The sequence below is a fragment of the Microbulbifer maximicatervae (SeqCode) genome (assembly GCF_052467225.1).
Window position 1 is genome coordinate 308,358 of the sequence record NZ_CP174303.1, and the last position, 57,671, is coordinate 366,028.

General features: G+C 52.0%; 49 protein-coding genes (2 of these 49 cut by a window edge). 16 read left to right on the forward strand and 33 right to left on the reverse strand.

The genetic code is table 11. From position 1 onward, the window contains the following. From gltB to ACJJIZ_RS01290, 8 genes are all read right to left on the reverse strand, one after another. On the reverse strand, nucleotides 1-3,636 hold the 5' portion of the coding sequence (gene gltB / locus ACJJIZ_RS01255) for a glutamate synthase large subunit (RefSeq protein ID WP_444914970.1). Its footprint begins 813 nt before the window's first position; only the first 3,636 of its 4,449 coding nucleotides appear in the window; it begins with the start codon at nucleotides 3,634-3,636; its stop codon lies off the left edge, out of view. Nucleotides 3,637-3,979: 343 nt separating this feature from the next. Beyond that, nucleotides 3,980-5,065 carry a 3-dehydroquinate synthase gene (aroB, locus tag ACJJIZ_RS01260; protein WP_444914971.1) on the reverse strand — a complete coding sequence of 362 codons (1,086 nt, stop codon included), beginning with the start codon at nucleotides 5,063-5,065 and terminating at the stop codon, nucleotides 3,980-3,982. Nucleotides 5,066-5,132: 67 nt separating this feature from the next. Next, nucleotides 5,133-5,654 carry a shikimate kinase AroK gene (aroK, locus tag ACJJIZ_RS01265; RefSeq protein ID WP_444916175.1) on the reverse strand — a complete coding sequence of 174 codons (522 nt, stop codon included), beginning with the start codon at nucleotides 5,652-5,654 and terminating at the stop codon, nucleotides 5,133-5,135. Continuing rightward, on the reverse strand, nucleotides 5,654-7,819 hold the full coding sequence (locus ACJJIZ_RS01270) for a type IV pilus secretin PilQ (protein ID WP_444914972.1): 2,166 nt from the start codon (nucleotides 7,817-7,819) through the stop codon (nucleotides 5,654-5,656). The genes aroK and ACJJIZ_RS01270 overlap by 1 nt, the downstream gene beginning before the upstream one ends. Next, on the reverse strand, nucleotides 7,819-8,349 hold the full coding sequence (locus tag ACJJIZ_RS01275) for a pilus assembly protein PilP (protein WP_444914973.1): 531 nt from the start codon (nucleotides 8,347-8,349) through the stop codon (nucleotides 7,819-7,821). Before ACJJIZ_RS01275 ends, ACJJIZ_RS01270 begins: the two co-directional genes overlap by 1 nt. Then, nucleotides 8,346-8,966 carry a type IV pilus inner membrane component PilO gene (locus ACJJIZ_RS01280; protein WP_444914974.1) on the reverse strand — a complete coding sequence of 207 codons (621 nt, stop codon included), beginning with the start codon at nucleotides 8,964-8,966 and terminating at the stop codon, nucleotides 8,346-8,348. Before ACJJIZ_RS01280 ends, ACJJIZ_RS01275 begins: the two co-directional genes overlap by 4 nt. A 15-nt stretch (nucleotides 8,967-8,981) precedes the next feature. Further along, nucleotides 8,982-9,554, reverse strand: coding sequence for a PilN domain-containing protein (locus tag ACJJIZ_RS01285; protein ID WP_444914975.1), 573 nt, complete (start codon nucleotides 9,552-9,554; stop codon nucleotides 8,982-8,984). Between the two features lies 1 nt (nucleotide 9,555). Continuing rightward, entirely contained in the window at nucleotides 9,556-10,632 is a 1,077-nt protein-coding gene (locus ACJJIZ_RS01290; RefSeq protein ID WP_444914976.1) for a pilus assembly protein PilM, read from the reverse strand. 148 nt (nucleotides 10,633-10,780) lie between these two features. Between ACJJIZ_RS01290 and ACJJIZ_RS01295 the strand changes: the two genes are divergently transcribed. Continuing rightward, on the forward strand, nucleotides 10,781-13,441 hold the full coding sequence (locus ACJJIZ_RS01295) for a penicillin-binding protein 1A (protein WP_444914977.1): 2,661 nt from the start codon (nucleotides 10,781-10,783) through the stop codon (nucleotides 13,439-13,441). A gap of 63 nt (nucleotides 13,442-13,504) precedes the next feature. On the opposite strand, the gene ACJJIZ_RS01300 is transcribed toward ACJJIZ_RS01295, so the two are convergent. The 6 genes from ACJJIZ_RS01300 to pilG form a co-directional block, all read right to left on the reverse strand. After that, entirely contained in the window at nucleotides 13,505-13,984 is a 480-nt protein-coding gene (locus ACJJIZ_RS01300; protein WP_413664076.1) for a chemotaxis protein CheW, read from the reverse strand. Nucleotides 13,985-14,019: 35 nt separating this feature from the next. Then, nucleotides 14,020-20,262, reverse strand: coding sequence for a hybrid sensor histidine kinase/response regulator (locus ACJJIZ_RS01305; RefSeq protein WP_444916176.1), 6,243 nt, complete (start codon nucleotides 20,260-20,262; stop codon nucleotides 14,020-14,022). 163 nt (nucleotides 20,263-20,425) lie between these two features. After that, on the reverse strand, nucleotides 20,426-22,567 hold the full coding sequence (locus ACJJIZ_RS01310; protein ID WP_444914978.1) for a methyl-accepting chemotaxis protein: 2,142 nt from the start codon (nucleotides 22,565-22,567) through the stop codon (nucleotides 20,426-20,428). A gap of 160 nt (nucleotides 22,568-22,727) precedes the next feature. Continuing rightward, complete coding sequence (locus ACJJIZ_RS01315) at nucleotides 22,728-23,267, reverse strand: chemotaxis protein CheW (protein WP_413664074.1); 540 nt, start codon at nucleotides 23,265-23,267, stop codon at nucleotides 22,728-22,730. 16 nt (nucleotides 23,268-23,283) lie between these two features. Then, nucleotides 23,284-23,646 (reverse strand): twitching motility response regulator PilH, encoded by a 363-nt coding sequence (gene pilH / locus ACJJIZ_RS01320; protein WP_108731421.1) that lies wholly within the window; start codon nucleotides 23,644-23,646, stop codon nucleotides 23,284-23,286. 235 nt (nucleotides 23,647-23,881) lie between these two features. Continuing rightward, entirely contained in the window at nucleotides 23,882-24,277 is a 396-nt protein-coding gene (gene pilG / locus ACJJIZ_RS01325) for a twitching motility response regulator PilG (protein ID WP_020413651.1), read from the reverse strand. A gap of 350 nt (nucleotides 24,278-24,627) precedes the next feature. On the opposite strand from pilG, the gene gshB reads away from it, so the two are divergent. From gshB to ACJJIZ_RS01370, 9 genes are all read left to right on the forward strand, one after another. Continuing rightward, the gene (gene gshB / locus ACJJIZ_RS01330) at nucleotides 24,628-25,584 is read left to right on the forward strand and encodes a glutathione synthase (RefSeq protein ID WP_444916177.1); all 957 of its coding nucleotides are present in this window, start codon (nucleotides 24,628-24,630) and stop codon (nucleotides 25,582-25,584) included. Between the two features lie 92 nt (nucleotides 25,585-25,676). Continuing rightward, nucleotides 25,677-26,588, forward strand: a complete 912-nt coding sequence (locus tag ACJJIZ_RS01335) for an energy transducer TonB (protein WP_444914979.1) — start codon at nucleotides 25,677-25,679, stop codon at nucleotides 26,586-26,588. Between the two features lie 34 nt (nucleotides 26,589-26,622). Beyond that, complete coding sequence (locus ACJJIZ_RS01340) at nucleotides 26,623-27,207, forward strand: YqgE/AlgH family protein (RefSeq protein ID WP_282930307.1); 585 nt, start codon at nucleotides 26,623-26,625, stop codon at nucleotides 27,205-27,207. Between the two features lie 20 nt (nucleotides 27,208-27,227). Continuing rightward, entirely contained in the window at nucleotides 27,228-27,650 is a 423-nt protein-coding gene (gene ruvX / locus ACJJIZ_RS01345) for a Holliday junction resolvase RuvX (protein WP_413664071.1), read from the forward strand. Nucleotides 27,651-27,723: 73 nt separating this feature from the next. After that, nucleotides 27,724-28,641 carry a hydroxymethylbilane synthase gene (gene hemC, locus ACJJIZ_RS01350; protein WP_444914980.1) on the forward strand — a complete coding sequence of 306 codons (918 nt, stop codon included), beginning with the start codon at nucleotides 27,724-27,726 and terminating at the stop codon, nucleotides 28,639-28,641. A 1-nt stretch (nucleotide 28,642) separates the two neighbouring features. Further along, a complete protein-coding gene (locus ACJJIZ_RS01355; RefSeq protein ID WP_444914981.1) occupies nucleotides 28,643-29,425 on the forward strand; it encodes a uroporphyrinogen-III synthase in 783 nt (260 codons plus the stop codon). A 120-nt stretch (nucleotides 29,426-29,545) separates the two neighbouring features. Continuing rightward, nucleotides 29,546-30,874, forward strand: a complete 1,329-nt coding sequence (locus ACJJIZ_RS01360; protein WP_444914982.1) for a uroporphyrinogen-III C-methyltransferase — start codon at nucleotides 29,546-29,548, stop codon at nucleotides 30,872-30,874. Beyond that, a complete protein-coding gene (locus ACJJIZ_RS01365) occupies nucleotides 30,871-32,121 on the forward strand; it encodes a heme biosynthesis HemY N-terminal domain-containing protein (RefSeq protein WP_444914983.1) in 1,251 nt (416 codons plus the stop codon). Before ACJJIZ_RS01360 ends, ACJJIZ_RS01365 begins: the two co-directional genes overlap by 4 nt. Before the next feature lie 88 nt (nucleotides 32,122-32,209). Continuing rightward, on the forward strand, nucleotides 32,210-33,238 hold the full coding sequence (locus tag ACJJIZ_RS01370) for an alpha/beta fold hydrolase (protein WP_444914984.1): 1,029 nt from the start codon (nucleotides 32,210-32,212) through the stop codon (nucleotides 33,236-33,238). 197 nt (nucleotides 33,239-33,435) lie between these two features. On the opposite strand, the gene ACJJIZ_RS01375 is transcribed toward ACJJIZ_RS01370, so the two are convergent. The 15 genes from ACJJIZ_RS01375 to proC all read right to left on the reverse strand — a co-directional run bounded on the left by ACJJIZ_RS01375 (nucleotide 33,436) and on the right by proC (nucleotide 48,464). Further along, entirely contained in the window at nucleotides 33,436-33,765 is a 330-nt protein-coding gene (locus ACJJIZ_RS01375) for a hypothetical protein (protein WP_444914985.1), read from the reverse strand. Nucleotides 33,766-34,071: 306 nt separating this feature from the next. After that, nucleotides 34,072-34,575: a hypothetical protein gene (locus ACJJIZ_RS01380; RefSeq protein WP_444914986.1), complete on the reverse strand. Its 504-nt coding sequence runs from the start codon at nucleotides 34,573-34,575 to the stop codon at nucleotides 34,072-34,074. A gap of 86 nt (nucleotides 34,576-34,661) precedes the next feature. Then, nucleotides 34,662-35,882, reverse strand: a complete 1,221-nt coding sequence (locus tag ACJJIZ_RS01385; protein WP_444914987.1) for a serine hydrolase domain-containing protein — start codon at nucleotides 35,880-35,882, stop codon at nucleotides 34,662-34,664. A 183-nt stretch (nucleotides 35,883-36,065) separates the two neighbouring features. After that, the gene (gene ubiD, locus ACJJIZ_RS01390) at nucleotides 36,066-37,532 is read right to left on the reverse strand and encodes a 4-hydroxy-3-polyprenylbenzoate decarboxylase (RefSeq protein ID WP_444914988.1); all 1,467 of its coding nucleotides are present in this window, start codon (nucleotides 37,530-37,532) and stop codon (nucleotides 36,066-36,068) included. 156 nt (nucleotides 37,533-37,688) lie between these two features. Next, nucleotides 37,689-37,958, reverse strand: a complete 270-nt coding sequence (gene rbp / locus ACJJIZ_RS01395; protein ID WP_020413665.1) for an RNA-binding regulator — start codon at nucleotides 37,956-37,958, stop codon at nucleotides 37,689-37,691. A gap of 275 nt (nucleotides 37,959-38,233) precedes the next feature. Next, entirely contained in the window at nucleotides 38,234-39,493 is a 1,260-nt protein-coding gene (gene rho, locus ACJJIZ_RS01400) for a transcription termination factor Rho (RefSeq protein WP_108731406.1), read from the reverse strand. Between the two features lie 365 nt (nucleotides 39,494-39,858). Further along, nucleotides 39,859-40,188, reverse strand: a complete 330-nt coding sequence (trxA, locus tag ACJJIZ_RS01405) for a thioredoxin TrxA (protein ID WP_444895465.1) — start codon at nucleotides 40,186-40,188, stop codon at nucleotides 39,859-39,861. Nucleotides 40,189-40,335: 147 nt separating this feature from the next. Next, on the reverse strand, nucleotides 40,336-41,550 hold the full coding sequence (gene hemW, locus ACJJIZ_RS01410) for a radical SAM family heme chaperone HemW (protein WP_444914989.1): 1,215 nt from the start codon (nucleotides 41,548-41,550) through the stop codon (nucleotides 40,336-40,338). Continuing rightward, entirely contained in the window at nucleotides 41,543-42,160 is a 618-nt protein-coding gene (gene rdgB, locus ACJJIZ_RS01415) for an RdgB/HAM1 family non-canonical purine NTP pyrophosphatase (RefSeq protein WP_444914990.1), read from the reverse strand. The genes hemW and rdgB overlap by 8 nt, the downstream gene beginning before the upstream one ends. A gap of 92 nt (nucleotides 42,161-42,252) precedes the next feature. After that, complete coding sequence (locus tag ACJJIZ_RS01420) at nucleotides 42,253-42,702, reverse strand: DUF4426 domain-containing protein (protein ID WP_413664060.1); 450 nt, start codon at nucleotides 42,700-42,702, stop codon at nucleotides 42,253-42,255. 140 nt (nucleotides 42,703-42,842) lie between these two features. Continuing rightward, nucleotides 42,843-43,433 (reverse strand): methionine biosynthesis protein MetW, encoded by a 591-nt coding sequence (gene metW / locus ACJJIZ_RS01425; RefSeq protein ID WP_282930320.1) that lies wholly within the window; start codon nucleotides 43,431-43,433, stop codon nucleotides 42,843-42,845. After that, nucleotides 43,433-44,617 (reverse strand): homoserine O-succinyltransferase MetX, encoded by a 1,185-nt coding sequence (gene metX, locus ACJJIZ_RS01430; protein ID WP_444916178.1) that lies wholly within the window; start codon nucleotides 44,615-44,617, stop codon nucleotides 43,433-43,435. Before metX ends, metW begins: the two co-directional genes overlap by 1 nt. A gap of 137 nt (nucleotides 44,618-44,754) precedes the next feature. Then, nucleotides 44,755-46,722, reverse strand: coding sequence for a dynamin family protein (locus tag ACJJIZ_RS01435; protein WP_413664058.1), 1,968 nt, complete (start codon nucleotides 46,720-46,722; stop codon nucleotides 44,755-44,757). A 232-nt stretch (nucleotides 46,723-46,954) separates the two neighbouring features. Further along, nucleotides 46,955-47,563 (reverse strand): YggT family protein, encoded by a 609-nt coding sequence (locus tag ACJJIZ_RS01440; protein WP_413664057.1) that lies wholly within the window; start codon nucleotides 47,561-47,563, stop codon nucleotides 46,955-46,957. Between the two features lie 67 nt (nucleotides 47,564-47,630). Next, nucleotides 47,631-48,464, reverse strand: coding sequence for a pyrroline-5-carboxylate reductase (gene proC / locus ACJJIZ_RS01445; RefSeq protein ID WP_444914991.1), 834 nt, complete (start codon nucleotides 48,462-48,464; stop codon nucleotides 47,631-47,633). Between the two features lie 126 nt (nucleotides 48,465-48,590). On the opposite strand from proC, the gene ACJJIZ_RS01450 reads away from it, so the two are divergent. Further along, a complete protein-coding gene (locus ACJJIZ_RS01450) occupies nucleotides 48,591-50,606 on the forward strand; it encodes an alpha/beta hydrolase family protein (protein WP_444914992.1) in 2,016 nt (671 codons plus the stop codon). Nucleotides 50,607-50,683: 77 nt separating this feature from the next. Here ACJJIZ_RS01450 and ACJJIZ_RS01455 read toward each other — a convergent pair whose 3' ends face one another. Both ACJJIZ_RS01455 and ACJJIZ_RS01460 read right to left on the reverse strand, forming a co-directional pair. Continuing rightward, nucleotides 50,684-50,971 (reverse strand): hypothetical protein, encoded by a 288-nt coding sequence (locus ACJJIZ_RS01455; protein ID WP_444911926.1) that lies wholly within the window; start codon nucleotides 50,969-50,971, stop codon nucleotides 50,684-50,686. A gap of 38 nt (nucleotides 50,972-51,009) precedes the next feature. Next, on the reverse strand, nucleotides 51,010-51,714 hold the full coding sequence (locus ACJJIZ_RS01460; protein ID WP_444914993.1) for a YggS family pyridoxal phosphate-dependent enzyme: 705 nt from the start codon (nucleotides 51,712-51,714) through the stop codon (nucleotides 51,010-51,012). A gap of 69 nt (nucleotides 51,715-51,783) precedes the next feature. Between ACJJIZ_RS01460 and ACJJIZ_RS01465 the strand changes: the two genes are divergently transcribed. The 4 genes from ACJJIZ_RS01465 (at nucleotide 51,784) to ACJJIZ_RS01480 (ending at nucleotide 55,636) form a co-directional block, all read left to right on the forward strand. Further along, complete coding sequence (locus tag ACJJIZ_RS01465) at nucleotides 51,784-52,818, forward strand: type IV pilus twitching motility protein PilT (RefSeq protein ID WP_108731395.1); 1,035 nt, start codon at nucleotides 51,784-51,786, stop codon at nucleotides 52,816-52,818. 60 nt (nucleotides 52,819-52,878) lie between these two features. Then, on the forward strand, nucleotides 52,879-54,030 hold the full coding sequence (locus tag ACJJIZ_RS01470; RefSeq protein ID WP_108731394.1) for a PilT/PilU family type 4a pilus ATPase: 1,152 nt from the start codon (nucleotides 52,879-52,881) through the stop codon (nucleotides 54,028-54,030). 236 nt (nucleotides 54,031-54,266) lie between these two features. Then, entirely contained in the window at nucleotides 54,267-55,016 is a 750-nt protein-coding gene (locus ACJJIZ_RS01475; RefSeq protein WP_444914994.1) for an SDR family oxidoreductase, read from the forward strand. Between the two features lie 11 nt (nucleotides 55,017-55,027). Continuing rightward, entirely contained in the window at nucleotides 55,028-55,636 is a 609-nt protein-coding gene (locus tag ACJJIZ_RS01480) for a LysE family translocator (RefSeq protein ID WP_413664051.1), read from the forward strand. Between the two features lie 3 nt (nucleotides 55,637-55,639). Here ACJJIZ_RS01480 and ACJJIZ_RS01485 read toward each other — a convergent pair whose 3' ends face one another. Both ACJJIZ_RS01485 and ACJJIZ_RS01490 read right to left on the reverse strand, forming a co-directional pair. After that, a complete protein-coding gene (locus ACJJIZ_RS01485; protein ID WP_413664050.1) occupies nucleotides 55,640-56,386 on the reverse strand; it encodes a LytR/AlgR family response regulator transcription factor in 747 nt (248 codons plus the stop codon). Further along, on the reverse strand, nucleotides 56,383-57,540 hold the full coding sequence (locus ACJJIZ_RS01490) for a sensor histidine kinase (protein ID WP_444914995.1): 1,158 nt from the start codon (nucleotides 57,538-57,540) through the stop codon (nucleotides 56,383-56,385). Before ACJJIZ_RS01490 ends, ACJJIZ_RS01485 begins: the two co-directional genes overlap by 4 nt. An 89-nt stretch (nucleotides 57,541-57,629) precedes the next feature. Between ACJJIZ_RS01490 and argH the strand changes: the two genes are divergently transcribed. After that, on the forward strand, nucleotides 57,630-57,671 hold the start of the coding sequence (argH, locus tag ACJJIZ_RS01495) for an argininosuccinate lyase (protein ID WP_444914996.1). The gene runs 1,383 nt beyond the window's last position; 42 of the gene's 1,425 nt are visible here — the first part of the coding sequence; the start codon lies at nucleotides 57,630-57,632; its stop codon lies off the right edge, out of view.

Here is a 57,671-nt window from a genome sequence, read left to right on the forward strand (position 1 = left end):
ACCCTTATCCCAGGGATCATTCGTCGCGGACTGACAGGTTTGCGGCTTGCTGTCCAACAGCTCATCCGTATGTAATAGAGGCGCGAGATCCAGCTTTTTCTGCTTGTCAGTTTCGCCATCCAGTACGCGCAGCAAGTCCACACGCCCCACCAACTCTTCCAGGCTGCGCACCCCGAGCTTGGCCATCCACTCGCGGGTCTCCTCGGCGACAAAACGGAAGAAGTTCATCGCCATTTCTGCGGTGCCGATATAGTGCTCGTCACGCAGGTCCTTCTTCTGGGTGGCGATACCGGTGGCACAGTTATTCAGATGACAGATGCGCAGATACTTACAGCCGATCGCCACCATGGGTGCCGTTCCAAAGCCGAAGCTCTCTGCACCGAGAATTGCCGCCTTAATCACATCGAGGCCGGTTTTCAGCCCCCCATCGGTTTGTACCCGAACCTTGCCGCGCAGATCATTGGCACGCAAGGTCTGGTGGGTTTCCGCCAATCCCAGCTCCCAGGGCGACCCGGCATAGCGAATCGAGGTAATTGGGCTGGCTGCTGTGCCGCCGTCGTAGCCGGAGATGGTGATCAAATCCGCATAGGCTTTGGCAACACCCGCAGCAATGGTGCCAACCCCAGGCCGCGATACCAGTTTTACCGAGACCAAGGCATCGGGATTGACCTGTTTTAGGTCGTAGATCAACTGCGCCAAATCCTCGATGGAATAGATATCGTGATGCGGCGGCGGGGAAATCAGGGTCACGCCGGGCACCGAATAACGCAGCCGCGCGATTAATTCGTTGACCTTGCCGCCGGGCAGCTGGCCGCCTTCACCGGGCTTGGCGCCCTGGGCTACCTTAATTTGCAATACCTCGGCATTTACCAGGTAGTGCGGTGTTACGCCAAAACGACCGGAGGCAATTTGCTTAATCTTGGAGACTTTATCAGTGCCAAAACGGGCAGGATCTTCACCGCCCTCGCCACTGTTTGAACGCCCACCCAGGCGATTCATCGCTTGGGCCAGGGATTCATGGGCCTCGGGGGACAGGGCCCCCAGGGACATGGCCGCCGTATCAAAGCGACGCAAAATCTGCTCTGCCGGCTCCACATCTTCCAGAGCTACCGGTTCGATGTTCTCCTTGAAGTCCAGCATATCCCGCAATGTCGCCACCGGGCGCTGGTTAACCAGCTCCGCGTAGTCCCGCCACGCGGCATAGTCACCGGTGCTGGCAGCGCGCCGCAGGGTAGTCACCACATCCGGGTTAAATGCGTGATACTCCTGGCCGTAGACAAACTTGTGCAGGCCGCCGGGGGAAACAGGTTTGCGGGCTTTCCAGGCAATTTCAGAGCGGGCCGCCATATCGGCTTGCAGCTCGGGGAAGCCGGCACCTTCTATGCGAGTGGGCGCTCCGGGGAAACACAGGTCCACCACATCCTTGGAAATACCCACCAGCTCGAACAGCAGTGCGCCGCGATAAGAGGCAACGGTGGAAATGCCCATCTTGGACAGGATCTTTAACAGGCCCTTGATAATGCCGTTGCGGTAATTTTTCTGCGCCTCAGCGGCATCCAGCAGCAATTCACCGGTATCGATCAGGTGATTGATAATGCTGTAGGAGAAATACGGGTGTACTGCGGTGGCACCGACACCAACCAAACAGGCCAACTGATGTGCATCGCGGGCGCTGGCGGTATCCACCACAACATTGGAGTCACAGCGCAAGCCCGCATGTACCAGGTGGTGGTGCACCGCGCCCGTCGCCAGCAGTGCATCGATTGGCAAGTGCCCCTCGCGAATATCGCGATCGGACAGCACTACAATCACAGCCCCCGCCCTCACCGAGGCCTCAACTTTGGCGCAGAGCTGTTCAATCGCCGACTTGAGATCCTGTTCAGCGGGGTCGTAGTTCAGGTCGAAGATCTCCGCTTCGAAGCCCGGGCGATCAAGTGATAAGAGTGCCGTGTACTTCATATGGGAAAGTACTGGCGAAGACAGGATTACCCGGTCCGCGTGCTCTGGAGTTTCCTCAAATACGGATTTCTCTCGACCCAGGCAGGTTTCCAGGGACATCACCACAGTTTCCCGCAGGGGGTCAATTGGCGGGTTGGTTACCTGGGCAAACTGCTGCCGGAAGTAGTCATAGAGCGAGCGGTTGTAACGGGACAAAACCGCCATCGGCGTATCATCGCCCATTGAACCGACTGCTTCCTGGCCCGCCTCAGCCATGGGCCGGACGACTTTGTCGCGCTCTTCCAGGGAGGAACTGAACAGCTTTTGGTAGACCTTGAATTGCTGGTGGGAGAAGTTGTTGTCCACCGGCGCAGTAACCAAAGTAGAGCGGATACGGCGTGCCTTATCCTTGAGCCAACGCTTATAGGGCTGTGCCCGCTTGAGCATATTATCGATGTCAGCGGTGTGGTAGAGCTTGCCCTCTTGGGTGTCCACCGACAGTATCTGCCCCGGTCCAAGGCGGCCCTTAGCCACAACATCTTCAGGGGCATAGTCGTACACGCCCACCTCGGAAGCCACAGTGATCAGGTCATCCTTGGTAATCACCCAGCGTGAGGGGCGCAAGCCGTTGCGGTCCAGGGTACACACGGCATAGCGGCCATCCGTCATCACCAATCCAGCCGGCCCATCCCAGGGCTCCATATGCATGGAGATATATTCGTAAAAAGCGCGGAGGTCCGCATCCATTCCTTCAACATTTTGCCAGGCCGGCGGCACTAGCATGCGCACGGCCCGGTGCAGCTCCATGCCGCCCGCCAACAGCATCTCCAGCATGTTGTCCAGGCTGGAGGAATCGGAACCCTCACGGTTAACCAGGGGCACCAGCTCATTCAGCTCTGGAATCAGGTCAGTGGCAAATTTACTGGTGCGGGCAACAGACCAGTTGCGATTGCCGGTAATAGTGTTGATCTCGCCATTGTGTGCCAGCAAGCGGAATGGCTGAGCCAGGGGCCAGCGGGGCATGGTATTGGTAGAAAAGCGCTGGTGGAAAACACAGATCGCGGTTTCCAGGCGCGGGTCGGCCAGTTCTGGGAAAAACTTAGGCAGATCAGCCGGAATCATCAGGCCTTTGTAGGAGAGGACACTGGTTGAAAGGCTGGCGATATAGACTTCGCTACTTAAGCGCAACTCGGCTTTGCGACGGGCCACATACAGACGGGCATTGAATTTCGCCTCGCCGAGGGGCTCGTCCGCATCGTTGATCAGCAGTTGCTCAAAATGCGGAAGGCAATCCCGGGCAATGGGGCCCAGGCATTCCGGGTTGGTCGGTACGGTGCGCCAGCCGACAGTCTTTAAGCCCTGAGCTTCCAGCTCAGCTTCGAGAATTTGTCGGGCTTTATCGGCCTCGGCGTGATCCAGTGGGAGCATGATCGATCCCACTGCGTAGGTTGCTGTCAGCTCAGCACCAAACAGGGTCTTGGCTTCTGCGCGGAGGAAAGCATCCGGCTTTTGTAGCAAAAGACCGCAACCATCACCGGTTTTACCATCGGCGGCAATACCACCCCGGTGGGTCATGCAAGTGAGGGATTCAATGGCCGTCTGCACTAACTTGTGACTTGCCACACCGTGCAAATGAGCGATCAGACCAAAACCGCAGTTGTCCTTAAACTCATCCAACTGATACAGACTGCTACCCATAGAATTCCTCGTCGCTATCGATTGGGGGACCACTGGCGCTTAAAAAAAAGAAGTGCCTGTTATGGGCGAATGTCACTTTAAGCTTCGCGCTACGCTCTCCTGCGGTCCCTTGGAAAAAGATCCCGAGATAAAAAAAGCCCTCTGCTGGGGCTTTTTTTGTTGTTATTGGCGGTTTTTTGCCCCGCCTTTCCTTTCGGGGGGGCGCAATATTACTTGTCCAACACTACATTTTCAACTTTTAGCAGTGTATTAGTCTGTCAAATCAAACAAAACCAAACTTATCTTCTAGCAGCTAACCTTTCTGGTACTCAGTCCTATTATTTAGACAATAAGAGCAGGGTTATCACTCGGCACCACAGTTTTTCAGTGCATTTATAATCATTTTTCTGGGGGTATCATCGATAATAATTGCTTCTCCCAGTGCCTTTAGCAGCACCAAACGCAATTTTCCGTCCAGCACCTTCTTATCCACCTGCATTACTTGGAGGAATTCATCGGTTGTCATGCCCTGCGGTGCCTGCTGCGGCAAATCAGCCGCCTCTAGCATCGCTCGCAACCGTTCCACCAGCTCTGCATCGATATCTCCGCGCAACCTGGATAACTCCAGCGCCATAACCATTCCGGCGGCAACGGCCTCACCATGTAACCAACTGCCATACCCCTGCACTGCCTCAATAGCATGGCCGAAGGTATGGCCAAGATTCAGTATCGCCCTACGACCACTCTCGCGTTCATCACTGGCAACAACATTCGCCTTGTCAGCACAGCAGCGTTCAATGGCGTAAGCCATTGCATCGGGCTCCCGCGCCAATAACTTTTGTAAATTCTCCTCGATCCATTCGAAGAATGGGCTGTCACAGATCAATCCGTATTTAATGACCTCGGCGAGGCCTGCGGAAAATTCACGTGCGGGCAATGTGGCAAGGGTATCGGTATCCGCAAGGACAAGGCGGGGCTGGTGGAAGGCGCCAATCATATTTTTACCAAGGGGATGGTTAACGCCGGTCTTTCCCCCAACAGAGGAGTCAACCAAAGACAGCAGGGTAGTCGGTACCTGGATAAAGTTAACCCCGCGCTGATAACAGGCTGCAGCAAAACCGCACATATCTCCAACGACACCACCGCCCAACGCGATTAGTGTCGTAGTGCGGTTGTGACGCTTTTCCAGCAGCACATCAAAAATTCGATTCACTGTGTCGAGTGATTTAAAAGCTTCACCATCGGGAAGCTTGACAACATCCACTTTATCGAGCCCTTTTAGCCCTTCCAATAATGTCGCCAAATAAAGAGGAGCAATAGTTTCATTGGTAACAATGCAAACTTGCCGGCCTTTAATGTAAGGGAGGATATATTGCGGGTCACCGAGCAAACCTGAACCAATAATTATCGGATAACTACGCTCGCCGAGTTCTACGTTAAGGCTTTGCATACTGCTCTCAATCCCCTAGTGCTTATCTCAACAGAAGTGAGACGCACTTTAGCACAGACGCTTGGGACTAATCGGACAGCAGGCTGCCTAAGTGTTCTGCGACCAGAAGGGATGCTTGTTTGGGGGAGAGGTCATTAGTGTCGCAAATAATATCTGCAACCTCACGATACAGAGGCTCGCGTTCCTGTAAAATTTCCGCAATACGCTGACGGGGGTTGGGTACACGAAGCAATGGGCGATTGGTATTCTTAGAAGTGCGCTCCAAGAGCTGATCGATATTGGCCTGCAAATAAACTACATGGCCATATTTTTGTAGCTGCCGCCGATTCTCCTCGAGCAAAACTATTCCGCCACCGGTACCGATAACCTGGCACTCACCCTGGCAGAGCTCTTCCAATATTTCACTCTCACGACGGCGAAATCCCGCTTCGCCTTCCACATCAAAAATCCAGGGAATATCCGCACCAGTGCGCTCTTCCAGCACTTTGTCGGTATCGGCAAAAGGCAGCTGCAATTGAGCTGCCAACAACTTGCCGATAGTAGACTTGCCGGCCCCCATGGGGCCGACCAGGAAAATAGAGCGGGTGATCACTTAGAGTAAAAAGCCTCATCTTCAAGAATACGCGGTGTGATAAACATCAGGATCTCACGTTTATCGTCCGTGCGTATAGTCTTTTTGAACAAGTTGCCTAGATAGGGGATATCGCCCAACAACGGAACTTTAGATACTCCCTCAACAACATTACTTTCAAATACCCCCCCCAGGACGATCGTCTCACCGTTTTGAACCAACACCTTGGTTGCCAGAGTATTTACATTGATTGAAGGTACTAGCCCACCGCCTACAGTGACATACTCACCCACACTATTTTGTTCAAGGTTTAGGTTCATAATAATATTGTTATCTGGAGTAATCTGCGGAGTCACATTGAGTTCCAGTACAGCTTCGCGGAACGTAATAGAAGCAGCGCCAGAAGAGGTCGCCTCCAAATAAGGGATCTCAATACCCGATTGAATAACGGCTTCCTGTTTATCGCCCGTAACAACTTTTGGTTGTGAAACAACTTCTGCTACACCGATATCTTCAAGCGCAGACAGTTCCAGGCTCAAATAAAAATCATTTTTTAGAATGGCGTAAGCAATACTCCCCGCTGGGTTACTTACTCCAAGATCCACCAAGAGTGGGTCAAACTCACCGGTTAAACTACCAAGCGCAGTGCCATCATCCAAAGCTAGGCTACCAGAGCCAACGCCCGTGGCATCATCAGAAAGCTCAGAGCTACCTACATAATCCCACTGAACGCCTAATTCTTTTTGAAAGTCGCTGTTGGCGGTAACAATTCGAGCCTCGATCATCACCTGGCGAATAGGAATATCGATAACCTCTATTAGCTCTCGAAATTGGGCAATCTTGTCCTCTGTATCAGTTAGGATAATTGTATTGGTTCGCTCATCAACAATGGCACTACCACGAGGGGAAAGGATACTTATCTGCTGATTGGTGCTACCTCCACTACCTCCAGCAACACCTTCCGCTCCAGCCTGTCCCGAGAATAGATTAAAGATTTCACCAGCATCAGCGTAACGCACGCTAATAAACTCTGTAAGTAAGGGGGCTAGCTCCTGCAACTGTTTACGCGTCTCAAGTTCCTGGCGCTCCCGCTCAGCTATTTCTGCCGCCGGTGCCACCATGATAACGCTGCCTTCCTGACGTTTATCTAGCCCCTTCGCTTTAAGGATTAGAGCCAACGCCTGATCCCATGGTACACCGTCAAGGCGCAGAGTTATTCTGCCCTGCACTGTATCACTAGCAACCAAATTAAGATCGGTAAAATCGGCGATAACCTGCAGGACGGAACGGACCTCAATATCTTGGAAGTTGAGGGACAACTTCTTCCCATTGAACTGAAATTCCTTCTCCTTCTCACGAATCTCTTGTGCAGATAAAGGCTTAATACTCAATACATACTCTGTATCAGCTTGATAGGCCAAGTAATCATATTCAGTATCATTGGGATCAACTGCAACTACCGTGTTGCGCCCATCATAGTCCACAGTAATATTATTTACTGGGGTGGCGAAATCAGTAACATCTAGTCGCTGACGCAATGACTCAGGTAAGTCCGCGCCTAAAAATGTTAGATAAATTTTACCGTTAGTCCGTTCAACATCGATATTAACTGCAGGATCATTAAGGCTAACAATAACCTTGCCTTCTCCTTCCTCCCCTCGACGAAAATCCACATTATTTACTGCAATGCTTTCCGACCGCTGAAACTGCTTTTCACCGCCGAGGTTCAAGCCACTATCGTGTTCAACTATATTCTGAACTGGACGATCACGCTCAGAAGACTCTGCACCAATTACTACAACCAACTGGTTACCTTGTCGCTCACTCGAATAAGCGGGAAGCTGATCAAGGTTTACTATGAGACGAGTGCGATCTTCACCGGAAACAATAACCGCACTTCTAGCGGTGCCGATACCTAGAGAATACTTCTTCTGCGGTAGAGCGCTCTCTACACCGGCAAAGTCTAAAACAATTCGAGCTGGTTGCTCTATCGTGTAACCGGTAGGTTCTGGAGGTACATCATTAAAAGTTAAGCGCAGTTGAACTCGGCTACCTGGCAATTCTGCAAACTGTATGTCATTAAGCTTGTTTACCTGGGCATTAGAAGCTATTGGAAACAGCAATAAACCAAGTAGCAGTAACTGAACCCGAGCCATTAAATGGGCAAACCGTTTTCCGTTCATTATCCGTTGTCCCTCTCTTCCAACGCCAGAGCCCGCGGCCGCTCAATCCAGCCTCCGGTACCATCAGGTATAATCTCAAGAATATCTAACTGGGTGCTTGTTGCATTCACAACGCGACCATGATTCTTACCAAGGTAATTGCCCACAGTAATCCGGTGAATCCCACCAGCACCATCGTTAATCAGTGCCCAGATTTGACCTTCACGAGCTAAACTGCCAACCATCGATAAGAGGTCAATGTTAATTCCCTCCAATAGTTCACGCTGCCGAGTCAGGTCTGGAGCAATATCTAATTTTCGCCCTACTATTCGCTGCTCAGACTCCAATACCGGACGGGTAAAAGGGCTACGCCTTGCAGCAGCGGTATAAACATAAGGGCTGTAAGGTGTAAAAGTGGGGATTGGTTCTATCTGTCCTTTAGGCTTGCGCTCAATGGCAGCCATCCTCTCGCGCAACTCACTTTGATCGGTATTTAGGCTACAACCAGAAACCAGCGATAGGGCAATCAGTATAGGTAGGTATTTTATCATCCCTCTTCACCCTGATCCTTGTACCGGTAGGTTTTTGCATTAATGATCATATTGAGAAGCCCTCCATCACCACGTTCAGTGGAGATTTCAAAGTCATGAAGGGTAACGATTCTGGGCATTCCAGCTATACCACTAATGAAAGCTCCAAACTCGTGATAACTTCCTTGAACTTCTATCCTAATAGGTAACTCTACGTAAAATTCACCTACCCTCTCTTGCTCTAACTCAACTTTGCTAATTGTAAGGCCACTACCACTACCATACTCGTCAATATCCTCGAGCAAGCCTGGAACCTCTGTATCTTTCGGCAGTTGTTTTAGTAAAGCGCCGAAGGTTTCTTCCATCTCAAACAGTTGGGCCCTATAAGCCTCAAGATTTGCAGCCTCAAATTGCTTTTTCTCAAACTGACTAAAGAGATCTGACTCTTTATTTACGGAGAATTCAAGCTTGCTATAAATATCTTTAATCAGAAAATAATAACCAGCACCGATTACCAGTGCCGCACTAAGTACCAAAACAGCAATTCGCCCAGATAGAGGCCAAACACCTATCCGAGTAAGATCAATATCATTGAAGTCAATTTCATTAAGCTGTCTTACAGTATCTGCCAGTGCCATTACTGAAGTCCTTTACTATTTTGCGCTATCTTGTTCATCTTCTTTCTTGCGCCCACTGACCTTCACCGTTAGCTGGAACTCACTCGCCTGATCGCCGTATTGCGGGGTTGCGGTTACACCTGTTAATTGAGGAGCCTCATACCAATCTGACTGGTCTAAATTTCGCATAAAAGAAGAAACGCGATTATTGGATTCAGCCACACCAAGTAAGTCCAATCGATCACCTTCTCTCTTTAGCTCACTAAGCCATAGCCCCTCGGGGGTTGCCCGCACTATCTCATCAAAATAACGCACTGCGAGAGGTCGATTACCTTGCAACTCCTGAATTACCCGCATTCGATCAATCAGTTCCTGGCGGCGCTTCTTCAAGTCTTTTATTTCTCTTACCTGAATATTAAGAGCATTAATACGAGTTTGTAGGATCTGATTCCTTTCGTTTTGTCGAACAACCTGTTGATCAACCGCTTTCATCCACAGAAATACCGCCATTGCAGCCGCGATAAAAACCACCAATGCCAATTGCTGGAATTCTTTTTGCTTTTGAGCACGGTACTCCTGACGCCAGGGAAGAAGGTTAATTTTTGCCATGTCAGTAGTCCTTCTCCCTCATAGCCAAACCTGTGGCAATCATCAGGGATGGAGCTTCACTTGCCAAAGCTTGCTGGTTGACTCTTGACGAAACACTCATCCGCAAAAATGGATTAGCAATTAAAGTGGGCCTGCCCAACTTTTCGCTAATCAAATCACCAACTCCCTCCATGGCGGCAACACCACCACCGAGCAGGATAAAATCTACATCGCTATAGGATGTGGAAGAGTAAAAGAATTGCAGTGAGCGGGTTACCTGTTGCACGACTGCATCTCGGAAGGGCTCCAACACTTCAGCAAAATAATCGTCCGGCAGACCACTCCCACCCTGACGCTTCGCTAAAGTAGCCTCCTCCGCCGAGAGACCGTAGCGACGCTGGATCTCATCGGTGAGCTGCCGTCCACCAAAAAGCTGCTCTCGGGTATACACGGTCTTACCATCCACAAGGACAGATAAAGCACTCATTGTCGCCCCAATATCAATAACGGCTACAACTAGTTGCTCCTGTGGGGGAAGCTGGTCCTCCAATAGAGAGTAAGTTCTCTCTATTGCGTACGCTTCTACATCAACAACACCAGGCTCAAGGTCCGCCTCTCCCAAGGCGGAGATTCGCTGTTCAATGTTCTCTGTACGACAGGCTGCAAGTAGGACCTCCACTTGCCCCTCGCCCTTCTCAGAAGGCCCCTGTACTTCAAAATCCAGGCTAACTTCCTCTAGCGGATACGGAATATACTGGCCAGCCTCAAATGCTATTTGAGCCTCAAGAGCTTCATCATTGAGATCTGCCGGCATTTCAAGGGTCTTGGTGATCACCGCTGATCCAGACACGGCAACGGCAGCTTCCCGCAGACGGGTTTTGGAGCGTCGTACAACTTTGCGGATAGCCTCAGCCGTCGCCCCCACATCGTTGATATTCTTATCAACTACGGCATTGGGTGGGAGAGGTTCCACGGCGTAACTTTCGACACGATATTTGTCGCCGTTGCGACTTAGCTCCAGCAACTTGACCGCAGTAGAGCTAATATCGAGTCCCAACATGGCCTTGGGGCCTTTGCTCAGAAAAGGGAAAATTCCCATTTTTTCTTATCTTTTCCGTGGGTTATGAGGGTTTGATGTTATAGCACTTTAAATTAACGCTTCAACCTGCATTTGCATAGGTAATAGCGCACAATATTCGTATAATTATTCACCTAATCACTTTGATGAAGTACACAGAAGCAGTTTCATGACCGTAAAAGCCCGCAATCGTCTGCTCGCACTGCTTTGGCTCGGCCTTGCCGGTGTGGCCGCTACAGCAATGGCCCTAGCCAGTATCTACCTCTACCTCAAACCGGGGTTGCCCTCAGTGGAGAGCCTCCGCGATATCCGCTTACAGACCCCTCTGAGGGTCTACTCACGGGACATGAAACTGATCGGTGAGTTCGGTGAAAAGCGGCGCAACCCTATCACGATCGAGCAAACGCCAGAACCCTTTATCAAAGCGATTCTCGCCGCTGAGGATGCCAGCTTTTACTCCCACAATGGTGTCTCCATAAAAGGTTTAATGCGGGCCGCCTCGCAGCTGATTAAGACCGGTTCTATCCAGTCTGGTGGTAGTACACTGACAATGCAGGTGGCGCGCAACTTCTTTCTCAGCCGAGAACAGCGTTTTGTGCGCAAGTTCAATGAAATTTTGCTATCACTGCAAATTGAGCAAGAGCTGACCAAGGACGAGATCCTCGCCCTATACATCAATAAGATCTTCCTCGGAAACCGCGCCTACGGTTTCCAGGCTGCAGCTCAGGTCTATTACGGCAAAGATATCAAGGATCTGAATCTGGCCCAGTGGGCTATGATGGCGGGACTCCCCAAAGCGCCATCAACCTTCAACCCTCTCGCCAACCCCTCCCGAGCCCTGGTACGCCGCAACTGGATCCTGATGCGGATGCTCGACCTTGGCTATATCAACCAGGATCAATATAATCAGTCTATTACTGCGCCGGTAACAGCCAGCTATCACAGCCGCGATCTCGACCTGGATGCACCCTATATCGCCGAGATGGCACGGAAGGAGGCAGTAGACCTCTTTGGCGACAACGCTTATACCGACGGCTACCAGGTCATAACAACGGTAGACAGTCGCCTGCAGGAGTCGGCTCGCAATGCGCTTCAGCACGGTCTGGAAACCTATGATGCGCGCCACGGCTATCGCGGCCCAGAACAGCGTCTTGCACCGGAATTGCTGCAAGATAGCGACCAACTTATCGATTTACTCAACGAGATTCCAATTCTCGGAGGTCTGGAACCCGGCGTTGTCACTGCGGTAGAACCCAAGAAACTTCAGGTTCAACTGAGAGATCGGCGCGTAATTGAATTGCCTTGGAGCAATGGACTCAGTTCTATCAGGCCCTATATTTCTGAGAGCGCCCGGGGCGCACGCCTTCAGTCCGCTGAAAAAATGTTCGCTCCCGGAGATGTTATTCGATTACGCAAGGTCGTTAAGGAAAAGAAAGAGAGCAACTCCAGTAGCGAGATGATCGCCACCGCTGTAGATGAGCCCCTTCAGGCCGATCCGTTTGCGGGTCCCGAGAGCGGTGATACCAAGCCTGCTGAACCCCAGGTGACTGAAGAGTGGGTTCTAGCCCAGGTCCCGGAAGCACAGGGCGCCCTGGTATCTATTGAGCCCGAAGATGGGGCTATCCGCGCCCTTGTCGGTGGTTACGACTTCCGCCAAAGCCACTTCAATCGGGCTACTCAGGCAGCCCGGCAACCCGGCTCCAGTTTCAAGCCCTTTATTTACGCCTCGGCGATCGAGCGCGGATATACAGCGGCAAGCATTATCAATGATGCCCCGATTATCTTTGAGGAAACCAACCTGCAAGATGTATGGCGGCCTGAAAATGACGGGGGGACCTTCCTCGGCCCAACTCGCCTGCGTATGGCTTTGTACAAGTCCCGCAATATGGTCTCAATCCGGTTGCTACAATCCCTCGGGCTGGACTACGCCCTTGGCTTTGTCGAAGGCTTTGGGTTTGAGCGCAGCAAGCTCGCCCGCAACCTGACCATCGCTCTGGGTAGCTCCGCTCTCACGCCCCTAGAGATGGTGCGAGGCTATGCCGCCTTCGCCAATGGTGGCTACCGAGTGGAGCCCTACCTCGTTGACCGGGTATTGGATGTTAATGACGAAGTCCTGTACCAGGCACTGCCTCTCACGGTATGCGATAACTGTCCCGAGCCGGGCACCGGCTCTGAAACCCTGTCCGCTGAACCCGTCGATCTCGCGGAATTACAGCTGGAAGGGCAAGGGGTCGATCAGGGTGAAGAGCCTGCGGAGCTACACGTACTGCCCGTTGGCCCCCTCGACCCAAGCAAGAGCCAAGCGCGTCCTCGCGCTCCGCGAGCCATGTCTGCAGAGACGGCATACATAATGGATTCAATGCTTAAAGATGTTATCAAAAAGGGTACCGGGCGCCGCGCTCTGGCGATGAAGCGCGGTGATATTGCCGGAAAGACCGGTACCACCAATGGTCCACGGGATGCGTGGTTCTCAGGTTATAGCCCCTACCTGGCTACCAGTGCCTGGGTTGGCTTCGATTCCTATGGCGAATTGGGTAAAAATGAATACGGTGGCTCAGCCGCCCTGCCTATCTGGATCGATTTTATGAGCAGTGCCCTCGAAGATCTTCCCGAGCGCCACCTGGCTCAACCAGATGGCATAGTCACGGTACGCATCAACCCCCAAAATGGCTTGCGCACCTCTTACGGGGGTATGTTTGAGATATTCAGGACCAACCGGGTGCCCGGCCGCGAAGTGTATAACCCATATCGCAATCGCTACACCGATGAAGATATGGATATGCCCAGCCAGGATGGCCGGGAGGATTCTTTACCGGAAGAGCTGTTCTAAGCGAACAGCTCAATCAAAAAAGGGGCCTCTGGCCCCTTTTTTGATAATACATTGCAAAACAAGTCAGTCACTGCGATAGCGCAGGCAGGCCCGCTCTAATCCCTGCAGGTCGGGAATAACCGCCTCCTCACCAGAAAGCGCCACATGCATTAACTCTCCAGGGTTTAGTGGCTGCTCTCGCAGCGCCAACTCCTCAGGGGTAACCCGCACCAGGCGCGGAGTGCCGCGCAAGAGCAATGCAAAATACGGCAGCTCGCCATCGGGATTTCCCGTACTCAGCACCGCAATACGCCCCTCTTCTGCAACTGCTCCCAAGGCACCGCCACGCATCACTTCAAAAGATACCACTGGCAGGCGCTGTTCCCGCCAGATCAGATCTCCCAAATACCATTCGGGCACATCTTGAACTGCCATCGGCGTTTGCATTGCAACAACCTCTGAGAGACTGTCCACCGGCACCAGCAGCTGCCCCTGTTCAAGGGGCAATAACAGGCTGCTCACTTCCTGAGGGACATCTACCGGCAGCGCTTCAACTTCACTCATTGCCTATCTCTATATTATTCCTGATATTTGCCGTTTCAGCTTCCTACAGCTTCGGCATCCGCGTACTCACGAATAGCCGCCAAAAGTACATCTTCCTGGTAAGGCTTACCCAGGTAGTGGTTAACTCCCAGGGACATAGCGTGATCGCGGTGCTTATTACCGGTACGCGAGGTGATCATTACGATAGGAATATCCCGCAGGCGGCTGCTGGAGCGAATATGGCGCGCAACTTCGAAGCCGTCCATACGCGGCATCTCAATATCCAGCAAGATCAGATCCGGGATCTTATCCTGCAGCTGGATAACAGCATCCTGACCATCCTTTGCAGTGCTAACCAGATAGCCCTCTCGCTCCAGGAAGCGTGTCGTTACCTTGCGCACTGTAACCGAGTCGTCCACAACCATAACGGTCTGCTGGCGCGCCTCCTGCTCGGACTGCACTTCAGGCTCTTCCTGAATTTGAAGCTGTGGTACTTCCGGCCTTGCCAACTGGGTGGCCTGGCGACGCAGCAGGGCGTGAGCGTCGAGAATCACCACGACGCTACCATCACCAGTTACCGTTGCACCTGATACCCCTTGAACCCCGGAGAACTGCGGGCCGAGGCTTTTCACTACAATCTCGCGGCTGCCCTTAATGGCATCCACCTGTAATGCCATAGCGTGCCCTTCAGAGCGCACCAACAAAACGGGCAGTTGCATATCATCGACACTGAGCTTGGGTTGAGCACCAGACTTCAGCAGAGTACCGAAATAGCTAACCTGATAGAGTTCTCCGGCGTATTCGAAACGCGCGTCATCCGAGCGATAGTAGTGCTCCAGCTCAAATGGGCTGAGGCGCACAATACCTTCGATAGTATTCAGCGGCAGTGCAAACAGGTCATCGCCAATTCGCACCATCAAAGCGCGGTTAACCGAAACTGTGAACGGCAGACGAACGACAAATTCTGTTCCTGCGCCTGCCTCTGAGTTGATATGGACGCTGCCACCGATCTGCTTAAGCTCGGCGGATACAACGTCCATTCCCACACCCCGGCCAGAGATCTGGGTAACTTTTTCTGCAGTGGTAAAACCAGCCTGCAGAATGAACTGAAGAATCTCATTATTCGAGAGCTCAGCATCCGGCCTCATTAGGCCATTTTCCACCGCCTTTTCACGCACCCGGATCAAATTGACACCGGCACCATCATCGCGGATGGTGAGGACAACTTCACTGCCCTCCCTTTTCAGCGCCACATCGATACGCCCACGCTCAGACTTGCCGGCAGCCAAACGCTCCTCTGGCATTTCAATGCCGTGGTCCACAGCGTTGCGCAGCATATGCTCCAGTGGCGCAACCATACGCTCCAACATGGACCGGTCCAGCTCGCCTTCAACGTTGGAGAATCCCAACTCGACCTGCTTGCCCAGCTCAGCACTAACTTGGCGCACGATGCGACGCAGGCGCGGTACCAGACGGGAGAAAGGTACCATGCGGCTGCGCATCAGACCTTCCTGCAATTCGGTATTTACTCGGGACTGCTGGAGCAACAGGGTCTCTGTATCACGCGCCTTGTTATTCAGGGTGGAGCGCAGCTCCATCAAGTCAGATGTGGACTCCAGCAGGGAACGGGACAATTGCTGAATAGACGAGTAACGGTCCATTTCCAGCGGATCGAAGTCGCCGTCCTGTTCTGCCAACTGCTCCTGGCGGAACAGGATCTGAGCCTCGGTCTCGCGGTCCAGGCGGCGCAGCTGTTCGTTGAGACGCACCAGCGTCACATCCATCTCGTCTAGGGCGAGACCGAACTCACTCATCTGCTCTTCAAGACGACCACGGGAAATTGCAGTCTCACCGGCGAGGTTTACCAACTCCTCCAGAAGTTCAGCAGCGACACGCACCATCTCCTGGGGCTGGTTCCGGGTCGGTGCCGCTACCTCTTGCTCTGCATTACCGGCCTTGCGGATAAACGGCAAAACGTTATCGCTTTCCTGACCTACAGCGATCTCGGGCAGCTGCGTAGCAACTACATCAGCATCCGGCTGAGTACTCTCGGCCGCAGTGACTTCATCACCTTGTTCCGCATCCGCTACGAGAACAGTTTCTTGAGCTTGTTCGTCTGAAACTTCAGATTCAATCACTGCTTCTACAGCTGCCGAGTTAGCCGGCTTCTGATCCGCCCAATCGGTGCTGACCAGCTGTACAAAAGCATCAAGCTGTTCACCAGCCATCCAGGCGCGAACTGTCTCTACTCCATCGGCGAGACGATCGTGGATACCATGGGCATTGGCGAAGAAATCTGCGGAGGGCCGATCGTTGTCGCGCATGCCTTCGATCACCGTTTCAAAACGGTGGGCTACTTCACCCAACCCCATTAGGCCAGCCATACGTGCACCACCTTTAAAGGTGTGCAATACACGCTTCAGGGCCTCACCTTGCTCGCGGCCTTCCGGCTGCTCTTCCCAACTCTGGATCAGTTCCTCCAGCTCATCGGTAAGATCTCCCGCCTCCTCCATAAAGACATCGACAACATCCGGGTCAATGTCTGCCAACAACTTCTGTAAATCGACTGATTGAGCGGAATCCTGTGATGACACCTCGCTACCCGGTTGCTCGATAGCCAGGTCGCCAGCAGGTTCAACTTCAGGTGCAGAGAAGGGTTCTTCAAATTGAGAAACGTCCTCAACGGCGGCCTCAACTTCTATGGCCTGCAATTGAGGAATTTCCGAATCCTCAGCCTCGCCATCGAGAGATTCCCCGTCGTGCGACACCTGTAATACAGGTGGCTCAATCCACTCATCAGGGGATGCTTCTGAAACCAGAAGCTCGGTTACTTCCGTGGGCTCCGGCGCCTGCTCTTCAGGCTCGGCAATAGCCAGTGCTTCGCTATCGATTCCCAGTTCATCGAGGTCGTAGTCATCTTCTGCTGATGAACTGGTTTCCTCACCCTGAGCCAGGTAGCGAAGCGCCTCTTCCACAGCTTCGCTGACTTCAGGGAGGTCTTGTGCTGCTGCTACTGCATCGATTAAATCGAGCAACTCGTTGTGTCCCTGCTCAAGAGAGGCCCATAGCGCGGGCTCTTGCTCAAGGTCACCAGCAAGGACTTTGCGATAAACATTCAGCAACAGCTCAGCGAGCTCAGCCAGGATCGGCAACTGCGCTCGGCTGGCCGCCTCCTGCAGAACATTGAGCTCATCAGCGACCAATACAACACGACTTTTATCTGCCGGGTCGGCGCGCCACTCAGTCAGCATTTGGTCTGCATCAAGTAGCACCCGCATGCCATCCGCCATCAAGACTTCGAGAAGCTGGGGATCGACCGCGCGAGGTTCATTCGCCTCGCGCTCGCGAATCAAGTGGCCTACAGAGCGCTCCTGCAATTCAGCAACGCGAGCAAGGAACTGTTCCGATTTCTCTATTGCGAGGGGCTCTGAAGAGCGAATCTGTTCCAGCACTTCACGCACATAGGTGGCGCTATCATTGATCAGATCAAAAATATCTGCATCGATAGGCACCTGATAAATACGCAGCTCTTTAGCGAAGCGCTCCAGTGGCGCCATAATTTCGGCAACCACTTTGACTTCCGCCATATGTGCAGAGCCTTTTAGTGTGTGGAGTGCCCGGTGCATTGGATCGCTCGGAACACCATACAAAGGCGCGGCAGCCTGCATATCCAGCAGATACTCATCTACGACATTGAGGTGCGTCTCTGCCTCCTGGGCAAAAATTTCCCAGAGTTGAGCCAGGTCTTCTCCGGTGTCCTCAACAACGTCAACTGCCGCGACACCGCCTGCACTTTGGGCTTCCAGATCAGCGGGCATCTCTCCCGCACTCAGCTGCTCAGCCCAAGCTTGTAACTGCAGGGTAAGCTGCTGATCGGGGTCGCTCTGTCCGTGTTTAAACGCCTCAATCATTGAGGGGAACTTCTGATACACCTGCTCAATCAGGTATACATGGGCAGGCCCGGGTTTCACACTGCCATCGATAACCCGGTTGAGCATATTCTCCACAGACCAGGCCAGTTCACCAATATCCAGGGCCTCGACCATACGGCCCGACCCCTTCAGGGTATGGAAGCCCCGGCGAAACTCTACCAGGGCATCCTGATTGGCAAAATTGGCAGCCCACTCCGGGAAGTAGCAACTGATATGCGCAAGAACTTCCCCGGCTTCTTCCAGGAAGATCTCGATAATTTCATCGTCAATCAGGCTCTCAGTGTCATCACCGAGTTCCTCCGTCGTATCCACGACCTCTGCAACTGCAGCAACCGGCTCAACCTCAGCAGACTCTACCATCGGTGCAGCTTCAATGAAGTCAGCAATCTCAGCAGGCGCTTCCTCAGCTTCAGGAGCCTCTATCCCAGTTTCAACTTCAAGTGTCGGGGCAGCTTCAACCTGAGGAGCCCCATCAGAGAACCAAGACTCTTCCGGAACAGACTCTCCATCGATTTCCAGCTCGGACTCCACAACAGAATCTGCTTCATCGACAGGCAGCTGCAAAGTTATGGCAGATGACTCTTCCGCATTTATTTCAGCTTGAGAGCCCAGAGATTCGTCAGAAACCGCAGTGGCTTCGTCATCGGGGATTAAATCGTAATCAATAAGATCTGGCAGTTCGGGTTCTGATATCGGGGACGCTTCCAGACTGGCGTCGGCCTCACTCTCGTCGACGATCTTCAGCGAAACGCCCAAAGCCTCTACGCTATCTTCAGCCAGTGCCAAAAGCATTTCTGCATCAGCCAGACCTTCCGCACGACGCTCCAGGTAGTATTCAACACTGGTAATGGCATCTGCCAAAGTATCCAGCATTGTCCATTCGGGCTGTTCTCCAGCCTCAATCAGGGAGCTGCCAATATAGCGGTTGCAAGCGGAGATGATTTCACCCGCTCGCTGGTAACCCACCATTTCGAGGCCACCACAGACTTCCTGTAAACGCTGTGGCACACGACTCAGGTAACTGATATCCCAGTGGCTGGCCACATACTCCATGACCGCTTCTTTTACCGCTTCCAGACCGAGTCTGGCCTCGCGTAATACAGAGTCAGTGGCGTCGCCCATAATGGGCTGCTCATCGTCGACTTTTTTATTGCGATCGACGGTGGCGGCAAGCGCTGAATCAAGCTGAACCAATTCCCCGGCGGCACGCATCAGGTACTCTTCAACGTCAGTGCCACGGGAGGCGTCGCGAAGGTCTTCGTAGACACTGCGAGCGCGAACCCGCTGCGCTTCCAATCCCAAAATACCGAGTGTATCCGCGAGGCGCTTGGCCACAGCGGCCGTATCTGACAGCGAGGGTTGTTCTGTATCGGTTGTACTGGGCTCCAGTGCTTCACGCACCAATTGCAGTTCATCGCGCACTGCAGCAATTGCACTGCCCAGGGCTTCTGGCCCCATCGCCAATACATCTTCAGTATCCGGGCGAGGCGTACCGGGAACCGCCTTATCTAGTGCGAAGCGCTGGTAGAGTTTCTCGCAGTGCGGCCCATTCGGACCGGCGAGGTAGACATAAAAAAGTAGGTTGCGCAGAAAGTCCTGATCCAGGCGCGCGTCCAACACCTTTGCGCCACGCCCCTGCAACAACCTGAATTCAATATCCACCTTGCGCAGTAAATGGCGCAGTGCGGGCTGCACATTAATACGGTGTTCGCCGAGCGCCTCCAAAATACCGAACAGTACTTCCCACAGGGATTGGCGGCAGCTACCACTGTAAAGCAGCTGCATTTTTTCAATAATCTTGGTGAGGTAAGCCAGGCTTTCGCCGCTGTTTACATCCCGGATCAGACCCGCAGCCGCTACGTGATACATCTTGCGCAACTTGGTGACCAGGTCATTTAAGCGGGCGCTATCGGCGACGAGGGGCTGGCGCTTTCCAATCACCGTTGCCAATGAAGACAGTTCTGGCGAGAAAAGCGCTCCTTCACTGATCAATCGCTCGCGGCGCACTGCGCGCAAGTCATTCATCAGGGGAAGTAAGAGAACGGCATTGTCACGACGCTGAAAAGAAACCTTTTCGAGGTAAAGGGGCAACTCCAGCAATGCGCGCATCAAAAATTCGCGCGTCTCGTCGGTATTTTCAACCGCACCAGTGGCGAGGGCCTGGATAAGTTGCTCCATCTCTTCTGCTAACATCGCGGCACCACTTAGCTGTGCCATATGTAAGCTACCGTGCACCTGGTGCACCAGCGACAAGCTGTTTTGCAGAAGAGAGGCACCCGCATCGGGTTCTACAGCGAACGTCTCAAGAAATTGGCGCGCTTGTGCCAAAGTCTCGTTAATTTCACCGATCAGCCAATCCAAGGCCATGAAGTTCGGATTGTCGTGACTCACGCCAAGTCCCCAATAATTTATTCAGTACTCAAGCGCTACAGTTTTCTGCGAGAAAAACTCGCGGATTTATCGGAAGCAATTCCGTGCGCCCCTTTTGCGCCCGGCCAACTTTCATAATGGCCGGGCATTATTGTGTGGGTTAGGCCAGGGCCCGGTCTTCGCGGGACTCCAATGAATGAGTATCTTCACCTTCAATAGTGAAAGTATCTGTATCCATTTCCGGCAACTCCACGTCATACAGCTCGCTGTTGCTTTCAACACTTTCCTCTTGCGGAAGTTTGAAGCCGGCAACGGATTCGCGCAGTGCACTCGCGGTCTGCGCCAGGTTACCAATGGACTGGGCGGTAGCTTGGGTACCCGCAGAAGTCTGCGAGGTAATTTCCTGAATCACGTTCATCGTGTTGGAAATGTGGCCTGCAGACGAAGCCTGCTGACGAGCAGCGTTAGAAATGTTCTGAATCAACGATGCCAGGTTGTTGGATACACTTTCAATTTCTTCCAGTGCAACACCCGCATCCTGGGCCAGACGAGCTCCACGTACCACCTCACTGGTGGTTTGTTCCATGGAGATTACCGCCTCGTTGGTATCGGACTGAATCGCTTTTACCAGGCCTTCGATCTGCTTGGTTGCAGCTGCAGAGCGCTCCGCAAGTCGCTGTACCTCATCCGCAACCACCGCGAAGCCTCGACCGGCATCACCGGCCATGCTCGCCTGGATCGCGGCATTCAATGCAAGAATGTTGGTCTGGTCGGCAATGTCGTTAATCAAACTTACGATATCGCCAATTTCCTGGGAGGATTCACCCAGGCGCTTAATTCGCTTGGAGGTATCCTGAATCTGCTCGCGGATGTTATCCATGCCTTTAATGGTGTTCTGTACCACCTTGGCGCCATTACTTGCGATATGTACCGAGCGCTCGGCTACCTGGGCAGATTCGGAGGCGTTGGCAGATACCTGGTCAATGGTGACCGCCATTTCGTTAACCGCAGCAGAAGCTCCGGCAATTTCCTGTGCCTGGTGTTCAGAGGCCTCGGCGAGGTGCAGTGCAGTCTGCTGGGTTTCCTGGGACAAGCCAGATACTTCCTGTGCAGCACCATTAATCCGCGATACCAGCACACGCAGCTGGTCAATAGTAAAGTTAATGGAGTCGGCAATCGCACCAGTAAAGGCTTCGGTTACCGTTGCAGAGGTGGTCAAGTCACCGTCGGCGAGGTCGGCCAGCTCGTCCAGCAGCTGCATAATCGCGTGCTGGTTACGCTCGTTGGTATCTTCCTCTTTTTTCAGGTTTCGGCGGGTACCGGAGAATGCCATCGCCATCATACCGAAGATCAACAAAACGAAGACCAAAGCCAGTGCAGCAATGGTCAAGTTGTTGGGCTGGCGATCATCTGAAAGGTTTACGATTCGGTCATTCAGCGTACTCAATGCTTCGATCAGCTGGGGAGATGACGCGATAATGCCGTCAGAGGCCTGGCGGGTAGCAAACAGGGCTGGAGTTGCTTCGAAGATATCCCGTACGGAGGTGCTTACGAAGCCGAACAGCTCAGTAATTTCATCCAATGAGTGGCGAGCCTCTTCATCGGTAATACGGGAAATCCCCATCACCACATCGCCGCTCTTCATACCGTCAACCACCTTACCGAAAAGACTGGCGTCGGTATTAAACTGGTCAGCGGCGGCTTCGGCATCATCGCCACCTTGGAGCATTTTATCGATATTTCGACCAATACGCTCCGCACGCCATACCTGCAACTGGGCCTGTTCCACCTGATTTGCCGGGGCGTTGTTAGCCAGCAGAATTTCTACAATATTGTTGTGCTCCGCCTGTAATTCCGGAAGCGAGTCACTCAGCGTTGAAGCGATATCGTTAAGAAATACGATGGTTTCCTGGTTGCCGATAATCGTATCGACCTGCTCGCGCAAGCTGCGCCAAACCTGATCGTAAGCAGACAGCTGAGCACCCAGGGCGCGGCGACTATTGTCATCCATTCGCTGAAGCTGGTTCCAGGCATTAGCCATTTCTTCGGTAACATTTTCCAGCTCGGTAAAGGCCTCACTATCACCTGCGGTTGCCGCCGGCGCATAGGAAACTACCTGATAGGAAAGGGCCCGCAACTCGGCGACTTGCTGCAGGTACTCTTTATCCTGCTCGTCTCGAGTCTGTACCAAATAAATACTGACAATAAGCCCCGCCAGCGTGGCGAGTACCAGTAGACCTAATACCAGCGCGGCAGGGTTACTGCGCAGCGCGGAAAAGGAACTCTGGGAGCCTGGTTTCATAATTTACTCCTAGCGGGCCATTGCATTAGGCCGGTTTAATACCACTTTAGTTTTAACGCTTTAATGACAAGACCCCTCAGTCAGTGCTGTACATCCCTGCACTAATTGCGGGCCATCCGGTCGACCACCCTCGGCTACCGGAAAGAAAGAACTGGATTAGTCAGCGTAAAGCTGCATCCATAAAACGCGCATCCTTGATCAGTGCCCGCATATCGAGAACGAGCCAACGATGCTGCTGTAAAACAAACTGGCCGTGCACCATTGGCGCAAATGGTTCACTCAAATCTGTCGGTGCCTCACGGGCATACTCAAACGCCAAGTGCTGCATCCCAAACAATTTATCCACGATAAGCCCCACGTAGGTCTTATCCCTCTCGAGCACCAAAACACGACGTTGCTGGCGCGGACCTGAGAGGTAGCCGCCATAAAAAGCTGCGAGATCAATAAGGGGAAGCAGGCGACCACGAACATTAGAGACGCCTTTTACCCAAGGCTGAACGCCCGGAATAAAGGTGTGCTGTGGCACTTCGAGCAATTCCACAACGTCATCCATGGAGGCGACAAAGTGGTTATCCAGAAGAGAGAAACCGATACCGGTCCAGTAGGGTTTGATTTCCCGGCGGCCAGGCAGGCCAGTGGCCTGCGCTTTGGCGCGCCGTGCAATATCAACCAGAGCTAAATAAGGTGTTTGTGACTGCACTTTTCGCAGCTGGCTATTAGGCCAACACCTCCCCGATCGCATCCAGCAATTTGCTCTCATCGACAGGTTTGGTCAGGTAAGCCCTGGCTCCCTGGCGCATACCCCAGACACGGTCTGTATCCTGATCTTTGGTAGTTACCATAATGATCGGAATTTCACCGGTATTGCTGTCTTTGCTCAATTGGCGGGTGGCCTGGAAACCGTTGAGACCCGGCATCACAATATCCATCAGGATCAGATCGGGGCGTTCGGCGCGGGCTACTTCAACTCCGCTTTCACCGTTGGGAGCGGTGATTACTGCGTGGCCATTTTTTTCAAGAATGGTTGTCAGCTTATGTGTTTCTGTAGGAGAGTCATCAACTATTAGTACTCTTGCCATCATTTCCCCCATGACATCTTTTCGGCAACAACTACTGCGCTCGGCGGTTTTTGTTGTGATTATCCTCGCTAGCATGTGCCGAGATGCACTATGACTACCGATAGTGTGGGTACAAAAATCAACCGGTATGTAACAACCGGAAAATCTGTACTCAAATTAAATTTTGGTACCGAGCTTGTGGGCACAATGCCCACAATGGAGTCCGTTATCTATATTTTCTTTTTCTGTAGGCCACTTATGCGGCATGGTGCGGCTTGGCATGAGCGGAAATAGCACCCAGCAGCTCGCTCTTACTAAAAGGTTTGGTCAGATATTGATCGCAACCAACAACACGCCCTTTTGCCTTATCGAACAAACCGTCCTTACTCGACAACATTACAACAGGGGTGGAGCGGAATTCGCTGTTATTTTTTATTAACGCACATGTTTGATAGCCATCCAGGCGCGGCATCATAATATCGACAAAAATGACATCCGGACGGGAGTCCGCGATTTTTGCTAACGCATCAAAACCGTCTGTCGCGGTGACCACGGTACAGCCCGCCTTTTGCAGCAACGTCTCCGCAGTGCGGCGAATTGTCTTACTGTCGTCGATCACCATGACAGTCAGACTTTCCCAGTTAAGCTCCATAGTCTTTTTTGAATCCCCTGTTTACTTATTTTCGGGCACGCGAAAACTTTAGTTGCGCCCTTTTTTCAAACCGCTTGCGGGGTCCGGGCGCCTAGCCTGGCGAAGGTCGCACGCTGAGACGAACTTTTATCACAGAACCCCAGGCGAATCTAGCTGAGTCGACACACTGCAGGCGACGCAGTTCAAATTATCACCACTTATACATTCATTGGAGGTATTGCGTTAAGAAGGTTGCACCTTCGCAAAGCTGCTCTTACCTTATCTATCCAACAACGCTGGTAGCGGCCACAAATTTGGGAGCAAAACCAGTGATAACTGGGATAGAAATACCCAACGATTTGGAAACCCGTATGAATTATTCCCTCGGTGTGGTGATGGACCCCATCGCCCAGATCAATTTTAAAAAAGATACGACGCTTGCACTGTTACAAGCCGCACAAGATTGTGGTTTCCAGCTGTTTTATTTCGAGCAGAGCCATCTTTACCTTGAGAATGGACGCGCAACTGGGCGCGGCTGCCCTATGCAGGTTTTTGATGATGAGAATCGTTGGTTTTCTCTGGAAGAGTCTAGAGAAATGCCACTCGGCGACCTGGATGTAATCCTGATGCGCGTCGACCCTCCCTTTGATAATGAATATGTTTATTCCACTTATATTCTCGAAGCCGCAGAGCGCGAAGGTGCGACGGTAGTCAATAAGCCCCAGGCTCTACGCGACTGCAATGAGAAAATTTTTGCAACAAGTTTCCCCCAGTGTTGCCCACCGGTTCTAGTTAGTCGCGATATGGCCAAGCTGCGGGAATTTCACCGAACTCACCAAGATGTCATTTATAAACCTCTGGATGGCATGGGTGGCGCAGGAATCTTCCACTGCAAACCAGATGGCGCCAATCTTGGAGCAATTTTGGAAATGCTTACCGACCACGGTCGCCAGCAGATTATGGCGCAGCGCTACATCCCCGAAATCAAAGACGGCGACAAGCGTATCCTGGTCGTTAATGGTGAAGCGATTCCCTATTGCTTGGCGCGAATTCCCGTAGCGGGTGAGACTCGCGGCAACCTTGCAGCCGGCGGGCGCGGTGAAGCACGCCCCCTGACCGATAGGGACCGCTGGATCGTTGAGCAAGTCGCTCCCACCCTGAAAGAAAAAGGTCTGTTATTTGTCGGGCTGGACGTTATTGGTGACTACCTAACAGAAATTAACGTTACCAGTCCCACTTGTGTACGGGAAATTGATGCCGCTTACAATACGGACATAGGCGCGCGACTAATGAGCGGCATCACACACCTGCTGGCACAAAAAAGGTAAACTGGGCGTTTGATAACTCTCAGGGCGGTTTACCACTGAGAACAAGGCTGTGTGAAACGCACGCCCGAATAAGTAGTAGTTGATAATAGATAATGAATTCCTCTGCCAACGCGACACAGTTTCATGCAATGCAGCGTGAACGCTTTGTGTTCTCATTATTTCTAGCCGCCGCGTTACATGCGCTAATTGTTTTCGGAGTGGCTTTTGCTGCTCCGAAAGGTGCACAGGCGCCACCGACACTTGAAGTCACACTTTCTTTGCAAAATTCCGCTCAGGCCCCAGAGGATGCTGACTACTTGGCACAGCACAACCAATTAGCCAGTGGTACCGCAGACTCTCGGAAAGAGTTATCCACTAAGCGCCGTGCCGAGTTTGCCGATACGCAAATTCATCGCGTGACGCCTTTGCCACAACAACAATCTGCGCGGCCAGCAGAACAACGCCGCCTGTTAATTACCACAGTTGGTGAGAGCCCGATTCAGGCTCCTGAACTTTCGGCAGAAGATAAGTTATCCGAGGAAAAGCGCGGCGACGCACCCAATGACCTGCCATTGAGCAACCCTAAAATAGCTAGCCTAGAGGCGCGTCTCGATAAAATTCGCCAAACTATTGCCGAGCGCCCCCGAGTACGCAGATTGACATCTGTAGCTACCAGAGCCTCAGCCGATGCCGCTTATTTACATGAATGGCGCCAGAAGATAGAAGCTGTTGGCAGTGATAACTTTCCCGAAGAGGCCTTGGAAAAACAAATTAGTGGCGAGTTACGCATGATGGTGCGGTTGCTTCCCACCGGAGCCGTCGAGAAGGTTGTTATTCTTCAATCCTCCGGGGAGCGCATTCTCGATGATGCGGCCCAACAAATTGTGCGTCTGGCTGCTCCCTTCGCTCCCTTCCCAGTAGAGATCAAAAACGAGGTTGATCGACTGGAAATTATCCGTACCTGGCAATTCGAAAGAACCGGGGGGCTTACTACTTCTGCGGGGGATCTGCCCAACCGAGGCTAAAATGGGCTTTCAACTGGCGGTTTATTACTGATCTATGCCTAATTCGAATATCGATAGCGACCTGACTCACGGAAACCTGCGCGGCCAGTTCCTTCTGGCCATGCCCGGTATGGAGGACCCGCGCTTCAAACACGCTATCGCACTGATTGTTGAGCACAATAGCGACGGTGCCATGGGCATAGTGATCAATATGCCCAGTAAAGTGCACTGGCACGAGGTATTCGAGCAGCTGTCTCTGGAGGATCTCAGCTTGCGCGGTGACGAACCAGTTCTACTGGGCGGTCCCATGTCACCAGAGCAGGGATTTGTACTGCACGGCACCGGCATGCACTTCGACTCTACCACCGAAATCAATTCAGATATCAGCCTGACTGCCTCCAAGGACATCCTCGAATCCCTCGCCGCAGGGCGCGGCCCTGACGATGTACTACTCGCCCTCGGCTACGCGGGCTGGGGGCCCGGTCAGTTGGAGCAGGAGCTGACAGAAAACGCCTGGCTGACACTGCCGGCAGAGCCCGAAACCCTATTCGCCACACCGGTCGAAAAACGCTGGCAAAGCGCCGCCGCCCGCCACGGCATCGATCTTTCCGGCCTCGGCTCCCAAGCTGGCCACGCCTAACAGAAAAATTACTGACCCCTATGAATAAACCCGTCACAGCGCTAGCTTTTGACTTTGGAACCCGCTCTATTGGCGTAGCTTACGGCCAGAGCCTTACCGGTGGAGCACGGGAACTGGCCCCACTGCCCGCCAAAGATGGCAAGCCCAATTGGGACTCCGTCGAAGGCCTGATCAAAGAGTGGCAGCCCCACCTTTTACTGGTTGGCCTCCCCCTCAATATGGATGGCAGTGAAAGTGAATTTGGCGTGCGTGCGCGAAAATTCAGCCAGCGCCTGCACGGTCGCTATGGACTACCGGTAGAGCTCATTGACGAGCGTTTAAGCACCCGAGCCGCCAAGGAAGAGGCCAACGAACGCGGGCATCGTGGCAACTACGCACAAGACCCAGTGGACTCAATAGCCGCACGGATAATTCTCGAAGACTGGTTGCGCACCAGGGGCTAGCCCCTCGGCTACAACCTCACGGCATTGCGACTCTGTTAGAATGGCCGCTTCAACCAATAAGTGATTGAGCCGCATGTCTATAGATCGAATTCGCATTGCCACCCGACAGAGTGCTTTGGCTCTGTGGCAGGCCAACTATGTCAAAGACCGCCTGCAACAGGCGCATCCCGAACTTCTTATCGAGTTACTACCCCTAACCAGCCGGGGTGACCAGGTTTTGGACATCCCACTAACCAAAGTGGGCGGCAAAGGCCTGTTCGTTAAAGAACTGGAAGTGGCGATGCTCGAAGGCCGTGCGGACATCGCAGTTCACTCGATGAAAGATGTCCCCATGGAATTCCCCGAAGGACTTCACCTGCCGATTATTTGTGAGCGTGAAGATCCCCGCGATGCCTTTGTCAGTAATCTTTATGACAGCCTTGATGACCTGCCCCAGGGCGCAGTAGTCGGCACTTCCAGCTTGCGCCGACAGTGCCAATTACTTGCCCGTCGCCCGGACCTCAAAGTCACCTTTTTACGGGGCAATGTGAATACCCGACTGGCCAAGCTGGATGCCGGCGATTACGACGCAATCATCCTCGCTGCGGCCGGACTGCTGCGACTTGAGATGCCGGAACGCATCCGCAGCTTCCTGGCAACAGACATCCTGCTCCCCGCTGGTGGACAGGGCGCAGTGGGTATCGAGTCGCGCCGCGATAGCGAACTGGAAGCCTTGATCCAACCGCTCCACTGTCCGGAAACAGCAGCCCGACTCAGTGCGGAGCGCGCCCTGGTTAAGCGCCTCAACGGCGGCTGCCAAGTGCCTATCGGCTGCTATGCCGAGCTGGATGGTGACACCCTGTGGTTGCGCGGACTCGTTGGCAGTCCCGATGGCAAAACCATGATACATGCCGACTGTCGTGGCCCTGCCGCTGAGGGAGAGCGCCTGGGTACTGAGCTCGCGGAACAGTTACTGGCCGATGGTGCCGATAAAATCCTCGCCGCTATCTGATATGAGCGATCTCACCTCCGACCTGCTGCAAGGTAAACGTATTCTCAGTACGCGGCCAACGCAGCAGGCTGATAACTGGTGTGCGCTACTGCGCGGCCTGGGGGCCGAGGTAGATAACATCCCCATGCTCGATATAGAGCCAATTGAGGATCAAGCTGCCATACAGGCCTTAAAAAACTCAATCCTCGATTTCGATCAAACGGATGTCGCGATCTTTGTTTCCCAGAACGCCGTGCGCTACGGCGTAGACTGGCTTGAAGATTATTGGCCACAGTCTCCCCAGGGTCCTCGCTTTTTGGCGATCGGCGCAGCAACCGCAAGCGCCCTGGAGAAGCGCGGTATACCCTGTGAGCAAAGCGGCAATACAATGAACTCCGAGGAGTTGCTGCGCCTACCCTGGTTACAGCAGTTGGACGGGAAAAGAGTCCTTATTTTTCGCGGCTCCGGTGGCCGCCCTCTTATCGGCGACACCTTGAGTGATAGGGGTGCGCGAGTAACTTATTGCGAACTCTATCGGAGAGTGCTACCACCGGAGGCTGCAACCTCGCTGGCTGAGTATAAATTCCAACCCGATATTATCAGTGTGCACAGCGGTGAAACACTCGATAACTTGGTTACCTGTATCCACCAGATAAACCGCAATACACTCTTTGAAACCGCTCTTATCTGCCCGAGTATACGAGTTGCCAATCGGGCAAATGAGCTTGGTTTTGCCCATTGCTATAGCGCGCTAAATGCCGGCGATAACGCTATGCTGGAAACACTGCGTAAAGCCCTCGACTGATTTGCTATCGAATTCTCGATCGCTTTGCGCTAAAAATCTTAAAACGGCGTTTAGCCCGCTATTAAGGCTCGCGCCACTCGTTATAATCTGACGACATTTTCCACCTGCGCCGCCATACCCATGACCGATAAAAAAGATCAAAATGTAGCCGCAACCAATGAGCCCCCGGAAAACACAAAGCCTGTAAAAGGCAAAAGTAATTTCGCCAAAGCCTCAGAGGAAAAAGCCTCTACGGGTAAAGCCAGCGGCGGTGCTGCAGCCAGTAGATCCAATGGGCTGTGGTGGTGGCTACTGTTCATCCTCATTTTGATTGCTGTGGCCTCACTCGCCTGGTTTAACTCTCCACAGCTGCGCGAACACCTTGGCGCTTACCTCAACTATCTACCCGGAAAAACGGCAGCCCCGGAGAGCACCACCACTATTAGCCCTGCAACGGAAGTGCCGGTTGCCGCTGAAAACACCACCCAAGCGCCGACCTCCAATATCACTTCGGAAACCCCTGCTGCTACCCCAGCCCCAATTGAACCCCAAACCCCCGATTATTCCGGGGAGTTCAATCAGCTGGAGCAGGCCGATGTCAATTTACGCAATCAACTGGAGCGACAAAATCGCACTATCGCCCAACTGCAGCAGCAACTGGCTTCCATGCAGCGCAGTGTCACCGCACAGGGAAACCGCTTGGGTCAACTGGGAAATGTAAGCCGCGACGATTGGCAATTGGCTGAGGCAGATTACCTGTTGCGTCTAGCCAACCAACGCCTGCTTCTCGAAGACGATAGTCGCGCTGCGCTGGGGCTGGTCGAGCGCGTGGACGAGATATTGCGCGATGTGGACTTACCGGATCTGTACGGGGTACGCCAACAGCTTGCCCGCGATATCACCTCACTGAAGCTGGTCCAAAACATCGATCGCCAGGGTTTATACCTCCGTCTCAGCGCCTTGGAAGAACAGCTAGTCCGCACAAATATTCAACCACAATTCGATATGGCCTCGGCAGAACAACCCAGTGAAGAGCAGCCCAGCATTAAGGAGAGTGCCCCCCTGTGGAAGCGGGAGTGGCACAACTTCACCCTCTTCATGCGCGAATCGGTGCGCCCCATTGATGGAGACATCAACCCGGTAATGCTATCCCCACAGAGTGAAGCTCGCTTTCGCCAGACTCTGCGCCTATATATGGAGCAGGCCCAACTGGCATTGCTTCGCGGCGATACCACGGTTTACAGGGACGCTCTGGATAGTGCGCGGTCGCTGCTACTCAGTTATGGCACTGCCAGTCCGCAGCGCGATGCGCTGGCCCAACAACTAGCGGAACTTAGCAAACAGCGTATCCAGGTCGAAATGCCTGACCTCAGCGCCTCCCAGCTTGCCCTGCGCAATTATATTGAGCGCTTACACAAAACATCCGGCACCGCCACACCAACTGCCTCGCAACAGGAGGAGAACCAGTGAAAAAACTGTTCTTCACCGCTCTGGTACTACTGCTGCTCGGCGCTTTTCTACCGGAGGCTATTAACAATTATCCCGGCTACCTGGTAATCGGTATTGGCGGTGAGCTGAATAAAGGCTACGAGATGAACCTCTGGTTCGCAATTTTCTCGCTGGCAGCAGCTCTAATTACCCTCTTCTTTGCCATTTGGCTGGCTCGCAGTATCTTTCGCGGATTCCGAGGTAGTGTCGACCGGCTGAGATTTGGTCGCCAGCGTGTAGCGCGCCGACGCCTGACCAGCGGCTTGGTGGAATTTATGGAGGGCAACTGGTCCCGGGCGCGCCGTCAGCTGCTGAAGAGCGCCCCTCGATCTGAAGCCCCGCTGATCAATTATTTGGCGGCAGCGCGCAGCGCCTTTGAGCTAGGCTTTCGTGAGGAGGCCAATGAATTACTCGCCAAAGCGGAGGCCTGTGGTGAGGATACCCGCCTGGCTGTAGCCCTAAGCCAAGCTCGTATGCAGCTCCTGGATAAACATTACGAGCAGTGTATTGCCAGCCTAGAGCGCGCCAAGCAGCTCGAGCCGAAACATCCTGCCCTGTTACAACTTCTCAAGCAGGCTTATTACCTTCTGGGTGACTGGAGCCGTCTTCGCGCATTACTGCCCGAATTGGAGAAACATGCGAACATGCCCGAAGCTGAGCTGCACCAGCTTGAACTCGAGGTGTATCAACATCAGCTGACCGAAGCAGCTAATCGCAAAGATATCGATAAATTACACGATACCTGGCAAAGCCTGAGTGGCCGCTGGCAACGCAACGAAGCCCTGCGCAGTCTCTACGCACAGCAACTACATCGGATTGGTGAAGACACAGAGGCAGAGAAGCATTTGCGCTGGCTACTCAATCGAGCTTGGGACCCCAATCTTGCCGAACTCTACGGCTGCCTGGTGGGGGCCGCCCCTGCGGCACAAATATCAGCAGCTGAAGGTTGGCTGAAAGAGTATGGGGAGAGTGCCGCACTGCTAACCTGTCTCGGACGCCTCTCAATGCGCAATGAACTTTGGGGCAAAGCGCAGCAGTATTTCGAGAAAAGCCTGTTGTTGCGCCAAGATCCCGCTACCTCAGCTGAACTGGCTCGCCTATTTCAATCCCTTGGGGAAAAAGACAAAGCGGCAAAACTCTATGAGGAAGGTTTGCTTCAAGCAGTCAAGGACTTGCCCCAGTTGCCTATGCCCAGCCAGGGCACTCCCCTACTAGGCGCTCACGCCTGAGTCATCTCCCCTGAAAGGCCGACAGGCCTTTCAGCCACTCCCCAATTGCGCCTATAGTGAACTCCCGTTTACCAATAAGGACACGGCTGTGACCCTCTTTGTGCGCTACATAGTTGCCTTACTTCTTACCGCCAGTGTGTTTTTTACCGGCCATGCATCTGCTGAATATTCAGTAACGCCCCAAAATAAAGCCTTAACTGATTACGAATATCCCTATCCAGTTCATCACTTTCATTTCGAACAACAGGGGCAACCATTGGCAATGGCCTTTATGGATGTACCGCCTGCAGAGGGTAAAAATGCAAGAGGAACGGTACTCCTGTTGCACGGAAAGAATTTTTCGGCGGCCTACTGGAAGGAGACTATCTCCCAACTCAGTCAGCTAGGGTACCGGGTTATAGCACCGGACCAGATCGGTTTCGGAAAATCCAGTAAACCGCTTACCCAATATACTTTTCAGGGGCTTAGCAACAATACCAAGGTTTTATTGGATAAATTGAAAATAAGAGAGGTTATGGTAGTTGGACACTCTATGGGAGGTATGCTGGCTACCCGGTTTACCCTGATGTACCCGGAGCGAGTCAAAAAGTTAGCACTTGTAAACCCTATAGGCCTTGAAGACTGGAAGCGATGGGTTCCCTATGAACCTTTGGACCAAGCCATTGCTCGCGAGAAAAAGCAAACTCCAGAATCTATCAAACGCTACATGAGTAAAGCCTACTTTTCTGAGCAGTGGCGCGAAGAATATAACCCGCTACTGGATATTCAAGCTGGCTGGACCCTGGGACCCGATGCGGCTCATATGGCAACCGTGGATGCCTTAACCTCCGAAATGGTATTCACTCAACCGGTACTTTATGAGTTTGCCAATATCAAGGTGCCCACCCTACTGATTATAGGTACCCGAGATCGAACAGCTATTGGCCGCGCCCGTGCGCCTGAAGCTGTACAAGAAAAATTAGGCCGGTACGATCAATTAGGCAAGCGTACAGCAGCAAAAATCCCCAAAGCCGAATTAGTTGAGATGGAGGGGGTTGGACATTTACCCCAGTTCGAAGCCTTTCCAACTTATATTGATGTTTTAAGTAAATTTCTTGCGGCTCCTATTGGAAAGTAGGACCTACAGCCTGCCCAGTAGAAGCCCTATCTAGGAAACACATCATTGGCACAGAGACTGATGTGTAGAGCGTCCATTTTTCAGAAAGTTATAGCTTGTACGCAAGGGAACTATTAGTAATCAATGATAGTGCAAATGGCGATTTAACATTCAATAAGTCGCCGCTTGCAAACTTTCTACGAGAATTTATTTCGTTTTTAAACAGCCCAGGGCAATCCCACAAAGAGTAGCATGGCAAAATAAGTAATTGCCCCTTGTAAAAGGGCGATTAGAATAGCCTTTAAAAAACCCGTACCAAGTACCAGCATATAGGCAATAGCAGCCAGGGGAATTGTCATTAAAATCCCAGCGCTATCCGTCACACCCGGCAACATGCCGCCAACAATTCTTTGAATAATTAGGGCCAACAGCAAAGCGAAAAGACAATAAAAAACACCCGTATTTTTCGCCCCCAACATGGCAGCTGCCAACTTCAGAGGCAGAACAAGAACTGCCACCATAATAATTACAAAAATAATTAATTCCATTTGTTACCTCTCCATTTAATTTTAGTTATTTACTCACTTCCAACTTCTACCGTTTCCCAACCCCAGGAATTAGATATCCACTTGTTTTCAATGCAGCATGTCGTCATACGCAAAAAACAACCCGGGCATAGCGCGCCCTGTCACCCCATGCCAATATACTGGCAGCAGCATGCAAATTCAGTCGCGAATCATACTTATATAAACCAAAACCACAATAAAGTTCACAAATAAAAAAGCTGGCGCGAATTTCGCCCCAGCTTTGAGAAATAATACATCTAAACTATCAGTTAATAACGATTTGGCAGCTTATTTACGTACCAGGGTCAGGGATGAGGGTAACTGCTGCCCGTTCTTCAAGTAAGTCTCTTCCCGCTGTAACTTGCCGTTACCTAACCAGGTAAAAGTGAGGCTATCCAGACGACTCTTACTGTCCAAAGTAAAATTAGTTACATCCTTGAAAGAGAATGCCAAAGTATCTTCAGCGCTATTTTTTTGCCAGCTTAACCTGGGCTGATTACCCTGGGGGCAATAGTGCGTCACTATTAAATTATCGTTATCCAAGTGGTAGGCCGTCAGGGAATGTTGGCGCCCGTTATAGAGCCAACTTTCTAGTACTACGCTTCCCCCAGCTGTATCGGAAAAACTAATAACAAAATCGTCATTTTTTGCCCCTTCCTCTCTCCATTCTCCAGCTAGCCCTTTGATCTTCTCAAAAATTGCCTCTGCACCATTACCCTGGCTGGCAATTACAGGCTGAAATATTACTGTCCCCAAAAATAGAACTACTAGTTTTGATAAATTCCCTATCATATTCTCATCCAACCTTAGAAAAATACACAACAAGAAAGACCCTCCTTAAAATAAAAATTTCAGGAGTGGTCATCCTACAGTTGTTTTTATATTTTCATAAGACGAATAGCAATACGCTTCATCGCATTGGCCGATTTAATATCCATATCTCTATTCATCAAGATAATAAAACCATCCTTACTTTCTGGCTCAAAATACATAGCTACAAATACACCCAGATCAGTTCCCATGTGCCCAGTAAGGCCATTGCGATCGCGCCAAAAGAAGCGCTGCGAATCTGATACAGACAACGGTAATTGCAGACGAAACATTTCCTGATACATAACATCTGATAAGATCTGAGCTCCAGCTTTATCCCGATTATTAAGCAGCGCTAGCAAGAAATTGCTGAGGTCAGCAATGCTTACACGAACACCACCGTCAGGATACTGCGGATTACCACTGTGTGCATACGGGTGAAATTGCTTGTACTCAAAAGGAGGATCAATAAATCGACCAATTAAATAGTTCATCTTCTCCGCTTCACTATCTACACACAGACCGATATATGGTACACATTGCTCTACTTTGTAGGGAACTGCGATAGAGCTCAGATCTACTCCATTGAGTCTCCAATTGGCAGTCTCCATATCCAGGCTGTGAAATAAAGTATCCCGACTATAATTGGCGAGAGACTGGCCGGTTACTGACTCAACCAATAACCCAGCTAAACCGGCAGAAAGATTACTGTATTGTCTGTGCTCCCCGGGGTTATTTGTCAGATAATAATCCCCACTACCGTACAGGCTTTCCCCTTTAACCAGCAGGGAGCGTAGATGTTGCTCCAAACTGATAGATGGATCACGATTTTCAGTGTAAGTGGCGTAGTCAAAATAATCTTTAATTGCTGCAGAGTGACTCGCCAGATGTCTCAGTGTAATTTTTTCCCCTTCTATATGTGGATTATCGACCTTAAATGGTAAATAGCTATTAATATCCTCATCCAATGCCAATTTACCATCATCGACCAATTGCAATAGTGTTACGCCCATAATCGGCTTACTTATCGAGGCAATATTAAATAACGTATCCTGAGTAACTGGTTTACCGGTCTCAATATCGGCCATCCCGTACACTTGCTGAAGCGCAAGTTCACCCTCTTTTATTCTGGCAACGGCTATTCCGGGTATAGCTGCCTCATGCATAACGGCAGGAATAAAATCTTCGATATTATCAATTCCGGCACTTTGCTCCTGCTCACTTGGTACGACTAGCAAAAATATGGAAATACCTATCGATATCAGGCCCACTAAAAAAATTTTCCTCATTAAAGCAATCCTTATAGTTAATTCAGGGCCACGGTCGAGCCCGTACCTGACTGCGACGCCAGCAGTAAAAGCTATAGATGCAAAGAAGGAAGAAAAAATAAAGAGTGACCGCTAAGCGGTCACTCTACTGAGCGCCATCAGAAGCGCTTATTCGGACGGGAGTACCGGGAATATGCGCCGTGCTTATTCGAGGCCCAATTTAGACCAAATTTCATCAACCTTTTTAACCACATTCGAGTCTCGCTCAATAGGTACACCCCACTCACGACTAGTTTCACCTTCCCATTTATTAGTCGCATCAAAGCCTATTTTTGAGCCTAAACCGGAGACTGGTGAAGCAAAATCTAAATAATCAATCGGAGTATTTTCTACCATCACCGTATCCCGCGCCGGGTCCATACGTGTGGTCATCGCCCAGATTACATCTTTCCAATCCCTGGCATTGACGTCTTCGTCAGCGACAATAACAAATTTGGTGTACATAAACTGACGCAGGAAAGACCAGACCCCCATCATTACCCGCTTGGCGTGACCCGCATACTGCTTCTTCATGGTGACCACGGCGAGACGGTAAGAACATCCCTCCGGCGGTAAATAAAAATCGACAATTTCGGGAAATTGCTTTTGCAGGATTGGCACAAAAACCTCGTTTAAAGCCTCTCCTAAAATCGCAGGTTCATCCGGTGGGCGCCCGGTATAGGTGCTGTGGTAAATGGGGTTTTTCCGGTGCGTAATCTTCTCTACCGTAAATACAGGGAAGCTGTCCACTTCGTTGTAGTAACCGGTGTGGTCCCCATAGGGCCCCTCATCAGCCATATCATCGGGATAGATAAAGCCTTCCAGAACATATTCGGCACTGGCAGGCACCTGAAGATCACTGAGTAAGGCATCGGTCACTTCTGTCTTATCCCCCCGCAGCAGGCCGGCAAAGGCATACTCAGACAAAGTATCCGGCACTGGGGTAACGGCCCCCAGAATTGTGGCGGGATCGGCACCCAGGGCAACAGCTACCGGATAGGGTTCACCGGGATGCTTCTTGCACCAGTCCCGATAATCCAGCGCACCCCCGCGATGACTGAGCCAGCGCATAATCAGGCGGTTCTTTCCGATTAATTGCATCCGGTATATGCCCAGGTTTTGCCGTTTCTTCTCAGGCCCTCGGGTAATTACTAAGGGCCAAGTGACCAGCGGAGCGGCATCTCCCGGCCAGCAGGTTTGGATTGGCAGCTGATGCAGATCAACCTGATCCTTCTCAAGGACTACCTGTTGGCAAACTGCACCCTTTACGACTTTTGGCCCCATATTCAGGACCTGCTTAAAGACCGGCAACTTCTCCCAGGCATCGCGGAGATTTTCCGGTGGCTGCGGCTCCTTGAGAAAAGCCAGCAGTTCTCCCACTTCACGCAGTTCGGCAACACTCTCTCTTCCCATCCCCAGGGCGACTCGCTCTGGTGTTCCGAAAAGATTGGCAAGAACTGGGGTCTCAAAGCCTACCGGGTTCTCAAACAACAATGCAGGCCCCTCAGCTCGCAATACGCGATCGGAAATTTCTGTCATTTCCAAAATGGGGTCAACAGGGTGCTTGATTCGTTTTAGTAGGCCGCGCTTTTCCAGCAACTTAATAAAGTCGCGTAGATCTTTATATTTCATGGGCTAACAAGGCGTGACTATAAACCAGAGCGCAGTGTAAAACAGAAGGCGCAGGATGGGTAACAACACACCAATTGGAATGAAGAGAGAGGCGGGAGGGAGTCGCGGCTCGCAAGCCTAGGCTGCGAGCCGCGGAAATAATAAGCTTTTTACAGCTTAGAAGCGGGGGCGACGCGGACGATCTTCGCGAGGCTTAGCTTCGTTAACGCGGATGTTACGGCCAGACAGCGGTTGGTCGTTCATCTCTTCGATAGCTTTGCGCGCTTCATCGTCGTTAGGCATTTCTACGAAACCGAAGCCTTTAGAGCGGCCAGTCTCACGGTCGGTGATAACAGTAGCCCGAGAGATCTCTCCGAATGCACCAAAAGCTTCGTGCAGGTCGTCAGAGGTTACCGCGTAGGCCAGATTTCCAATATAGATATTCACAAAAGGTTCTCACTAGGTGTGTGGGCTGTCGTGCAGTCACAAATGGATAACCAGCTCCACCAGATTAACCATTTGAGATTGGCCCTTTGCGGAGAAATAAACCCCTGGGCCAATTCAGTAAGGCGCGTTGCCTAAAATCCATATCAAGCGCCACAATGTGGAACTTTATATGCCTAATGGCTCGCCTTTTCAACAGTAATAGACGCAATTAATCGTCTTATTCTGCTCCTAATAAATAAAGAGCGCCTTTTTAGGCGCTACTTTATATACAAAAATTATTTCCGTTTCATGGATAGGAAGAATTCGTCATTTGTCTTGAAATCTTTCAATTTATCCACTAGGAATTCAGTCGATGCAACATCTTCCATATCGTGTAACAGCTTACGCAAAATCCACACTCGCTGCAGCTCGCCCTCAGGCATTAACAGCTCTTCCCGGCGAGTGCCGGATCTGCGCACATTAATGGCCGGATATACGCGTTTTTCAGCAATTTTGCGATCCAGCTGCAATTCCATATTACCGGTACCTTTAAATTCCTCGAAAATCACTTCGTCCATTTTCGAGCCGGTATCGATAAGTGCAGTAGCAATAATAGACAGACTTCCGCCTTCTTCAATATTTCGCGCTGCCCCAAAGAAGCGCTTCGGGCGCTCTAAGGCGTGAGCATCAACACCACCGGTTAATACTTTACCGGAGCTAGGAACTGTTGTGTTGTAAGCGCGAGCCAGGCGGGTGATAGAGTCGAGCAAGATAACCACATCTTTTTTGTGCTCAACCAGGCGCTTGGCTTTTTCAATTACCATTTCCGCAACTTGTACGTGACGTGCCGGCGGCTCATCAAAAGTAGAGGCAACAACTTCACCGCGCACGGAGCGCTGCATTTCTGTCACTTCCTCAGGACGCTCGTCAATCAGCAGTACGATCAAATGGCACTCTGGATTATTGCGCGTAATGGCCTGTGCCATATTTTGCAACATAATCGTTTTACCGGCCTTCGGCGGCGCAACAATCAAGCCGCGCTGGCCTTTCCCGATTGGAGCTACAAGATCAATAATACGACCAATCAGGTCTTCGGAGGAGCCGTTTCCGCACTCGAGGGTGAGGCGATCGTTGGGGAATAGAGGAGTGAGGTTTTCGAAAAGAATTTTGTTACGTGCGTTTTCCGGTTTGTCAAAATTAATTTCGTTAACTTTTAATAAGGCAAAATATCTTTCACCTTCTTTCGGTGGGCGAATCTTTCCGGAAATTGAGTCACCCGTACGTAAATTAAATCGGCGAATCTGACTTGGAGATACATATATATCATCCGGTCCCGCAAGATAAGAGGAGTCAGCAGAACGCAAAAATCCAAAACCATCTTGAAGGATTTCTAATACGCCGTCGCCATAAATATCTTCACCGCTTTTGGCGTGGCGCTTGAGGATATTGAAAATGATATCCTGCTTGCGCGAACGGGCCAGGTTTTCAAGGCCCATGCCTTTGGCTATTTCAATCAACTCTTCAATGGGTTTGGTTTTTAATTCGGAGAGATTCATACCAATTGCTTATTAATGTTTCTGTTGTCATATGGCGCGGACACGCCTGAAATTTTGAGGAGGGGTTTGATATTAGAGATTAGCTCGTTTATTTACCCGATACACCTAGGTACCTTTTCCTACCAAGACCACAGTACTCAGTAAACTTTTGCTCTCCATAATCAATTTATGGAGCATTATCAGAACAAGTTCAACTCGAGGAGTATACGCGCCGGGGATGGTCAGGGACCCTGTGGAGGGGCGTTTTGTCAGCTCGTCTCATTTAATTCAAGACCGCTGAACTATTTCAGAATTACAGCCAGTATAACGGGTGTTTCCAATCCTGCAAAGAAATTTACCCCCTTTGCAGGATGGAAACGACAGTCTTACAGCTGACCGTCGATAAACTCAGTCAGCTGCGCGCGGGACAGTGCGCCGACTTTAGTACCTTCGACATTGCCGCCTTTGAACAGCAGCAGCGTGGGGATACCACGGACATTATATTTGGCCGGGCTCTCTTTATTCGCATCAACGTCTACTTTTACGATCTTCAACTTATCGCCGTAGTGGCTTGCCAGGTCTTCCAGCACTGGAGCGATCATCTTGCACGGACCGCACCACTGTGCCCAAAAATCTACCAACACCGGGCCTTCAGCTTTGAGAACTTCTGCTTCGAATTCAGCGTCAGATACGTTGACGATTGAGTGCTCGCTCATATTGCATTCCTGTTCTTTAGTTACTCGATGCGTGGGCACCGCCAACGCATCTTCTCACGGTCACAGCGGTGGTTATACAGCTGCGATGCACCATTGCCCTCAAAATTGGGGCGCAAAATGGGATTTCAAGTCTTTCCTGCCACAGACTTACGCCTGCTCCAGGAAGCGCTGCAAAATCTCATCGATATAGTCAAAGCCAAAAGCCGTGGCAGCAATCCGCTTATCGAGACACTCTACAAGCTCCATTGCCATCAGGGTAGGCCATTGTTTTTGCAGCTCGGACATCGGTAATCCGGTGTAGCGGGTGAAAGTATCACTGGGAACACCATCCGCCAGGCGAAGGGCATTCATAAGAAACTCCAGTGGCAAATCCTCATTCTCAACCCTGTCAGTATGGGGTTCAGACAAGGCACTATGCAGCAGCTCGGGATGTTGCCTGGCGATAGACAAGTAGTCCCTCGGAGTGCGTGTGCGACGACTGCGCAGAATTTGCCCAGTTTCAGCTAGGGTTACCTTGCCATGAGCACCGGCACCAATCCCCAGATAATCTCCGAATGACCAATAATTAATATTATGGCGGGATTCAAGTTCGGGTTTGCTATAAGCCGACACCTCGTAACGACAATAGCCCTCGGACGCCAGTAGTTCGCGTCCGCTGCCCTGCATACTGGCGATCAGCTGGGAGCCGGGGGTGACTGGTGGCGCACTGTAGAATGCAGTATTTGGCTCAATCGTTAATTGGTACCAAGAAATATGCTCTGGAGCCAAGGAAATTGCTCGGCGCAAATCGCCAAGGGCTTCCACCTCGGTCTGATTGGGCAATCCGTGCATCAGGTCGAGGTTAATATTGTCAAAGCCCGCGCGACGCGCCATCGCCAGGGCACCTTCGGCCTCTTCTCCGCTGTGAATACGTCCCAACTGCTGTAGCTGATTGGAATCGAAGCTTTGCACTCCAATAGAAAGACGGTTAACTCCAGCAGATCGATAGCCAGTGAACTTGGCTTGCTCAAAAGTGCCGGGGTTGGCCTCCAGGGTTATCTCGACCCCCTCAGCAAAACCCACCACCTGCTCAGCAGCCTCCAGGATCTGCCCAATTGCTTGGGGGGAGAACAGGCTCGGCGTACCACCACCAAAAAAGATGGACTGCAATTTTCGCCCCTGCACCCAGGGCAACTGGCTGATCAGATCCAGGCGCAACTGCGCCACATACTCGGATTCCGGTAGGGCGTAGTCCGAATTAGCCCGGTCTCTATCAGCCTGGTGGGAGTTGAAATCACAGTAGGGACATTTGCGCACACACCAAGGGATATGGATATACAGGCTTAGTGGTGGCAGCTGTAATTCAGCAATCTGATCAGGCAAGGTCGGCACCCTGCATATTTTGCTGCCATAAAAGCTCAAATTGAGACATAGCCTGGGCCCTGTGGCTCAGCCGATTCTTCAAGTCTCTCGGCAGTTCAGCGGAGGTCATTCCCTCAGACTCAACAAAGAAAAGCGGGTCATAACCAAAACCCTGCTCTCCCGTCGGCTCCCGCAAAATTGTCCCGCTCCACTTTGCACTAGATACCAAAGGCACCGGGTCATCCCATTGCCGCACAAAAGCCAGCGCGCAGTGGAAACTGGCAGTGCGATGCTTAGATTCAACATCAACCATGGCCTCCAATAACTTCGCATTGTTTTTTTCATCAGTCGCCCCAGCACCTGAGTAGCGTGCAGAGTAAATTCCCGGCGCACCACTCAATGCATCTACCGACAGCCCGGAGTCATCGGCTAATGCCGGCAGGCCACTGATACGGCTGGCGTGGCGGGCCTTAATCAAAGCATTCTCAATAAAGCTCAATCCGGTCTCATCAGCGTCACTTACCCCAAAGTCAGACTGAGGAAGAACCTGTATATCCCATGAGGCGAACAGCTGTGAAAATTCGCGAAGTTTGCCGGCATTACCGCTGGCAAGAACAATTTTATTTACCATATTGCTTCAAACAAAAAGCGGGCCTCGGCCCGCGGTGAATCTTAAAGAAAGGGTTTCGACCAGCTCTCAGCCAGCGGAACCTTGGCAGATGTCTATCGGTTCAATCTGCGACGGAAAGTGATCGTCTCACTTTTACCATTGGGCAGCTTGATATCTACGTTAAAGGTAAGGGTCTCCTCATCCTCAAAGCGCAGGGGTGCGAGATAGTAAACAGCATCCCCTTCCCGAATTTCTTTGAACTTAAGTGGTCTTGACTGCTGGATCAGGTTGGTAGCTGTACCAGACATCTCAGCGCTAAGGCCATGAGTTCCGCCCTCTTTCTTGACGACAGAGACATTTACATAGGCCCGATCTTTTGCTCGAGCCAACTGGTACTGACGGGCGATATCCGGCTGGATAAAATCGCTATTGAACACTGAATAGACTACTCGATAGTCGCCAAAATCAGCGTAGTTCTTAATCGTACGCGCTTCTTGCGCGGCAGCGCCGACAGATAAAAATAGCAAGGCCACAGAAGCAGCCAGGGTAAGGATGCGTTTCACGCTCCACCTCCAGTTGTTATAGGCGCCACCTCTCCCGGCAGGTTTGGTGGTCAATTCCAGTCAGGCCCCCTCAGGAGTGCCTTTCTCGATCTATTTATCGCGCCAAAGTCCTCCACAAAAGAGCTGGCGCAAATCTTAGTTTAGCGAGTTAGGTGATAGATGGCTGTCTCACCAAACAAATTTGGTAAAAAGTCTTTGAATGCCCGCCCAACCATGGACTCAGAAACCACTTGCCGATGCAGAATCGCCCAGCCGTTTTCTCGGCATAACACCTCAAAGTCTGTAAAAGTACAAAAGTGAATATTGGGAGTGTCATACCATTCGTATGGCAATAAGTCGGATACTGGCATGCGCCCGGAGAATGCGAGGTGCCAGCGGGCCTTCCACTGCCCAAAATTGGGAAACGTAATAATGCAATCCCGCCCAACCCGGAGCATTTCCTCTACCACTAAATGAGGCTGACTCAAGGTTTGCAGTGCCTGGGTCATCACCACAGCATCAAAGCTGCCATCAGCAAAATTTCCCAGCCCTGTATTCAGATTTTGCTCGACAACATTGACCCCACGGGCCACACATCGCTCTATTTGCTCGGGATCAATCTCCAGGCCATAGCCTTTCACATTTTTATTTCTCCCCAGCTGATCGAGCAGTGCACCATCGCCACAGCCGAGGTCGAGAACCCGGCTGTTGGGAGCGATCCATTCCTGGATCACATCCAAATCTATCCGCATCAGTACACCTCCTCAGCAATTTCTGCCGCAACTCTCTGCATATAGGCACGAAATACACCTTCATAACGACCATTGGGCAGCAGGAAGGCATCGTGTCCCATTGCTGACTCTACTTCGGCATAGCTGACTGGAATATCCGCGTGCATCAGGGCATCGGCGATTTCCCTCGAGCGCTCCGGCGCAAAGCGCCAATCAGAAGTAAATGACACCAATAAAAACCGGCACTTGGCACGGGAGAAGGCCTCTACCGGGTCATCCCCGTATTCCCGAGCTAAGTCGAAGAAATCCAGCGCTCGAGTCATCAGAATGTAAGTATTAGGATCGAAGGTGGTGGAAAAACTGGCTCCCTGGTAGCGCAGATAACTTTGTATCTGAAACTCCACTTCTTCATCCGACCCCTGCTGAAAGCTGCCACTGCGCAATTCTCGACCAAACTTGCGCCCCAACCCATCGTCAGACAGATAAGTGATATGCCCGATCATTCGCGCAACGGCCAGGCCTCTACGGGGTAACTTATCCTGTTGGAGGTAGTGCCCATCACAAAAGTCCGGATCGGATGTTATCGCCTGGCGTGCGGTCTCATTAAACGCGATATTCTGCGCAGATAACTTCATGGCAGAGGCAATCACCACACAGTTACGCAGGCGCTCAGGGTATTCCAGTGACCAGCGCATCGCCTGCATTCCACCGAGACTGCCGCCAACAACCGCCGCCCACTGTCGAATGCCTAGCATATCCGCCAGACGCGCTTGGCTGTGGACCCAGTCGCGGACACGCAGTGATGGAAAATCCGGCCCCCAGGTAGTGCCGGTATCCGGGTTGATGGATACGGGGCCGGTAGATCCGTGGCAACCGCCGAGATTATTAACAGACACCACGAAGAAATGATTAGTATCTATCGGCTTACCCGGACCGATATAGTGGTCCCACCACCCCGGACGCTTATCATCGATACTGTGTCGCCCCGCAGCGTGATGATGCCCAGACAGAGCATGACAGATCAGAACTGCGTTAGTCTTTTCCCTATTGAGTTCACCGTAAGTCTCATAAACCAGAGTGTAATTTTTCAGTACTCGACCACAGGCCAATTCCAGCGGTTCACTAAAGTGATGGCTTTTAGGCTCAACAAGGCCCACGGAGCCTGGGTCACTGGTAGTTGCGGTTTGGGCTTCCGCAGAAGCGATAGGATTTTCCGTTGACAAGGCACTGTATCTGTCAGGTTGAAAGGTGCTGCCTGGCAAATTGCCGAAGCAGTCAGTGAATAAGATCACTGCAACTTATAACAAATGCCAGTCAGAACCAATATCAATTAGCACCCAATTCAGGTGGTATGGGAGGCCTTCAAGGGGGTTACATTGTGCGCGCGCGGCGCCGGCGCAACCGGCTGTGGTGCAGAGCTGTTGTGCCGCAATAAATCCTCTAACGCCACCAGCGCCTTATCATTGCGCTGAACCTCATCCTCGAGAGTTCGAAGATCCGTGCGACGACTGCGAGTTTTCTGTTTCAACTCGGTGAGCTTAATCAAATGGCGATTGAGTAATTGTTTCTGATACTGCGCATGCTGTTTAAGAGGCTCAAGAGCCTGCTCTAACCAATTTTCCGCTTTGTTACCCATATCGTCGTACAGCCGACCCACTTCACTGGCAAGCGTGGTAATAAAGCGCTCGCTGAGACGGCTGCGGCGCGCCAATAACAGCTGTGGGGATCGCCTCAGCTGAGCGGCCTGGCGATGCAGTCCACGCAACGCGAAGCGAAATTTGCGGATAGTAAAATACTGCTCGGCATCATCGACTTTCTTCAAGCTGGAGCGCTCAAATACAGCGTCGAGCAAGCGATTAGCCTGATCCACTTCCCGCTCGAGGTTAGACATCTGATGATCTACCCCTTCCATAAAAGTATCGATAGCCCTGGCCATGCCCATAGGCGTCCAACGGCGATTGAGAGTAGCCAGGGTATCGTCAATCAACGCCTGCAACTGCTGTCTGGATATTGGCGCCAACAAAGAAGTACTTTGTCGTGTAAGCATTCTCTGGCTGGATTTGAGCGTCAGCAATTCCTGATGACAAATCTTATGCTGCTCGCGCACAGTCGTCTGCAACTGTTCCAACTCTGCCAATTGCTCTGAGGTGTTGCCACTATTGCGCTGCAGGTGAGCCAGCGCTGCCCGACCACTATTCAAACGACGCTTGAGTAGATCGCGGGTATCAGCCATCAGGGTGAGAGCTTGATGCAGTGAGCGGTGCTCGGCCATTTTATGCCGGTGCTCCAACAGGCGCTGAACCAGCATCCTTTCAAACTCACCGAAGCGGCTGCTTCGCACCAAATCCGCATCCCGCTGCTGGCGCCCCAACAAAGCCATTTTTGCAGAGACACCGGCTACACTTTCCTGAGGCAGAGACAAGAGACCGGCCACTTCGCTGCGCATGCGTCGCAACAGCAGCTCAGCATCCTCCTCCGGATCATCCCAAAGCACATCCATCTTGTTGAGCAGGGCCATTACGGATGTTCCGCGATGCTCTTGCAATGGCGCCAGGTGAGTCTCCCACATACTCATATCGGTACCACTTACCCCAGCATCGGCAGCCAGCAGAAAGGCAACCGCCTGGGCCCCGGGCAACGTACTCAATGTGAGCTCCGGCTCATTGCCGAGGGCGTTCAGTCCCGGGGTATCAATAATACGCAACCCCTGATCCAGCAATGGGTGCGGCAGACAAATCAAAGCAAAGCGCCAGGCGGGGATCTCAACTAGATTCCCTTTGCCATCCAAGTGGCGCCGATCGAAGCCATAGCGAGCGGCCTCTTCCGGCATTACTGACTTGGTCGAGGCAACCTTCAATAAAGTCTCTCGGGTCGCCTCGGGATCATTGGCATCAAACTCGTGAGTTACCCACTTTTGCGGAATTCGACGGAAGCTCTCCAGGCTGGTATTCGTCGCCAGGGTCTCAATCGGAAGCAGACGCAAACTGGCGCGCTCGCCGCCATCACTGAAAATTTCCGTGGGACACATAGTGGTGCGCCCCGGTCTTGAGGGCAGTAGACGCTGTCCGTAAGTTTGCGACAACAGGGCATTGAGCAGTTCAGTTTTCCCCCGTGAAAACTCCCCAACTAAAACCAGGGTGAACTGATCATCTGCAAGTAGGGCACGGGCCTGCTGTACAACCTGGCAGGCACCAGCAGAATTAGAGAAGTGCTGTTCAAGCCATTGGCTGAAGTGGGCAAACTGGCGATCGAGATTCTTTTTCCAACGGTCGTAGTCAGAAATATGCTGGCGTAAAAGTGCGTCTTCCATTTCACGGTGTTCTTGTTATTGAGACCCGGAACTACCGGCCCCTACTAAGACAAGAGAAAGAGCCGTCAGTCGATAGTATAAGAGTCTAACACCGCGCCAAATACGATCTAGTGCGCACAGGTGAAGAAATGTTCAGCCGGTCACAATTTAAGAAACCTTCGAACAACTGCGCAAGCCCCAGAGGGCGGGGCTTGAAAGATGCAGGGGATATTTTGGAGTGATTAGAGTCCGGTTAAAAGCCGGGGATATGCCAAAACAGGCTGTACACGAAAGCCGGCATGTTGGCCATTTGGGCAAAACCAATAAGCAGCCTGTTAATCACAGTGAGCAGGATAAAGACAAATATCGGGCTGATATCAATCACCCCCAACGGCGGAATCAAGCGTCGCACAGGTCCGCAAAATGGCTCCAGGAGTTGGTGCAGTAAAATTAAAATTGGATGGCCGCTATTCGGCGCAATCCAGCTGGCAACGATGGAGACCAATAAGCCGACAAACACCATCGCTATCACAGTGGAAACACAGCCGATCAACGACCACAGCAGGGCACTGAGGGGGTTAACCAGGCCGTAACCTGCAATCATGGCGCAAGCCATAATCATCGCCCAACCGACTATCAACGCCAGCACTACTGAGGCCATATCGACGCCAAAAAGTCCTGGCACCACTTTGCGCAGCGGCAGCAGCAAAGGGTTGGTGACCTTCACAACTCCCTGAGATATGGGGTTGTAAAAATCCGCACGGCCCAACTGCAATAGGAAACGCAATAACACGGCGAAAAGGAACAAAATGCCCAGTATGCCCACGACATAAACGCCGATATCGCTGAAGGTATTGACCATGGATAAACCCTAAACAAAAAGATTTTCAGCAGCCACTGCTGCACCTACCCAATTGGATCGGAACCTGTTACCGATCCAATTCCTTTGCCATTTCTGTCGCCCGCTCCTCGCAATCGCGCATGGCATCGGCCACTAATTGCGGCAACCCACCCTGCTCGAACCGTTGAACAGCTCGCTCAGTGGTTCCACCTGGTGACATCACATTGCGCTTCAACTGGGCGACGTCAACATCGCTGGCGACCGCCAGTTTGGCGGCGCCCAGGGCAGTTTGCAACACAAGGCGCTCCGCATCCGCACGGGCAAGACCACCAGCGGAAGCCGCATCAATCATGGCCTCCATAAACTGGAAAAAGTAAGCCGGCGCCGATCCCGCTACCGCAATCACCTGATCGATACCGCGCTCTTCCTCAACCCAGTATGAGATGCCTACCGCATCGACGATGCGCCCGGCGAGTTCCTTCTGTTCGCCCGTAACCTTGCTATCGGCATAAAGACCGGTAACTCCGGTTTGCACCAGGGCCGGGGTATTAGGCATAGCCCTGACAATAGGGAGGTGCATTCCCATCCAACGATGGTAAGCCGCGAGCGGAATTCCCGCAGCAAAAGTGATAATCAAGGGCGAGCGATCCACCAAATGGGGTTTCAGTCCCTCACAAAGTTCTCGCATAACCTGCGGTTTCACCGACAGCACAATTACATCGGCATCGACAATAGCGGCAACATTATCGTCACTAATAGCTACCCCGTGGCTCTCGGCAAAAGCATTGAGCTTGTCCCGATCACGGCCTGTAGCAGTGATCCGGTCCGCCGGATAACCGGAGGCCACCAAACCACCGATCACTGCCCCCGCCATATTGCCGGCACCACCAATAAAAACCATCTTAGGGTTCGCTGTACTCACTCATATCACCTTGGGCGGTTACAAAAATTTTGTCGCTTTTCCCCGTTCGGGGCATTCCGCTAATATGTGGCCGCCAGATTCAAATAACAAGAGAGCCATACCAAGTGGCTCCTAACGGAGGACAGTATGCAAAAAGGATGGCGTTCACTGCTTATAGCGACACTGATCACTGCGACCAGTGCAGCTGGTGCAGTAGAAACTCGCACGCTAAATAACGGCCAATTGGTACTCGAAGATGTGCCAAACATTCCCCAAACTATCATCAATGAGCTCAATCGTTATCAAAACGTACGCTCAGCTAGCTTCCGGGGCTGGGACCTTGACGGTAACGGTATCTATGTCAGTACCCGCTTCGGCGAAGTTTCTCAATTACACAAGGTAGAGAATGCTGGTGGCGCTCGCCGACAACTAACTTTTTTCGAAGAGCCGATAGGCGGTATGTCTACCCGCCCGGAGCATCGCCAGCTGGCATTCACCATGGATGCCGGTGGCAATGAATACGCCCAGATTTTCCTGTTTGATACAGAAAACGGCACTAGCGAGATGATTACCGATGGTGAATCTCGCAATGGCAGTATTCTCTGGAATAAGCAGGGCTCAGCTATCGCTTACCAGAGTACTCGCCGAGATGGCAGGGCCAATGATATATGGCTAACCACTTTCGACGGTGACAAAAAAGAAGACCGCTTGATCCTTAAGTCTGAGGATGGCAGTTGGTGGGGGCCCAGTGATTTCTCACAATCCGGCAGCCAAATTTTGGTCATGCAATATATCTCCTCCACTCGATCCAATGTCCATTTACTGGATCTCGACAGCGGCGAAGTCTCACTACTCGCCGGCACGAGCGATGAAGAGGCTGATTCCCGCAATTTCCCAGCGGGTTTCAGTTATGACAATCATTCGGTTTATATCATCTCTGACAAAGGGCGCGAATTTACCCAACTGATCCGCAAAGACCTGGAGAGTGGCAGTGAAAAGATAATTACCTCCGATATCCCCTGGGATATCAGCAGCTTTATCCTAAGTAAAGACGGTCGCCGCGGCGCTTTTGTCGCCAACGAAAATGGTATGTCCACCCTCTATCTATACGATCCACGCAATGACCGCTACCGCAAGGTCGACTCGCTGCCGATCGGTCTTATCGGCGGAATAGAATTTAACCCCGAAGGTGATAAGCTGGCCCTAACCCTAAACACACCTAAAACTCCCTCCGATTCCTTTGTCATGGACCTTGGCCGCCGCCCGCTATCCAGTGGTGACCTTACCCGATGGACATTCAGTGAAGTCGGTGGTCTCGACAGCGAAAGCTTTGTCGAACCCGAACTGGTGCACTATCCGACTTTCGACGAGGTGGATGGAAAGCCGCGTGAAATTCCCGCATTCGTCTATAAGCCGCGTAATGCCAAAGGCCCTGTACCTGTGGTTATTTCAATCCACGGTGGCCCTGAAGGACAGTACCGTCCCATGTTTTCCAGCACATACCAGCTGTGGCTAGAAAAACTTGGCGTTGCTGTAATTGCTCCAAATGTACGCGGGTCCGCTGGTTATGGTAAGAGCTACCTAGCCATGGATAACGGCTACAAGCGCGAGGACTCAGTTAGGGATATCGGTGCTCTTCTGGACTGGATTGCTACCCAGCCTGACCTGGATCCGGAACGCGTTGCTGTGTTTGGCGGCAGCTACGGTGGTTACATGGTGCTGGCCAGTAGTGTTTACTACTCCGATCGTTTAAAAGCAGCAGTGGATATCGTCGGCATCTCTAACTTTGTCACCTTCCTCACCAATACCAAGAGCTATCGTCGCGACCTTCGTCGAGTCGAATACGGTGATGAGCGGGATCCGCAGATGCGCGCTTTCCTGGAAAAAATCAGCCCCAACAACAATGTGGACAAGATCCAGGTGCCAATGTTTGTAGTGCAGGGACAAAATGACCCTCGGGTACCTGTCACCGAGGCTGAGCAAATCGTGGCTGCACTTCGTGAGAATGGCAATCAAGTCTGGTATATGAACGCACTCAATGAAGGGCACGGCTATCGCAAGAAAGAGAACAGTGATGCCTTTACCCAGGCAACAGCTCTCTTCTTTGCCGAACACCTACTAAGTGAAAATCAAAAAAAGCAGCTCAGCTTGAATGAACAATAATTATTTGTTCCCAGAAAAAGAAAACGGCCTTTAGGGCCGTTTTCTTTTAATAACTGAACTATGTAAGGAACCCCTGATTAGCTAAACAGAAAGGGAAATGTTTCCACAATCGCAATCAAGTTAAGAACAATCGCCAATATCCAAAGCCAATAACGGCTCTTATCCCCGAATATCCCGGTAACAGCCGAATTCAAAAAGCCGGTAACCAATGAGATTTTGGGAGATATAAATGCAATCAGGCAGATAAAAGCCAACCACTCAAGCGCCACCCAGGTCACCAGCACACTATTCGTTACAGACAAAGATAGAACTGCGCTCACTGATAAAAGCAGCAGCAATACATCTACAGTCCCAGATTTTGTCATCCCATATCCCAAGAAAGTCTACTTGCGTACTAATTCTGTCATGCAGAATAGTTTCGTGCCCCAAAAATATCTGTGCCGATACGCACAATAGTGGCACCGCAGGCAATAGCAGCCTCCATATCTTTAGACATCCCCATGGATAGAGTATCCAGAGCCTGCTCGGGAAATTCTTCGCGAAGACTTTGCAACAGCCCCGCCAACTGAATAAACGGTTTTTCCTGCTCAAATACATTGTCACGAGCAGCGGGGATCGCCATCAAACCGCGCAGGCATAGTCCCGGCAATGTCATCACTTCACGCGCCAGAGCCACCAAATCCTGTGGAGCTATGCCAGACTTGCTCTGCTCGCCATCGATATTCACCTGCAAGCAGATATTGAGTGGTGCCATATTACTGGGACGCTGTGCCGACAGACGTTGGGCAATTTTTAAGCGATCCACCGTGTGCATCCATTGGAATCGCTCTGCCACAGCGCGGCTTTTGTTCGATTGAAGCGGCCCAATAAAATGCCAGTGAATATCCAGGTCGGACAGGGCATCCTGTTTTTGCAGGGCTTCCTGTAAATAATTTTCGCCAAAGTGATGCTGGCCAGCTGCAAAAGCAATCCGCAGGTCTTCCGCCGGTCGTGTTTTGGAAACCGCCAACAGGGTAATTTCTGCAGGGTTGCGATCGCAGTTGTTGCAGCATGTCACAATCCGCTCACCTACTGCATTCAGGTTTTCGACGATTGTCTCTTTGCGCATATACTGATGCCCTTACCGATTTGAGCGGCGATTTTACCTGAGCCCAAACAAGAACCATAAGGTAGCAGTATGGATATCACTGAACTCCTCGCCTTTAGCGCCAAGCAAAACGCCTCGGACTTACACCTCTCGGCGGGCCTGCCGCCGATGATCCGTGTCGACGGCGACGTGCGCCGTATCAACCTGCCCTCAATGGAGCACAAGCAGGTACATGGCCTGATCTACGAGATCATGAACGATAAGCAGCGCAAGGATTACGAAGAACTACTGGAAACAGACTTCTCTTTTGAAGTCCCCGGTGTCGCCCGCTTTCGTGTAAACGCCTTTAACCACAACCGGGGTGCCGGCGCCGTATTCCGGACCATTCCCTCCAAAGTTCTCACTATGGAAGACCTGGGAATGGGTCAGGTATTCAAGCAGATTTCGGATACTCCCCGTGGCTTGGTGCTGGTGACCGGGCCCACGGGTTCCGGTAAGTCCACCACCCTGGCGGCGATGATGGACTACATCAACGACAATAAATACGAGCATATCCTCACCATCGAGGACCCGATCGAATTTGTGCACGAATCCAAGAAGTGCCTGGTGAACCAGCGTGAGGTACACCGGGATACCCACGGCTTTGCCGAGGCACTGCGCTCTGCACTGCGTGAAGACCCGGATATTATTCTCGTGGGTGAGATGCGGGACCTGGAGACCATTCGCCTGGCGCTGACTGCGGCAGAGACCGGTCACCTGGTATTCGGTACCCTGCACACCACTTCCGCCGCCAAAACCATTGACCGTGTGGTGGATGTATTCCCCGCGCAGGAGAAAGCCATGGTGCGTTCAATGCTGTCGGAATCCCTACAGGCCGTTATCTCCCAGACGCTAATGAAGAAAAACGGTGGTGGCCGGGTCGCTGCCCACGAAATTATGCGTGGTACCCCAGCCATCCGTAACCTGATCCGCGAAGACAAAATCGCGCAGATGTACTCGGCCATCCAGACCGGAGCCAGCGTCGGCATGCAGACCATGGACCAATGTCTGGAAGACCTGGTGGCACGCCGCATCATTAGCCGCGAAGTGGCTCGCGAAAAAGCCAAGATGCCGGAGAACTTCTAAACGGCCAAAACCCGCCCCCAATCTGGGGAAGCAAAGTCGAGATAAAACGCGGTAAACACCATGGATATTGAAAGACTTCTACAACTGGTTGTAGAGAAGGGCGCTTCGGATTTATTTATCACGGCGGGCGTCCCGCCCTCCATCAAACTGCACGGCCGAGTTGTGCCCTGTAGCAGCACCGCGCTCACGCCAGAGAAAGCGCGCGAGCTGGTGGTGGGAACCATGAACGAGAAACAGCGGCGCGAGTTCGCCGAGCAAAAGGAATTGAACTTCGCGATTGCAGTGCGCAACGTGGGGCGTTTCCGGGTATCGGCCTTCTTCCAGCGCAATCTGGTGGGTATGGTGCTGCGTCGCATCGAAACCAAAATCCCCACTATCGATGGACTCGGACTACCCGACGTACTCAAAGACCTGGCCATGACCAAACGCGGGCTGATCATTTTTGTGGGCGCCACCGGTACCGGTAAGTCCACATCCCTCGCCTCCATGATCGGCCACCGCAATGAGAACACCAAGGGCCATATCATCACCATTGAGGACCCGATCGAATTTATCCACCAGCATCGCGGCTGTATTGTGACCCAGCGCGAAGTGGGCCTGGATACCGAGTCTTTCGATGTAGCCCTGAAAAACACTCTGCGTCAGGCACCAGATGTTATTCTGATCGGTGAGGTACGCTCCCGCGAAACCATGGACCACGCCATCGCTTTCGCCGAGACCGGCCATTTGTGTCTGTGTACCCTCCACGCCAACAATGCTAACCAGGCCCTCGATCGGATCATTCACTTCTTCCCGGCAGACCGCCACAAACAGTTGTTTATGGACCTGTCCCTCAACCTGAAGGCGATGGTGGCCCAGCAGCTGGTACCAACCCCCGATGGCGATGGCCGCCGTGCCTGCCTTGAGATCATGATCAATACCCCACTGATGTCGGACCTGATCCGCAAAGGCGAAGTGGATAAGATCAAGGAGTTGATGAAGCGCTCTGGTGAGCAGGGAATGCAGACCTTCGACCAGGCACTCTACGAGCTCTACGATGGGGGAGAAATTACCTATGAGGATGCCCTCTCCCACGCCGACTCCGCCAACGATTTGCGCCTGATGATTAAGCTCAAATCCGAATCCGATGCCGAGTACTTAAATAGTGCCGCTGGCGAGTTGAGTCTACAAAATGATTCAGAGTACGGAGACGGTGGTCCTCAGCTCTACTAGCCCCCGATCCAGCCAGATCAAAACCGTTTACAGACATATCAAAGGTCCCCAGCCTGTAAACGGTTTTCACCCGGTATAATCCGCTGCGGATATTTCCGCAATGCAAAAGCTGATCCCGCCCGATATTGAATGATATCGCAGGCTCTTTTTTGCAGCATTTTTATTGGAAGAAAATAGCCTTTCAATAAGTCTCTATTTTCCTGCGCAATATCCCGTTTAAAGAGTGACCAATCAATATGAATAAAAAAGTTGCCTTGATCACTGGCGGCAACCGGGGCATTGGTGCCGCGACAGCCAAATTACTTGCCCACAGGGGGTACCAGATTGCCATTAGCTACCGGCAGCGCAAGCAGCAAGCGGAAGAACTGATCGTCGAACTTCGATCTTTTGGTGTTTTAGCAATAGCCGTTCGCGCCGATATATCCTCAGAGAAAGATATTGTTCAGCTATTCAATATGGTCGACGAGCAACTAGGCCCAATTAACTGCCTGGTTAACAACGCGGCAATCATTAAACCGCAAATGCGCATCGAAACGATGGACGCTGAGCGCATCAATGAAATCCTGCGTAACAACATCACCGGCACCCTGCTCTGCTCCCGGGAAGCAATCAAAAGAATGTCTATCAAAAATGGGGGCACTGGAGGAACCATCGTGAATATTTCCTCTGCTGCCAGCCGTTCGGGATCACCTAACGAGTACATCGACTATGCAGCGAGTAAGGGCGCTGTCGATACGCTGACCATCGGGCTCAGCCAGGAAGTTGCCGATGAAGGGATTCGCGTAAATGGTGTTAGGCCTGGCTTTATTTATACAGAAATGCACGCTGATGGTGACGAAGCAGACAGAATTGAGCGAGTAAAGTCTGCGATTCCACTCAAGCGTGGGGGGCGAGCAGAGGAAGTGGCTAAAGCTGTGGCTTGGCTACTCGGTGATGAATCCACCTTTACTACCGGTTCATTTATTGACGTTGCAGGCGGGAAGTAGGACCAAAAAATATGTTAGAAGCACTCTTTTCACTAATTGCAGCAACCGCTCTATTGCTCGGCTCCCCTGGTCCAGCACCACTTGCCCTGGCCGCATCGGGAGCGACATTTGGAGTGAGAAAAAGCGGCGGTTTCCTTATCGGCATCCTGCTTGGCCTGAGTGTCGCCATTGTCGGGGCAACCGCCGGCATCGCCGCACTACTGGCAGCCTGGCCAGAAGCGCGCTTGGCGGTTCAGCTTTGCGGTGCCTTATATATTGGCTATATCGCGATCAAAATTGCCACGGCCCCGGTACTGGAGCAGGGCGAATCGTCGACGGCTCAGCCTCCGTCGCTGCTGGATGGGTTTATTTTTAACTTATTGAATCCCAAGGCCTATGCTGCTTTTCTCGCCATATTCTCCCAATTCTTACTACCGATTGAAGAGAGTGGCCTGAGCTATTTAGCCACAGGCTTGGTCTGTTTACTGGTAGCCGCTGCGGTGGATTTTATCTGGTTGTGCTTAGGAGGAAGCCTGAGGCCGGTTTTTCATAAACCCAGGCAGGCGCGAATAATCAGGGTATGTTTTGCGGTATTAATGGTGGCAGCCGTACTCGCTGTTTTTATCCGCGGAAGCATTTAAGCTCTAACACATCTCTGCGATCAATCCTTTTACCGAAGGCAGCATGCGCCGGCTCACCAGCGGCGCTGCTGTTACGCCATCCAGCTCTACCCGGTAATTTGTACCTTCCCTGCGCAACCCAACAATATATTGCACAGCCACCAGTGCGCTGCGGTGAATACGCACGAAACGCTGTCCAAACTCACTCTCAAGCTCTTTTAGAGACTCATCCAGAATGGTCTCTCCAGCGGAGTGATGGGCTACAACATACTTGCTGTCCGCAACCAAACAGCGGATAGAATCTACATCCAGCAACTCCACCCCCAGGCGACTTATCGCCTTAATACGGCTGCGGCCACTGGGCTCCTCCAGATCCTGCTTGGTTAACAACTGCTGCTGCGGCTTACTCAGACGCTGCGCTTTGGAAACCGCCTCGCGCAGCTGTTCGACATTCACAGGTTTTAATAGATACCCAACCGCTGAGGTGGCAAAAGCGGGCAAAGCAAACTCATCGTGGGCGGTGCAGAAAATTATTGCCGGTGGACACGCGAAGCTGGATAACTGCTGAGCCAATTCCAGGCCGCTACCACCGGGCATTTCAATATCCAGTAGCACAAGGTCCGGGTCGAGTTCGCGGATCTGTGATAGTCCGACTTCAATATCTGCCGCTTCTCCCACAGCAATACAATTATCGATCCTCTCCAACTGCCGGTGCAGACGGGCACGAGCTAAAGGCTCGTCATCAACAATTAGTACGCGCAATTGGGTCACTCCATCACCTCGATAGTCTTCTTGGAATTTGTGGTGGACTCTATTTCCCGCCGGTCCACTTCCCGGGGAGATAAGGGTAGCTGTAGTATGACCCGGTACCGGCCCTCCTCCCGACGGGCGGTAAATTTGAAGCGATCGCCGTAGTATGCAGTGAGACGCTGGCGAATATTCTCTGTCGCCATGCCATTACCTGTCTTCGCAGGAACTGTACTGTCCTGTGGCAATGGGTTTTCAATAACAACTTTGAACATGCCCCCCTCTTGCGAGAGTTGTACACTGATCTCTCCGCCTACCCGCAACTGTGCCACACCGTGCAACACCGCATTCTCCAATAGGGGTTGTAGCAACATACTGGGCAGCTGAACCTTATCCAGGCCCTCGTCTAGCTGCCAACTCTGGCGCAAACGCTCCCCCAGACGCAGGGCTTCAATCTCTAGATAGCGCTGGGCTAGAGTGACCTCTTGCGCCAAAGGCACCAGCTTTGGATCGGAAAGGCTTGCACGAAACAACGCACATAAATCCTCTACCAACCGCTCCGCGCGATCAGGATCAACAGCGATCAAACTAGCCAGGCTGTTCATACTGTTAAAAAGGAAGTGGGGGCGAATCCGCGATTGAAGTGCCTCGATTCGGGCGCCGAGCTCCGCCTGCTGCTGGTTGTAGAGTTGCTGTTGAAGATAGGCGTAGCGCAATACCACCCCCGCACAAATAGCCCCAAGCAGGCAGTCGCCCGCAAACCCCCAGCTGTCAAAGCTGGTCTGTAACAGCACCGCGCGCAGGGAGCGCTGCACTGCCATCACCAATATGAGCACCGACAGCACTGCAATAAAACTCAAGCCACCAGCGAGTTTGTGGGGCATTTTCGCCAGGCTCGGCCGAAGCCGGCAAAGTAGCGCGGCCGAGGGCAATATCACCCATTGGATCACCAGAGAGATCAGCCCCAGGCGCTGCCAACTGAATTCCGGTAAACCATCCAGGGCCAGGACCAGCACCAATGCCAGCAATTCCCCCATCAACACCAGTACCGCCAGAGAGGTGACACTGCAGAGGTCTGGCAGAAACGGAAGCTGCCCAGATTGCGCAGAATCCTTATTTCCTGTGCGATATTTTCGAATTTTCTGCGTTATAATGCCCGACGGCCAGGGGAATGACATGCAGTTGTTATTCTTGATTGTCCCAAAGTTCCAAGCGCAAGATATCACCAAGCTCCCCAGCCTTTCATCTCACTGCAGCCAGGAAAACCATGAGTAACGAAAAATCCCCCTCCGAGTCCGCCAACAATCCT

Excerpts from the sequence above, each read along its gene's own strand:
- aroB (WP_444914971.1), bottom strand. The coding sequence starts at position 5,065 with ATGCAAAGCCTTAACGTAGAACTCGGCGAGCGTAGTTATCCGATAATT.
- ACJJIZ_RS01270 (WP_444914972.1), bottom strand. The coding sequence starts at position 7,819 with ATGAACGGAAAACGGTTTGCCCATTTAATGGCTCGGGTTCAGTTACTG.
- ACJJIZ_RS01275 (WP_444914973.1), bottom strand. The coding sequence starts at position 8,349 with ATGATAAAATACCTACCTATACTGATTGCCCTATCGCTGGTTTCTGGT.
- ACJJIZ_RS01280 (WP_444914974.1), bottom strand. The coding sequence starts at position 8,966 with ATGGCACTGGCAGATACTGTAAGACAGCTTAATGAAATTGACTTCAAT.
- ACJJIZ_RS01285 (WP_444914975.1), bottom strand. The coding sequence starts at position 9,554 with ATGGCAAAAATTAACCTTCTTCCCTGGCGTCAGGAGTACCGTGCTCAA.
- ACJJIZ_RS01290 (WP_444914976.1), bottom strand. The coding sequence starts at position 10,632 with ATGGGAATTTTCCCTTTTCTGAGCAAAGGCCCCAAGGCCATGTTGGGA.
- ACJJIZ_RS01295 (WP_444914977.1), top strand. The coding sequence starts at position 10,781 with ATGACCGTAAAAGCCCGCAATCGTCTGCTCGCACTGCTTTGGCTCGGC.
- ACJJIZ_RS01300 (WP_413664076.1), bottom strand. The coding sequence starts at position 13,984 with ATGAGTGAAGTTGAAGCGCTGCCGGTAGATGTCCCTCAGGAAGTGAGC.
- ACJJIZ_RS01305 (WP_444916176.1), bottom strand. The coding sequence starts at position 20,262 with ATGGCCTTGGATTGGCTGATCGGTGAAATTAACGAGACTTTGGCACAA.
- ACJJIZ_RS01310 (WP_444914978.1), bottom strand. The coding sequence starts at position 22,567 with ATGAAACCAGGCTCCCAGAGTTCCTTTTCCGCGCTGCGCAGTAACCCT.
- pilH (WP_108731421.1), bottom strand. The coding sequence starts at position 23,646 with ATGGCAAGAGTACTAATAGTTGATGACTCTCCTACAGAAACACATAAG.
- pilG (WP_020413651.1), bottom strand. The coding sequence starts at position 24,277 with ATGGAGCTTAACTGGGAAAGTCTGACTGTCATGGTGATCGACGACAGT.
- gshB (WP_444916177.1), top strand. The coding sequence starts at position 24,628 with ATGAATTATTCCCTCGGTGTGGTGATGGACCCCATCGCCCAGATCAAT.
- ACJJIZ_RS01335 (WP_444914979.1), top strand. The coding sequence starts at position 25,677 with ATGAATTCCTCTGCCAACGCGACACAGTTTCATGCAATGCAGCGTGAA.
- ACJJIZ_RS01340 (WP_282930307.1), top strand. The coding sequence starts at position 26,623 with ATGCCTAATTCGAATATCGATAGCGACCTGACTCACGGAAACCTGCGC.
- ruvX (WP_413664071.1), top strand. The coding sequence starts at position 27,228 with ATGAATAAACCCGTCACAGCGCTAGCTTTTGACTTTGGAACCCGCTCT.
- hemC (WP_444914980.1), top strand. The coding sequence starts at position 27,724 with ATGTCTATAGATCGAATTCGCATTGCCACCCGACAGAGTGCTTTGGCT.
- ACJJIZ_RS01355 (WP_444914981.1), top strand. The coding sequence starts at position 28,643 with ATGAGCGATCTCACCTCCGACCTGCTGCAAGGTAAACGTATTCTCAGT.
- ACJJIZ_RS01360 (WP_444914982.1), top strand. The coding sequence starts at position 29,546 with ATGACCGATAAAAAAGATCAAAATGTAGCCGCAACCAATGAGCCCCCG.
- ACJJIZ_RS01375 (WP_444914985.1), bottom strand. The coding sequence starts at position 33,765 with ATGGAATTAATTATTTTTGTAATTATTATGGTGGCAGTTCTTGTTCTG.
- ACJJIZ_RS01380 (WP_444914986.1), bottom strand. The coding sequence starts at position 34,575 with ATGATAGGGAATTTATCAAAACTAGTAGTTCTATTTTTGGGGACAGTA.
- ACJJIZ_RS01385 (WP_444914987.1), bottom strand. The coding sequence starts at position 35,882 with ATGAGGAAAATTTTTTTAGTGGGCCTGATATCGATAGGTATTTCCATA.
- ubiD (WP_444914988.1), bottom strand. The coding sequence starts at position 37,532 with ATGAAATATAAAGATCTACGCGACTTTATTAAGTTGCTGGAAAAGCGC.
- rho (WP_108731406.1), bottom strand. The coding sequence starts at position 39,493 with ATGAATCTCTCCGAATTAAAAACCAAACCCATTGAAGAGTTGATTGAA.
- trxA (WP_444895465.1), bottom strand. The coding sequence starts at position 40,188 with ATGAGCGAGCACTCAATCGTCAACGTATCTGACGCTGAATTCGAAGCA.
- rdgB (WP_444914990.1), bottom strand. The coding sequence starts at position 42,160 with ATGGTAAATAAAATTGTTCTTGCCAGCGGTAATGCCGGCAAACTTCGC.
- metW (WP_282930320.1), bottom strand. The coding sequence starts at position 43,433 with ATGCGGATAGATTTGGATGTGATCCAGGAATGGATCGCTCCCAACAGC.
- ACJJIZ_RS01435 (WP_413664058.1), bottom strand. The coding sequence starts at position 46,722 with ATGGAAGACGCACTTTTACGCCAGCATATTTCTGACTACGACCGTTGG.
- ACJJIZ_RS01440 (WP_413664057.1), bottom strand. The coding sequence starts at position 47,563 with ATGGTCAATACCTTCAGCGATATCGGCGTTTATGTCGTGGGCATACTG.
- ACJJIZ_RS01450 (WP_444914992.1), top strand. The coding sequence starts at position 48,591 with ATGCAAAAAGGATGGCGTTCACTGCTTATAGCGACACTGATCACTGCG.
- ACJJIZ_RS01455 (WP_444911926.1), bottom strand. The coding sequence starts at position 50,971 with ATGACAAAATCTGGGACTGTAGATGTATTGCTGCTGCTTTTATCAGTG.
- ACJJIZ_RS01460 (WP_444914993.1), bottom strand. The coding sequence starts at position 51,714 with ATGCGCAAAGAGACAATCGTCGAAAACCTGAATGCAGTAGGTGAGCGG.
- ACJJIZ_RS01465 (WP_108731395.1), top strand. The coding sequence starts at position 51,784 with ATGGATATCACTGAACTCCTCGCCTTTAGCGCCAAGCAAAACGCCTCG.
- ACJJIZ_RS01470 (WP_108731394.1), top strand. The coding sequence starts at position 52,879 with ATGGATATTGAAAGACTTCTACAACTGGTTGTAGAGAAGGGCGCTTCG.
- ACJJIZ_RS01475 (WP_444914994.1), top strand. The coding sequence starts at position 54,267 with ATGAATAAAAAAGTTGCCTTGATCACTGGCGGCAACCGGGGCATTGGT.
- ACJJIZ_RS01480 (WP_413664051.1), top strand. The coding sequence starts at position 55,028 with ATGTTAGAAGCACTCTTTTCACTAATTGCAGCAACCGCTCTATTGCTC.
- ACJJIZ_RS01490 (WP_444914995.1), bottom strand. The coding sequence starts at position 57,540 with ATGTCATTCCCCTGGCCGTCGGGCATTATAACGCAGAAAATTCGAAAA.